General features: G+C 59.1%; 55 protein-coding genes and 1 tRNA gene (1 of these 56 cut by a window edge). 21 read left to right on the forward strand and 35 right to left on the reverse strand.

Features of this window, described 5'->3' with window-relative positions:
* Positions 1-339: 339 nt before the first annotated feature.
* Entirely contained in the window at positions 340-2019 is a 1680-nt protein-coding gene (gene leuA, locus K9857_RS04260) for a 2-isopropylmalate synthase (RefSeq protein WP_224533638.1), read from the forward strand.
* 202 nt (positions 2020-2221) lie between these two features.
* On the opposite strand, the gene K9857_RS04265 is transcribed toward leuA, so the two are convergent.
* The 21 genes from K9857_RS04265 to trmJ all read right to left on the reverse strand — a co-directional run bounded on the left by K9857_RS04265 (position 2222) and on the right by trmJ (position 21276).
* On the reverse strand, positions 2222-3013 hold the full coding sequence (locus tag K9857_RS04265; RefSeq protein WP_224533639.1) for an amidohydrolase: 792 nt from the start codon (positions 3011-3013) through the stop codon (positions 2222-2224).
* Positions 3001-4149: a pyridoxal phosphate-dependent aminotransferase gene (locus tag K9857_RS04270; RefSeq protein WP_224533640.1), complete on the reverse strand. Its 1149-nt coding sequence runs from the start codon at positions 4147-4149 to the stop codon at positions 3001-3003. The genes K9857_RS04265 and K9857_RS04270 overlap by 13 nt, the downstream gene beginning before the upstream one ends.
* Positions 4150-4385: 236 nt before the next feature.
* Positions 4386-5855 (reverse strand): ribosome biogenesis GTPase Der, encoded by a 1470-nt coding sequence (der, locus tag K9857_RS04275; RefSeq protein ID WP_224533641.1) that lies wholly within the window; start codon positions 5853-5855, stop codon positions 4386-4388.
* A 242-nt stretch (positions 5856-6097) separates the two neighbouring features.
* Positions 6098-7249 carry an outer membrane protein assembly factor BamB gene (gene bamB, locus K9857_RS04280; RefSeq protein WP_224533642.1) on the reverse strand — a complete coding sequence of 384 codons (1152 nt, stop codon included), beginning with the start codon at positions 7247-7249 and terminating at the stop codon, positions 6098-6100.
* Positions 7242-7883, reverse strand: coding sequence for a tetratricopeptide repeat protein (locus tag K9857_RS04285; RefSeq protein ID WP_224533643.1), 642 nt, complete (start codon positions 7881-7883; stop codon positions 7242-7244). The genes bamB and K9857_RS04285 overlap by 8 nt, the downstream gene beginning before the upstream one ends.
* A gap of 42 nt (positions 7884-7925) precedes the next feature.
* A complete protein-coding gene (hisS, locus tag K9857_RS04290; protein WP_224533644.1) occupies positions 7926-9215 on the reverse strand; it encodes a histidine--tRNA ligase in 1290 nt (429 codons plus the stop codon).
* Positions 9216-9252: 37 nt separating this feature from the next.
* Complete coding sequence (gene ispG, locus K9857_RS04295; RefSeq protein WP_020795607.1) at positions 9253-10362, reverse strand: flavodoxin-dependent (E)-4-hydroxy-3-methylbut-2-enyl-diphosphate synthase; 1110 nt, start codon at positions 10360-10362, stop codon at positions 9253-9255.
* Between the two features lie 3 nt (positions 10363-10365).
* Entirely contained in the window at positions 10366-11397 is a 1032-nt protein-coding gene (locus K9857_RS04300; RefSeq protein WP_224533645.1) for a helix-turn-helix domain-containing protein, read from the reverse strand.
* Positions 11397-12155, reverse strand: a complete 759-nt coding sequence (gene pilW / locus K9857_RS04305; protein WP_224533646.1) for a type IV pilus biogenesis/stability protein PilW — start codon at positions 12153-12155, stop codon at positions 11397-11399. The genes K9857_RS04300 and pilW overlap by 1 nt, the downstream gene beginning before the upstream one ends.
* A 16-nt stretch (positions 12156-12171) precedes the next feature.
* On the reverse strand, positions 12172-13317 hold the full coding sequence (gene rlmN / locus K9857_RS04310) for a 23S rRNA (adenine(2503)-C(2))-methyltransferase RlmN (protein ID WP_224533647.1): 1146 nt from the start codon (positions 13315-13317) through the stop codon (positions 12172-12174).
* A gap of 30 nt (positions 13318-13347) precedes the next feature.
* Positions 13348-13773 (reverse strand): nucleoside-diphosphate kinase, encoded by a 426-nt coding sequence (gene ndk / locus K9857_RS04315; protein WP_224533648.1) that lies wholly within the window; start codon positions 13771-13773, stop codon positions 13348-13350.
* 88 nt (positions 13774-13861) lie between these two features.
* Positions 13862-14062 (reverse strand): Fe-S cluster assembly protein IscX, encoded by a 201-nt coding sequence (iscX, locus tag K9857_RS04320; RefSeq protein ID WP_175375254.1) that lies wholly within the window; start codon positions 14060-14062, stop codon positions 13862-13864.
* 14 nt (positions 14063-14076) lie between these two features.
* On the reverse strand, positions 14077-14418 hold the full coding sequence (fdx, locus tag K9857_RS04325) for an ISC system 2Fe-2S type ferredoxin (protein ID WP_224533649.1): 342 nt from the start codon (positions 14416-14418) through the stop codon (positions 14077-14079).
* Between the two features lie 2 nt (positions 14419-14420).
* On the reverse strand, positions 14421-16283 hold the full coding sequence (gene hscA / locus K9857_RS04330; protein ID WP_224533650.1) for a Fe-S protein assembly chaperone HscA: 1863 nt from the start codon (positions 16281-16283) through the stop codon (positions 14421-14423).
* A 51-nt stretch (positions 16284-16334) separates the two neighbouring features.
* The gene (hscB, locus tag K9857_RS04335; RefSeq protein ID WP_224533651.1) at positions 16335-16856 is read right to left on the reverse strand and encodes a co-chaperone HscB; all 522 of its coding nucleotides are present in this window, start codon (positions 16854-16856) and stop codon (positions 16335-16337) included.
* Positions 16857-16864: 8 nt separating this feature from the next.
* Positions 16865-17188, reverse strand: a complete 324-nt coding sequence (iscA, locus tag K9857_RS04340) for an iron-sulfur cluster assembly protein IscA (protein WP_027922750.1) — start codon at positions 17186-17188, stop codon at positions 16865-16867.
* A gap of 34 nt (positions 17189-17222) precedes the next feature.
* The gene (gene iscU, locus K9857_RS04345; protein WP_007974006.1) at positions 17223-17609 is read right to left on the reverse strand and encodes a Fe-S cluster assembly scaffold IscU; all 387 of its coding nucleotides are present in this window, start codon (positions 17607-17609) and stop codon (positions 17223-17225) included.
* Between the two features lie 83 nt (positions 17610-17692).
* A complete protein-coding gene (locus tag K9857_RS04350; RefSeq protein WP_175375258.1) occupies positions 17693-18907 on the reverse strand; it encodes an IscS subfamily cysteine desulfurase in 1215 nt (404 codons plus the stop codon).
* 50 nt (positions 18908-18957) lie between these two features.
* Complete coding sequence (gene iscR / locus K9857_RS04355) at positions 18958-19449, reverse strand: Fe-S cluster assembly transcriptional regulator IscR (protein WP_003227911.1); 492 nt, start codon at positions 19447-19449, stop codon at positions 18958-18960.
* Positions 19450-19726: 277 nt separating this feature from the next.
* The gene (cysE, locus tag K9857_RS04360) at positions 19727-20503 is read right to left on the reverse strand and encodes a serine O-acetyltransferase (protein WP_224533652.1); all 777 of its coding nucleotides are present in this window, start codon (positions 20501-20503) and stop codon (positions 19727-19729) included.
* 2 nt (positions 20504-20505) lie between these two features.
* On the reverse strand, positions 20506-21276 hold the full coding sequence (gene trmJ, locus K9857_RS04365) for a tRNA (cytosine(32)/uridine(32)-2'-O)-methyltransferase TrmJ (RefSeq protein WP_224533653.1): 771 nt from the start codon (positions 21274-21276) through the stop codon (positions 20506-20508).
* Positions 21277-21422: 146 nt separating this feature from the next.
* On the opposite strand from trmJ, the gene suhB reads away from it, so the two are divergent.
* The gene (gene suhB, locus K9857_RS04370; protein WP_224533654.1) at positions 21423-22241 is read left to right on the forward strand and encodes an inositol-phosphate phosphatase; all 819 of its coding nucleotides are present in this window, start codon (positions 21423-21425) and stop codon (positions 22239-22241) included.
* A gap of 245 nt (positions 22242-22486) precedes the next feature.
* On the opposite strand, the gene K9857_RS04375 is transcribed toward suhB, so the two are convergent.
* The 6 genes from K9857_RS04375 to queA all read right to left on the reverse strand — a co-directional run bounded on the left by K9857_RS04375 (position 22487) and on the right by queA (position 28587).
* Positions 22487-23032 (reverse strand): glycine zipper 2TM domain-containing protein, encoded by a 546-nt coding sequence (locus tag K9857_RS04375; protein WP_224533655.1) that lies wholly within the window; start codon positions 23030-23032, stop codon positions 22487-22489.
* Between the two features lie 119 nt (positions 23033-23151).
* Positions 23152-24066, reverse strand: a complete 915-nt coding sequence (gene secF / locus K9857_RS04380; protein WP_224533656.1) for a protein translocase subunit SecF — start codon at positions 24064-24066, stop codon at positions 23152-23154.
* A 9-nt stretch (positions 24067-24075) separates the two neighbouring features.
* A complete protein-coding gene (secD, locus tag K9857_RS04385) occupies positions 24076-25944 on the reverse strand; it encodes a protein translocase subunit SecD (protein WP_224533657.1) in 1869 nt (622 codons plus the stop codon).
* A 66-nt stretch (positions 25945-26010) separates the two neighbouring features.
* Positions 26011-26349 (reverse strand): preprotein translocase subunit YajC, encoded by a 339-nt coding sequence (yajC, locus tag K9857_RS04390; protein WP_110966483.1) that lies wholly within the window; start codon positions 26347-26349, stop codon positions 26011-26013.
* Positions 26350-26392: 43 nt separating this feature from the next.
* Positions 26393-27508 carry a tRNA guanosine(34) transglycosylase Tgt gene (gene tgt, locus K9857_RS04395; protein ID WP_224533697.1) on the reverse strand — a complete coding sequence of 372 codons (1116 nt, stop codon included), beginning with the start codon at positions 27506-27508 and terminating at the stop codon, positions 26393-26395.
* 14 nt (positions 27509-27522) lie between these two features.
* Positions 27523-28587 (reverse strand): tRNA preQ1(34) S-adenosylmethionine ribosyltransferase-isomerase QueA, encoded by a 1065-nt coding sequence (gene queA, locus K9857_RS04400; RefSeq protein ID WP_175375264.1) that lies wholly within the window; start codon positions 28585-28587, stop codon positions 27523-27525.
* A 105-nt stretch (positions 28588-28692) separates the two neighbouring features.
* On the opposite strand from queA, the gene K9857_RS04405 reads away from it, so the two are divergent.
* The 6 genes from K9857_RS04405 to K9857_RS04430 all read left to right on the forward strand — a co-directional run bounded on the left by K9857_RS04405 (position 28693) and on the right by K9857_RS04430 (position 33977).
* Positions 28693-28777: transfer RNA gene (locus K9857_RS04405), tRNA-Leu, on the forward strand.
* A gap of 158 nt (positions 28778-28935) precedes the next feature.
* Complete coding sequence (locus tag K9857_RS04410) at positions 28936-29265, forward strand: hypothetical protein (protein ID WP_224533658.1); 330 nt, start codon at positions 28936-28938, stop codon at positions 29263-29265.
* 319 nt (positions 29266-29584) lie between these two features.
* A complete protein-coding gene (locus K9857_RS04415) occupies positions 29585-31285 on the forward strand; it encodes an AAA family ATPase (RefSeq protein WP_224533659.1) in 1701 nt (566 codons plus the stop codon).
* Positions 31278-32279: a hypothetical protein gene (locus K9857_RS04420; protein ID WP_224533660.1), complete on the forward strand. Its 1002-nt coding sequence runs from the start codon at positions 31278-31280 to the stop codon at positions 32277-32279. The genes K9857_RS04415 and K9857_RS04420 overlap by 8 nt, the downstream gene beginning before the upstream one ends.
* A 748-nt stretch (positions 32280-33027) precedes the next feature.
* Positions 33028-33339 carry a DUF3077 domain-containing protein gene (locus K9857_RS04425; protein ID WP_224533661.1) on the forward strand — a complete coding sequence of 104 codons (312 nt, stop codon included), beginning with the start codon at positions 33028-33030 and terminating at the stop codon, positions 33337-33339.
* A gap of 164 nt (positions 33340-33503) precedes the next feature.
* The gene (locus K9857_RS04430; protein ID WP_411961542.1) at positions 33504-33977 is read left to right on the forward strand and encodes a sn-glycerol-3-phosphate transporter; all 474 of its coding nucleotides are present in this window, start codon (positions 33504-33506) and stop codon (positions 33975-33977) included.
* Between the two features lie 119 nt (positions 33978-34096).
* On the opposite strand, the gene K9857_RS04435 is transcribed toward K9857_RS04430, so the two are convergent.
* Together K9857_RS04435 and K9857_RS04440 are read right to left on the reverse strand one after the other, a co-directional pair.
* On the reverse strand, positions 34097-34465 hold the full coding sequence (locus K9857_RS04435) for a PH domain-containing protein (RefSeq protein WP_095193791.1): 369 nt from the start codon (positions 34463-34465) through the stop codon (positions 34097-34099).
* Between the two features lie 117 nt (positions 34466-34582).
* On the reverse strand, positions 34583-35695 hold the full coding sequence (locus K9857_RS04440) for an RHS repeat-associated core domain-containing protein (RefSeq protein ID WP_224533662.1): 1113 nt from the start codon (positions 35693-35695) through the stop codon (positions 34583-34585).
* 577 nt (positions 35696-36272) lie between these two features.
* On the opposite strand from K9857_RS04440, the gene K9857_RS04445 reads away from it, so the two are divergent.
* The 4 genes from K9857_RS04445 to K9857_RS04460 are packed head-to-tail and all read left to right on the forward strand — an operon-like array spanning position 36273 to position 41405.
* Positions 36273-36749: a formate dehydrogenase subunit gamma gene (locus K9857_RS04445; RefSeq protein WP_224533663.1), complete on the forward strand. Its 477-nt coding sequence runs from the start codon at positions 36273-36275 to the stop codon at positions 36747-36749.
* Positions 36749-38308, forward strand: a complete 1560-nt coding sequence (locus tag K9857_RS04450) for a formate dehydrogenase beta subunit (protein WP_224533664.1) — start codon at positions 36749-36751, stop codon at positions 38306-38308. The genes K9857_RS04445 and K9857_RS04450 overlap by 1 nt, the downstream gene beginning before the upstream one ends.
* Positions 38305-41187: a formate dehydrogenase subunit alpha gene (gene fdhF, locus K9857_RS04455; RefSeq protein ID WP_224533665.1), complete on the forward strand. Its 2883-nt coding sequence runs from the start codon at positions 38305-38307 to the stop codon at positions 41185-41187. Before K9857_RS04450 ends, fdhF begins: the two co-directional genes overlap by 4 nt.
* On the forward strand, positions 41184-41405 hold the full coding sequence (locus tag K9857_RS04460) for a formate dehydrogenase subunit delta (protein WP_224533666.1): 222 nt from the start codon (positions 41184-41186) through the stop codon (positions 41403-41405). The genes fdhF and K9857_RS04460 overlap by 4 nt, the downstream gene beginning before the upstream one ends.
* A gap of 140 nt (positions 41406-41545) precedes the next feature.
* On the opposite strand, the gene K9857_RS04465 is transcribed toward K9857_RS04460, so the two are convergent.
* The gene (locus K9857_RS04465; protein WP_224533667.1) at positions 41546-41887 is read right to left on the reverse strand and encodes a potassium channel family protein; all 342 of its coding nucleotides are present in this window, start codon (positions 41885-41887) and stop codon (positions 41546-41548) included.
* 138 nt (positions 41888-42025) lie between these two features.
* Between K9857_RS04465 and K9857_RS04470 the strand changes: the two genes are divergently transcribed.
* Entirely contained in the window at positions 42026-42205 is a 180-nt protein-coding gene (locus tag K9857_RS04470; RefSeq protein WP_224533668.1) for a hypothetical protein, read from the forward strand.
* 13 nt (positions 42206-42218) lie between these two features.
* On the opposite strand, the gene K9857_RS04475 is transcribed toward K9857_RS04470, so the two are convergent.
* Positions 42219-42461: a hypothetical protein gene (locus K9857_RS04475; protein WP_224533669.1), complete on the reverse strand. Its 243-nt coding sequence runs from the start codon at positions 42459-42461 to the stop codon at positions 42219-42221.
* Positions 42462-42586: 125 nt separating this feature from the next.
* On the opposite strand from K9857_RS04475, the gene K9857_RS04480 reads away from it, so the two are divergent.
* Together K9857_RS04480 and K9857_RS04485 are read left to right on the forward strand one after the other, a co-directional pair.
* Positions 42587-44512, forward strand: a complete 1926-nt coding sequence (locus K9857_RS04480; protein ID WP_224533670.1) for an alkaline phosphatase D family protein — start codon at positions 42587-42589, stop codon at positions 44510-44512.
* A 102-nt stretch (positions 44513-44614) separates the two neighbouring features.
* Complete coding sequence (locus tag K9857_RS04485) at positions 44615-45097, forward strand: adenylate kinase (RefSeq protein ID WP_224533671.1); 483 nt, start codon at positions 44615-44617, stop codon at positions 45095-45097.
* A 36-nt stretch (positions 45098-45133) separates the two neighbouring features.
* Here the strand turns inward: K9857_RS04485 and K9857_RS04490 are convergent, their stop codons facing one another.
* Positions 45134-46309 (reverse strand): aspartate aminotransferase family protein, encoded by a 1176-nt coding sequence (locus K9857_RS04490; RefSeq protein ID WP_224533672.1) that lies wholly within the window; start codon positions 46307-46309, stop codon positions 45134-45136.
* Between the two features lie 102 nt (positions 46310-46411).
* On the opposite strand from K9857_RS04490, the gene K9857_RS04495 reads away from it, so the two are divergent.
* Both K9857_RS04495 and K9857_RS04500 read left to right on the forward strand, forming a co-directional pair.
* On the forward strand, positions 46412-47317 hold the full coding sequence (locus tag K9857_RS04495; RefSeq protein WP_224533673.1) for a LysR family transcriptional regulator: 906 nt from the start codon (positions 46412-46414) through the stop codon (positions 47315-47317).
* Between the two features lie 71 nt (positions 47318-47388).
* Complete coding sequence (locus tag K9857_RS04500; RefSeq protein WP_224533674.1) at positions 47389-48402, forward strand: sensor domain-containing diguanylate cyclase; 1014 nt, start codon at positions 47389-47391, stop codon at positions 48400-48402.
* A gap of 170 nt (positions 48403-48572) precedes the next feature.
* On the opposite strand, the gene msrA is transcribed toward K9857_RS04500, so the two are convergent.
* The 3 genes from msrA to msrB are packed head-to-tail and all read right to left on the reverse strand — an operon-like array spanning position 48573 to position 51639.
* The gene (gene msrA, locus K9857_RS04505; protein ID WP_224533675.1) at positions 48573-49280 is read right to left on the reverse strand and encodes a peptide-methionine (S)-S-oxide reductase MsrA; all 708 of its coding nucleotides are present in this window, start codon (positions 49278-49280) and stop codon (positions 48573-48575) included.
* 31 nt (positions 49281-49311) lie between these two features.
* A complete protein-coding gene (locus tag K9857_RS04510) occupies positions 49312-51078 on the reverse strand; it encodes a cytochrome c biogenesis protein DipZ (RefSeq protein WP_224533676.1) in 1767 nt (588 codons plus the stop codon).
* Between the two features lie 36 nt (positions 51079-51114).
* Complete coding sequence (msrB, locus tag K9857_RS04515) at positions 51115-51639, reverse strand: peptide-methionine (R)-S-oxide reductase MsrB (RefSeq protein WP_224533677.1); 525 nt, start codon at positions 51637-51639, stop codon at positions 51115-51117.
* A 149-nt stretch (positions 51640-51788) separates the two neighbouring features.
* Here msrB and K9857_RS04520 point away from each other — a divergent pair, with 149 nt between their 5' ends.
* From K9857_RS04520 to K9857_RS04535, 4 genes are all read left to right on the forward strand, one after another.
* The gene (locus tag K9857_RS04520) at positions 51789-52508 is read left to right on the forward strand and encodes a response regulator transcription factor (RefSeq protein ID WP_224533678.1); all 720 of its coding nucleotides are present in this window, start codon (positions 51789-51791) and stop codon (positions 52506-52508) included.
* Complete coding sequence (locus K9857_RS04525; protein ID WP_224533679.1) at positions 52505-54013, forward strand: sensor histidine kinase; 1509 nt, start codon at positions 52505-52507, stop codon at positions 54011-54013. Before K9857_RS04520 ends, K9857_RS04525 begins: the two co-directional genes overlap by 4 nt.
* Before the next feature lie 267 nt (positions 54014-54280).
* A complete protein-coding gene (locus K9857_RS04530; protein ID WP_224533680.1) occupies positions 54281-54985 on the forward strand; it encodes a hypothetical protein in 705 nt (234 codons plus the stop codon).
* A 344-nt stretch (positions 54986-55329) separates the two neighbouring features.
* Positions 55330-56644 carry the 5' portion of a PLP-dependent aminotransferase family protein gene (locus K9857_RS04535; protein WP_224533681.1) on the forward strand. It continues 110 nt past the right edge of the window, so the window shows 1315 of its 1425 coding nt (coding positions 1-1315); its start codon is at positions 55330-55332; the stop codon falls past the right edge of the window.

Raw genomic sequence — 56644 nt, forward strand, 5'->3', positions numbered from 1 at the left:
CCTACACATGTATCTTGGCTTATCGATTGCGCGGCATGTAAGAGCTGCGCAAACAGCAAGATCATCCAAGCCAAAAGCAGCAATAAAATCGCGCACCAGTCTCCTTTTCGAGTATTCCTCTCAATTTTTTCTCACTGCTTGCCATCCTCCCCCCTCAAGGTTAGGGTTGAAGGCATGAAAACCTCTCACACCCTCATCCAGCTCCGTCAGCATCGCAGCTTGTGCCTTGTCAGCGCACGACTGCCGGGCTGAATCGCGGCACCTCGTCTCACGCGTTATCCAGAACATTGATCCACCGGCAGGCCGCCTTTTTTCGGCCCACACAATAAGGATTTCCCCATGACCATGCTCAAAGACCCGTCTTCGAAATACCGCCCATTCCCGGCTATCAACCTGCCGGATCGCACATGGCCGTCGAAAACCATCACCTCCGTGCCTATCTGGTGCAGCTCCGACCTGCGTGATGGTAACCAGTCGCTGATCGAGCCCATGGACGCCGTCAAGAAGCTGCGCTTCTGGAAAACCCTGGTGCAGGTGGGCGTCAAAGAAATCGAAGCCTCCTTCCCGGCCGCTTCGCAAACCGATTTCGACTTCGTGCGTACCCTGATCGAAGACAAGCACATCCCGGACGACACCACCATCCAGGTGCTGACCCAGGGCCGTGAAGACCTGATCGAGCGTACTTTCGAATCCCTGCGCGGCGCGAAAAAAGCCATCGTTCACCTGTACAACGCCACCTCCCCTTCCTTCCGCCGCATTGTCTTCAACCAGGACAAGGACGGGATCAAGGAAATCGCCGTGAGCGCGGCCAAGCTGTTCGTCAAATACGCCGCCCAGCAGCCTGAAACCGAGTGGACCTTCCAGTACTCCCCGGAAACCTTCAGCGCCACCGAGCTGGAATTCGCCAAGGAAGTCTGCGACGCGGTGATCGAGGTCTGGAACCCGACGCCAGAGCGCAAGATGATCCTCAACTTGCCTGCCACCGTGGAATGCGCGACCCCGAACATCTATGCCGACCAGATCGAATGGTTCGGCCGTAACATCAATCGTCGTGACAGCGTGATCATCAGCCTGCACACCCACAACGACCGTGGCACCGGCGTTGCCGCCACCGAACTGGGCCTGATGGCCGGCGCCGACCGCGTTGAAGGCTGCCTGTTCGGCAACGGCGAGCGTACCGGTAACGTCGACCTGGTGACCGTGGCACTGAACATGTACACCCAGGGCCTGAACCCTGAGCTGGACTTCTCCGACATCGACGGCGTGCGCAAGGTCGTCGAAGAGTGCAACCAGATTCAGGTGCACCCACGTCACCCGTACGTCGGCGACCTGGTTCACACCGCTTTCTCCGGCTCGCACCAGGATGCGATCCGCAAGGGCTTCGCCCAGCAGAAACCGGATGCCCTGTGGGAAGTGCCGTACCTGCCGATCGACCCGGCCGACATCGGCCGCAGCTACGAGGCGGTGATCCGCGTCAACAGCCAGTCGGGCAAGGGCGGCATCGCCTACCTGCTGGAGCAGGAATACGGCATCAGCCTGCCGCGTCGCATGCAGATCGAGTTCAGCCAGGTCGTGCAGCGTGAAACCGATCGCCTGGGTCTGGAAATGACCGCTCAGCAGATCCATTCGCTTTTGCACAGCGAGTACCTGCAAGCCAACGCGCCTTACGCGCTGGTCAGCCACCGTCTGCAGGAAGAAAACGGCCACAGCGCCGTCGAAGTAGAAGTCGCCAGCCAAGGCCAGGGCGAAACCAATCTGCACTGGCGCGGCAAGGGCAACGGTGCCCTGGAAGCACTGGTGGCCGGCCTGCCGATTCCGGTGGAAATCATGGATTACAACGAACACGCCATCGGCTCGGGCACCAATGCCAAGGCGGCGGCCTACATTGAACTGCGTGTGAATGGTGAGCGTGCAGTGCACGGCGTCGGCATCGACGAAAACATCACCACCGCCAGCTTCAAGGCCCTTTTCAGCGCGCTGAACCGCTCGCTGAGCCAGCCGGAAGCTAAAGCGGCGTAAAGCTCACCGCAATGCAAAAGGCCCCGGGGTGTGAACCTCGGGGCCTTTTTGTTTGCCTTGAGTTTTGGTCTGCCTGTTATGCCGCATCGCGAGCAGGCTCGCTCCCACAAGGGATGTGTGGTGAACACAAAATTCTGATTTCACTCGATCCACTGTGGGAGCGAGCCTGCTCGCGAAGAGGCCCTGTCAGGCAGCGCAAATCTCAGGTGAACTCGAAGGTGTCAGCATCCAGATTCGCCGGAAACCTGGTGCGATAAGCCTGCAGCTCCGCCGCATCCAGCACCACTTTGAATACCCCGTCCGCCTCCCCCGCACTGAGCAAGGTCTCGCCCTGGAAGTCGAGCACCTGACTGTCGCCGGTATAGGCAAAGCCTTTCCCGTCCGTGCCGACACGATTCACCGCCGCCACATAACACAGATTTTCAATCGCCCGCGCCGGCAGCAAACGGTTCCAGTGCTGACGCCGCGCACCCGGCCAGTTGGCGGTGTACAGCAGCAGGTCGGTGTCTTGGGCATCACGGCTCCAGACCGGGAATCGCAGGTCGTAGCAGATCAGCGGCCGCACCCGCCAACCCTTGAGCTCGAACTGCACCTGACGCTCGCCGGGCGTGTAATGGTTGTGCTCACCCGCCATGCGAAACAGATGGCGCTTGTCGTAGTGCAGCACTTCACCATCCGGCCGTGCCCACAACAGGCGATTGCGGTGGCTGCCATCGGCGGCCTGGACGATCACGCTACCGGTGATTACCGCATCGAACTTCGCCGCCTGGGCCCGCAGCCATTTACTGGTCGGACCGTTCTCCGCCTCGGCCAGCGCCTCGGACTCCATGGAGAACCCGGTGGTGAACATCTCCGGCAGGATGATCAGGTCAGCGCCCCGAGCCTGTTCCAGCAACGGCTCGAAATGCGCCAGGTTGGCCTGGCGGTCGTGCCAGGCCAGGGTTGTCTGGACCAGCGCAACGGTCAACTTCGGCAAGGCACTCAAATCACGCATAGTTTTTCCGCTGCTTCACGCAGGGTCTCCGGGCGTTTGGCAAAGCACAGGCGCACCAGGCGCTGGCCTTCAGGTGGAGTCTGGTAGAACACCGAAATCGGGATGCTCGCCACGCCATGCTCGCGAGTCATCCACAGGGCCATTTCGACGTCGTTGAGGTCCGGACGGATCTGCGAGTAATCGACCAGCTGGAAGTAGGTGCCGGCGACCCGGGTGAAACTGAAGCGCGACGGCGCCAGCAGATCGCAGAACAGGTCACGCTTGGCCTGATAAAAGTCTGGCAGTTCGTCGATGTGTTCCGGGTGCTCGGCCATGAAATCGGCCAGGGCGAATTGAAGCGGGGTCACGCCGCAGAAACTCACGTACTGGTGCACCTTGCGCAGCTCTGCCGTAAGGGCCGGCGGTGCGACCACGTAGCCGGTTTTCCAGCCGGTGACGTGATAGGTCTTGCCGAACGAGCTGACCACGAAGGCGCGCTGGTACAGCTCTTCGTGATTCAGCACGCTGACGTGAGGCACGCCGTCGAACACCAGATGTTCGTAGACTTCATCGCTCACCAGATAGATGTCGCGACCACGAATCAGGTCCGCCAACTGATCAAGCTCCGCACGGCTGATCAGCGCGCCACTGGGGTTGTGCGGGGTATTGAGCACGATCATCCGGGTACGCGGGGTGATGGCCGCGGCCAGCTTCTCGAAGTCGATGGAGAAATCGTCCAGCCCCAGTTGCACATGCACGCAACGACCGCCGGCCAGTTCCACTGACGGCTCGTAGCTGTCATAGCACGGGTCGAAGACGATCACTTCGTCGCCGCTGTGGATAACGGCCTGGATCGCGCAGAAGATCGCCTGGGTGGCGCCGGGGGTGATGGTCACCTCGTTGTCGACATCGACCGCGACGCCATAGCAGCGGGCAATCTTCGCCGCCACTTGCTGACGCAGCAGCGGCAACCCGGTCATTGGAGAATACTGGTTGTGGCCTTGGGCAATATGCCGCCCGACCGCATCGCACAGCGCCTGCGGGGCATCGAAATCGGGGAAACCCTGAGACAGATTGATCGCCCCGGTCTGCGCCGCGAGCTGAGACATCTGGGTGAAGATGGTGATGCCGACATTCGGCAACTTGCTGGTGATCATCGGTGCTTTCCTGCTCTGCACCCGGCTCTGACGCGGCGCGGGAGAGTCGAGAATAGCCCATCCGATGAACATAAAAAAAGGGCGCACAAGGCGCCCTTTTTTTCACCTGTTGCCGCCCCGCCCCCTGTAGGAGCGAGGCTTGCCCGCGAACCATGCACTGCGGTGCAACAGATACACCGCGTCATCGTTCTTCGCGGGCGAGCCTCGCTCCTACAGAGGTTGGAGCAGGCCCGCAATCAACGCTTATCGCGGCGCTTCTTGTCGGCCTTCTTGTGGTGCGACATCAAGCGACGCTTCTTGTTGACCTGGCGGTCGGTCAGCGAGTTCTTGTTGCCTTCGTACGGGTTTTCACCGCCTTTGAACTCGATGCGGATCGGCGTACCGACCAGCTTCAAGACACGGCGATAAGTGTTTTCCAGGTAACGCACGTAAGACTTCGGCACCTTCTCGATCTGGTTACCGTGAATCACGATGATCGGCGGGTTCGCGCCACCCAAGTGAGCGTAACGCAGCTTGATCCGGCGGCTGTTGACCATCGGCGGCTGGTGCTCGGTGACCGCGTCCTCGAGGATCTGGGTCAGACGGCTGGTCGGCCAGCGAGTAACCGCCGACTTGAACGAGTTCTGCACCGAAGCGTAGAGGTTGCCCACGCCCGTACCGTGCAGCGCCGAGATGAAGTGGATGTCGGCGAACTCAACGAAGAACAGCCGACGTTGCAGCTCGACCTTCACGTAATCGCGCTCGCTCGGCGTCATGCCGTCCCACTTGTTGATCGCGATAACCAGTGCACGACCAGCTTCCAGGGCGAAGCCCAGCAAGTTGAGGTCGTGATCCACCACGCCTTCGCGGGCGTCCATCACGAAGATCACCACATTGGCGTCTTTGATCGCCTGCAGGGTTTTGACCACGGAGAATTTTTCGACTTCTTCGTGGATCTTTCCGCGCTTGCGCACACCGGCGGTGTCGATCAGCGTGTACTTCTCTTCGTTACGCTCGAACGGGATGTAGATACTGTCGCGGGTGGTGCCGGGCTGGTCATACACGATCACCCGGTCTTCACCGAGCATGCGGTTGACCAGGGTCGACTTGCCGACGTTCGGACGGCCGATGATGGCGATCTTGATGCCATCTTTTTCGCTCGGACCAGGAATGCGCTTGGCTTCTTCGCCTTCGGCAACTTCCTCTTCTTCGCCTTCTTCCAGCTCGTCTTCGTCTTTCGGGAATTCGCTCAGCGCGGCTTCCAGCAGCTGGGTGATACCACGGCCGTGAGCACCGGCGATCGGGATCGCGTGGCCCATGCCCAGCGGGGCGAATTCGGCGCGGGCCATTTCAGGGTCGATGTTGTCGACCTTGTTGGCGACCACGTGGGAACGCTTGTTACGCTTGCGCAAGTGTTCGGCGATCATCTGGTCGGCAGCGGTGAAACCCGCCTTGGCGTCTACCAGGAACAGAACGACATCCGCTTCTTCAATGGCCAGCAGCGACTGCTCGGCCATTTTTTCGTCCATACCATGCTCGTCACCGGAAATACCGCCGGTGTCGATCAGAATGTAGGAACGCCCTTGCCACTTGGCCTCACCGTACTGGCGATCACGGGTCAGACCGGACAAGTCGCCGACGATGGCGTCGCGAGTCCTGGTCAGGCGGTTGAACAAGGTGGACTTGCCGACGTTCGGTCGACCCACCAGGGCGATTACGGGAACCATGCGGCTCTCCACTTCGTTATTTCAGAAAATACAAAAGCCGCTGCGTGGGCAGCGGCTGGTGCTCGAGGGCTTTCCCGGGCGTGTTTTCTGTGGGAGCGAGCCTGCTCGCGATAAACGCCAGGACACCGCGTTTATTCAGGATGCCAACGTTATCGTTAGCGTCCATCGCGAGCAGGCTCGCTCCCACATTCATTCATACCAACAGGTGTAGCCGCCTGGGGTATCAACCCCAAGCATAGTTGTTACTTGATGGTCAGGGCTTCCAGTTTGCCGCTGTTGCCATACACATAAATCGTGTCGCCCACCACCAGCGGACGGGCACGCAGGCCGTCGCTGTCGATGCGCTCACGGCCGACGAAACGGCCGTCTACCTGACTCAGCAGGTGCAGGTAACCTTCCAGGTCACCCACTGCAACGTAGCTGGAGAACACTTCCGGAGCCGACAGTTGACGGCGGGCCAGCGCATCGTTGCTCCACAGGGCTGTGGTGGAACGCTCGTCGACGCCTTCAACGGTACCCGAAGACAGGCTTACGTAAACGCTGCCGAAACCCTGGGCCACACCGGCATAGCTGGAAGCATCACGCTGCCACAGCTGACGACCGCTCTGCAGGTCCAGAGCCGCGACGCGACCCTGGTAGCTGGCGACGTAGATGGTTTCGCCCGACAGCAGCAGACCACCATCGATATCGACCACACGCTCAAGCTCCGAACGACCTTGCGGAATCGCTACACGCTGTTCCCACACCGGCACGCCGTTGGAAATGTCGAGAGCGACCACTTTGCCGGTCGAAAAACCAGCCACCGCCAGGCGGTTGGTGACGATCGGCGCACTGGTACCGCGCAGGGTCAGTACCGCAGGCGTGTTGTCATACATCCAGCGCTGGTTGCCGGTAGCGGCATCCAGACCGATCAGACGATCGTCCTGGGTCTGAACCACCACCACATCACCGTTGTTGGCCGGTGGTGCGAGGACTTCGCTGGACACGCGAGCGCGCCATTTCTCTTCGCCGTTGATGGCGTCCAGGGCAACGATTTCACCCTTGAGCGTACCGATCGTCAGCAGACCGTAACCGACGCCAACGGCACCGGACACAGGCAGTTCGAGATCTTTCTTCCATTTCACGTCGCCGTTGCTGCGATCCAGCGCCATCACCACACCGGTCACGTCGGCAGCATAGATGGTGTCGCCATCGATCGCCGGAACCAGCATGTTGTAGGTTTCGCCCTGACCGTCACCGATCGAACGACTCCACTGTTTCTGCAGAACCACTTCTTCCTTGAAATCGGTCAATTCGGCCGGCGGCAGTTCTTTCTTGCTGTTGCTGCTGCAACCCGCGGCCAGAATGGCCAGAGCCAGCAATGCTGCATGTTTCCAACGAATCACGTCACGCATCCCCTTTGGCCAGATCGTCCAGCTTGATTTGCAGGCCACCGACCGCCGCTTCATCCGACAGTGCCGCCTTGGCCTTTTGATAGGCCGCGTGCGCTTCATCGGTACGACCCAGCTGAACCAGCAGGTCGCCCTTGAGTTCTTCACGAGTAGCCAGGAATGCCTTGTCGGCATCGCCTTCGAGCAGTTTCAGGGCCTCATCGACCTTGTTCTGCGCGGCCAGTACCTGCGCCAGACGCTGACGGGCGATTTCGCCCAGTGCCGCGTTGGCAGGTTTGGCAGTGATGGCTTTCAGCTCGCTGGCTGCGTCATCCAGCTTGCCGCTGTCGACCGCGACTTTCGCCACGAACAGGCTGCCGTACTGCGCGTAGGCGCTGCCGGCGAACTCGCTGTTGAGCTTGCCTGCCAGGTCCGATACACGGGCCGCATCCGGCTTGCCGTCAGGCGTCAGTGTGGTTTCCAGCAGTTGCTGATAGAGCACCGAGGCGCCTTGCGACTGGTTGCTCTGATACTTATGGAACGCCTGCCAGCCGAATACGATGACCAGCGCCAACAGGCCGCCGGTGACCAGGGGCTTGCCGTTGCGCGACCACCATTCCTTAAAATCCGCCAGCTGTTCGTCTTCGGTACTCGACACCCCAATACTCCTTAATCGCTAATTCGGCTGTTTAAGACAGCTTCAACCCTGCACGACGCAGGTGGCCAGGTGTGCAGCAAGCGCATCCCAGGCAATGCTTTGTTGTTCGCCCTGGCCACGCAGGGGTTTGAAACCTACCACTTGCTGGGCCATCTCGTCGTCACCGAGGATCAGCGCATACAGCGCACCGCTCTTGTCGGCTTTCTTGAATTGGCTTTTGAAACTGCCGGCGCCGGCGTTCACTTGCAGGCGCAGGTTGGGCAACTGGTCACGTACACGCTCGGCCAGTGCCAGACCGGCCAGCTCGGCCTCTTCGCCAAAGGCGCAGAGGTAGACGTCGACCTGACGGGAAATCTCTTCGGGAATCTGCTCCAGGGTTTCCAGCAACAGAACCAGGCGCTCGATACCCATGGCGAAACCCACGCCGGCAGTCGGCTTGCCGCCCATCTGCTCGACCAGGCCGTCGTAACGACCACCGGCACACACGGTGCCCTGGGCGCCGAGCTTGTCGGTGACCCATTCGAAAACGGTTTTGCTGTAGTAGTCCAACCCGCGAACAAGCTTGGGGTTGATGACATAAGGAATGCCGGCAGCGTCCAGGCGAGCCTTGAGGCCCTCGAAGTGCGTGCGGGATTCTTCGTCGAGGTAGTCGGCCATCTTCGGCGCATCGACCAGAATCGCTTGGGTATCGGCGTTCTTGGTGTCGAGTACACGCAGCGGATTGGTCTTCAGGCGGCGCTGGCTGTCTTCGTCCAGCTTGTCCAGGTGTTGCGACAGGAACGCGACCAGCGCTTCACGGTAACGACCGCGGGATTCGCTGGTGCCCAGGCTGTTGAGCTCGAGCTTGACCGCATCACGGATGCCCAGCTCGCCCCACAGGCGCCAGGTCAGCACGATCAGCTCGGCATCGATGTCCGGACCATCGAGGTTGAACACCTCGACACCGATCTGGTGGAACTGGCGATAACGGCCTTTCTGCGGACGCTCGTGGCGGAACATCGGACCGATGTACCAGAGTTTCTGCACCTGGCCACCACCGGTGATGCCGTGCTCGAGCACGGCACGCACGCAGGCCGCGGTGCCTTCAGGGCGCAGGGTCAGGGAGTCGCCGTTGCGGTCGTCGAAGGTGTACATCTCTTTTTCGACGATGTCGGTCACTTCACCGATGGAGCGCTTGAACAGCTCGGTGAATTCGACGATCGGCATGCGGATCTGCTTGTAACCGTAGTTATCCAGCAGGCGCGAAACGGTGCCTTCGAAGTGACGCCACAGGGGGGTCTGTTCGGGCAGGATGTCGTTCATGCCACGAATGGCTTGCAGAGACTTGCTCACTATCGGTCCTTAAATTCGTTCGGCTCTAGAGTCGGACTCAGCCACGCGCAATCACGGCAGCGTCGGCTTCGACCTTTTCGGCCGCTTTCTCGCGGATCAAGCGTTCAAGCTCATCCACCAGATTGTCATTCGTCAGTTTCTGCGACGGCTTGCCGTCGATGTAAATCAGGTTTGGCGTGCCGCCAGTCAAGCCGATATGGGCTTCCTTGGCTTCACCCGGGCCGTTGACCACGCAACCGATGACCGCAACATCCAGCGGCACCAGCAGGTCTTCGAGGCGCCCTTCCAGTTCGTTCATGGTTTTGACCACATCGAAGTTCTGCCGCGAGCAGCTCGGGCAGGCGATGAAGTTGATGCCACGGGAACGCAGGTGCAGGGATTTGAGAATGTCGTAGCCGACTTTCACTTCCTCGACCGGGTCAGCCGCCAACGAGATGCGAATAGTATCGCCAATCCCTTCGGCGAGCAGCATACCGAGGCCCACTGCGGATTTCACCGTGCCTGAACGCAAACCGCCGGCTTCGGTGATGCCCAGGTGCAGCGGCTGGACGATTTCCTTGGCCAGCAGGCGGTACGCCTCGACCGCCATGAACACATCGGAAGCCTTCACGCTGACCTTGAAGTCCTGGAAATTCAGGCGTTCGAGGTGTTCGACGTGACGCAGAGCGGACTCGACCAGCGCAGCCGGCGTCGGCTCGCCGTATTTCTTCTGCAGGTCTTTTTCCAGGGAACCGGCGTTGACGCCGATGCGGATTGGAATCCCGCGATCACGGGCGGCATCGACCACGGCGCGCACGCGATCTTCGCGACCGATGTTGCCCGGGTTGATCCGCAGACAGTCGACGCCCAGTTCAGCGACGCGCAGCGCGATGCGGTAGTCGAAGTGGATATCCGCGACCAAAGGCACTTTGACCAGTTGCTTGATCTTGCCGAAGGCCTCGGCGGCGTCCATGTCCGGTACGGATACGCGAACGATATCGACGCCGGCCGCTTCCAGCCGATTGATCTGCGCGACGGTGGCGGCAACATCATTGGTATCGCTGTTGGTCATGCTCTGCACGGCGATAGGTGCATCGCCACCGACAGGCACATTCCCGACCCAGATCTTGCGCGACTCGCGACGTTTGATTGGAGATTCGCCGTGCATGACTTATTGACCCAACTTCAGGCGAGCAGTCTCGCCACTGGTGAACGGAGCAACATCAACCGCCTGGCCGTTGTAGCTGACCTGCGCGCCGCGGGCGTAGCCCAGGCGAACGGCGAACGGTGGCTTGCCGTTGACGGAAAGGCTGTCGCCTTTACGCTTGAGACCGCTGAACAGTACCTTGCCGCCACCGTCGGTGACTTGCGTCCAGCAATCGGCAACGAATTGCACTTGAACCTGACCCTGGCCGACAGACGGAGCCGCTGCCGCAACGACTGGAGCAGCCGCTGGCGCTGGAGCAGCCGGGGCGGTAACGGTTGGAGCCGGAACAGCAGGAGCCGCTGGTGCCGGAGTTACAGGCGTCGCAGCAACCGCAGGGGTAGTATGCGCCGCAGCAGCAGGTACCGGGGCGGCGGGCACTGCCGGGGCAGTCGCTTGAGCTTCTGCCGGTGCTTCAGCCGAAGTCTCGGCCTGCGGCAACGCCAGGGCAGTCGAATTATCAACCTGCCCCTCTGCAACGGCCTGATCTTCAGGCTCGTCCAGCGGATGAATCTGTGTGGTGCCGTCGGCGCCTTCGACTTCGACGTGCTCAGGGCTGAGGCTGGTCAGTTCCTGTTTGCGCATCGCGGTCTGATCCTGCCACCAGACGAAACCGCCACCGATGACGGCCACCAGCAGCAACAGGCTGACAAGACGCAAGATAGTGTGGGAAACCCGAACCGGCTCTTCGATGCGACCCAGGCCTTGGACGTTGCTGCCCTGGGAGTCGGTGCCGGTGGATTGGTCGAACTGCTGAACCAGAACGGCCTGGTCCATGCCGAGCAATTTGGCGTAGGCGCGGATATAACCGCGGGCGAAAGTGTGCCCCGGCAGCTTGTCGAAAGCGCCGGCTTCCAGATTGCTCAGGGAATTGACGGTGAGGTTGAGCTTGAGGGCCACTTCGGCCAGCGACCAGCCATTGCTTTCGCGGGCCTGGCGCAAGGTCTCACCGGGGTTAACGCGATTCGCTGCTACAACTTCGGGATGCGCCGCTTTCATCATTGCTCCGACAGGTATTGCTGATATTCCGGTGTACCCGGATAGAGTCTTTTTAGTTGCAGGCCAAAACTGGCGGCCTTGTCGCGATCTTCGAACACTTTTGCCAGCCGAACGCCGAGCAATAGACTACGTGCATTTTGCTCGGCAAGCAGGCTGAAACGATCGTAGTAGTCACGCGCGGGCACATAATGCCTGTCTTCGTAAGACAACTCAGCCATTTCCAGCAATGCTCTTGGCTGTTGTCGATTCAAACGCAGGGCTTTTTCCAGTTGCTGCTGCGCCAGATCGCGCTGGCCCATCATCGCAGCGGTCATGCCGAGGTTCTCGAATACTCGCGAACGCTCAGGATACAGGGTATCGGCAGCGGCCTGTTCAAAGCGCTCGTAGGCTTCCTTGTATCGCTTCTGCTCGAAAAGAAAACTGCCGTAGTTATTGAGGATTCGTGCATCGGCGGGACGGGAGGAAAGCGCCTTGCGAAAGTGCTGGTCGGCCAGCTCCGGTTCCAGCTCGGCCTGGAACACCAGCGCCAGTGCCGCGTTGGCGTCCGCGTCGGAACTATCGAGTTCCAGCGCTTTCTTCAACGGCACTTTTGCCCGCTCGGTCATGCCCTGCTGCAGGTAGCCGATGCCCAACTGCACATATGCCTCACGCGCTTCATCGCGGCCCTTGCTGGTCTTCATCGGGTTGTAGTCGCCCGAAAGAACACAGCCAGCACACAGGCTGGCCAATAACAAAAGCAGCGCAAAGCGCAGGGACATAGAGATCCTCTCTTGTTTACTTGTTCGCGGCGTTCACGGCCATATCGTTTTCGGCGCTCAATTCGCGCACGGCGATATAACGTTCGCTACGACGGGTGCGATCCATCACCTGCCCTACCAATTGACCACAAGCGGCGTCGATGTCTTCACCACGGGTGGTGCGGACGGTGACGTTGAAACCGGCGTGATGCAGCTGATCCTGGAACCGACGAATGGCGTTGTTGCTTGGCCGCTCGTACCCGGAATGCGGGAACGGGTTGAAGGGGATCAGGTTGATCTTGCACGGGATGTTTTTCAGCAACTCGATCATTTCGACTGCGTGTTCGAGCTTGTCGTTCACGTCTTTCAACAAGGTGTACTCAATGGTCAGCACACGCTTTTCGCCCAGGGACGACATGTAGCGCTGGCACGATTCGAGCAGCATCTTAAGCGGATACTTCTTGTTGATCGGCACCAATTGGTTACGCAATGCGTCATTCGGTGCGTGCAGGGACAACGCCAGGGAGACGTCGATGTGCTTGGCCAGCTCATCGATCATCGGCACCACGCCCGAAGTGGACAGGGTCACGCGGCGCTTGGAAATGCCGTAACCCAGGTCATCCATCATCAGATGCATGGCGGCAATGACGTTGTCGAAGTTCAGCAGCGGCTCACCCATGCCCATCATCACCACGTTGGTGATGGCACGGTCGACGGTCGCCGGGACGCTGCCAAAGGATTTGTTGGCAATCCACACCTGGCCGATGACTTCGGCGGCGGTGAGGTTGCTATTGAAGCCTTGCTTGCCGGTGGAGCAGAAACTGCAGTCCAGGGCACAGCCAGCCTGAGAGGAAACGCACAAGGTGCCGCGCTTGCCCTGAGGGATGTAAACGGTCTCGACGCAGCTACCGGACGCCACGCGTACGACCCATTTACGGGTACCGTCGCTGGAAATGTCCTCGCTGACCACTTCGGGGCCGCGAACTTCAGCAACAGCCTTGAGCTTTTCGCGCAAGGCCTTGCTGACGTTCGTCATGGCGTCGAAATCATCGACGCCAAAGTGGTGAATCCATTTCATTACCTGACCGGCACGGAAACGCTTCTCCCCGATTGAGTCGAAGAATTTTTCCATTTCCGACTGGGTGAGCCCCAGCAGGTTGGTTTTAACAGTCGATGTAGTCATGGATTCACCTTCCACTCTTTAAGCCAATGCTTAGCGAGCGGTTACTTCAGTAGCTGCGAAGAAGTATGCGATTTCGCGAGCGGCAGCGGCTTCGGAGTCCGAACCGTGTACAGCGTTGGCGTCGATGGATTCAGCGAAGTCAGCACGGATGGTGCCGGCAGCAGCTTCTTTAGGGTTGGTAGCGCCCATCAGCTCACGGTTGCGAGCGATAGCGTTTTCACCTTCCAGAACCTGAACGACAACCGGACCGGAAGTCATGAAGGCAACCAGGTCGCCGAAGAAACCACGAGCGCTGTGCTCAGCGTAGAAGCCTTCGGCTTCGGCTTTGGACAGTTGCTTCAGTTTCGAAGCTACAACGCGCAGGCCAGCGTCTTCGAAGCGAGTGGTGATCTTGCCGATCACGTTTTTGGCAACGGCGTCAGGCTTGATGATGGAGAAAGTACGTTGAACAGCCATGGTGTAACTCCAGAAACGGTAATGTGCGAAAAATTAAACCCGCGAATTATACGCGGGTTCTCGGGTATTGCCTAACCTGCGGCGTGGCTCAGTCGCGTTCAGCGATCCAGTGGGCCTGAATGGCCTCCAGGATCTTCTCGCCACAATGCTCAGGCTTGTCGCCGAACTCGGGCAATTCCATCACCCACTTGCGCAGATCGACGAAGTTGACCGACATAGGGTCTACATCGGGCTTGGATTCAGCCAGCTGGATTGCGATCTCCAGTACATCAGTCCACATGAGACTCATGACAATTCCTTGAATCAGTGCGGCGCTTCGGCTGCGTGGTTGAGCGAGTACTTCGGAATTTCGACGGTCAGGTCTTCGGTGCCGACCTTGGCCTGACAGGCCAGACGAGACTGGGCTTCCAGACCCCAGGCCTTGTCAAGATAGTCCTCTTCCAGCTCGTCAGCCTCTTCCAGCGAGTCGAAACCCTCACGAACGATGCAGTGACAAGTGGTGCAGGCGCAGACGCCGCCACAGGCACTTTCCATCTCGATATGGTGCTCGTGGGCCAGTTCGAGGATGGACGTACCGGTCTCAGCCTCCACGACCATGCCGTCCGGGCAAAACTTTTCGTGTGGCAGAAAAATGACCTGCGGCATCGTTATTCCTCAATCTCATTCAGGTTGCGCCCGGCCAACGCGGCTTTCACCGTCGAGTCCATGCGGCGGGCAGCAAAGGCATCAGTCACTTGCGACAGACGCTTGGTCTGCTGCTCGATGGCGTAACCATCGGTACCTTTCATCAGTTCGGTCAGCTCCTGCACCTGCATGTCGATGACCATGCGCTCTTCGGCATCGAGCAGGCGGTCGCCGTCGACGTCCAAAGCAGCCTGCACCGCCTCAACCAGGCGCTGGGCGTCGACCTGCTGCTCGCGCAATACGCGGGCAACCTTGTCGTCATTGGCGTGCTGGAACGAATCCTTGAGCATTTTGGCGATTTCGCCGTCGGTCAGACCGTAAGACGGCTTGACCTGAATGCTGGCCTCGACGCCCGAACCCAGCTCGCGAGCGGAGACATTCAGCAAACCGTCGGCATCGACCTGGAAGGTCACGCGAATCTTCGCAGCACCGGCCACCATCGCCGGAATGCCGCGCAATTCGAAGCGCGCCAGGGAGCGGCAGTCGCTGATCAGCTCGCGCTCACCCTGCAGCACATGGATCGCCATGGCCGACTGGCCGTCTTTATACGTGGTGAAGTCCTGGGCGCGAGCGACGGGGATGGTGGTGTTGCGCGGAATCACCTTCTCCATCAGGCCACCCATGGTTTCCAGCCCCAGGGACAACGGAATAACGTCGAGCAGCAACAGCTCTTCGCCGTCACGCTTGTTGCCAGCCAGAGTATCGGCCTGGATCGCGGCACCAATGGCCACCACTTGATCCGGATCGATCTCGGTCAACGGCTGACGACCGAAAGCTTCGGCGACGGCTTCGCGAACACGTGGAACGCGGGTCGAACCACCGACCATGACCACCGCATGCACTTCTTCCAGCTCTACGCCGGAGTCACGCACGGCACGGCGGCAGGCCTTCAGGCTGCGAGCGACCATCGGCTCGATCAGCGCATTGAAGGCTTCGCGGGTCAGCTCGGCTTTCCAGTCGCCATAGGCAACTTCAACAGCTTGGGTATTGGTCAACGCTTCCTTGGCCGCACAAGCGGTTTGCAAGAGATTGCGTTGCGCACCCGGATCGAGGTCGGCGGACAGACCGGCGCTCTCGATGATCCAGCCAGCGATCGCGTGGTCGAAGTCATCGCCGCCCAGGGCGCTGTCGCCACCGGTGGCCAGCACTTCGAACACACCGCCGGTCAGGCGCAGAATGGAAATATCGAAAGTGCCGCCGCCCAGGTCATAAATGGCGACCAGGCCTTCGGCATGCTGGTCCAGACCATAAGCCACGGCGGCAGCGGTCGGCTCGTTAAGCAGGCGCAGCACGTTGAGGCCGGCCAGCTTGGCGGCGTCCTTTGTGGCTTGGCGCTGAGCGTCGTCGAAATAAGCCGGAACCGTAATCACTGCGCCCACAAGCTCACCACCCAGGGTGGCTTCAGCACGCTGGCGCAGGACCTTGAGGATATCGGCGGAGACTTCGACCGGGCTTTTCGGGCCCTGGATCGTGTCGATGAACGGCATGTGCGATTCGCCGCCGACAAAGCGATACGGCAGTTGCTCGCCCAATTGCTTGACGTCGGACAGACCACGACCCATCAAGCGCTTGACCGACAGCACAGTGTTCAGGGGATCAGCGGAGGCAGCCAGTTTGGCGGATTCGCCGACTTCGACGCGATCGGCGTGATAGCGCACGGCAGACGGCAGGATGACCCGCCCTTCTGCGTCGGCCAGAGGCTCGGAAAGACCGCTGCGCAAGGCAGCGACCAGCGAATTGGTAGTGCCCAAGTCGATCCCCACAGCCAGGCGACGCTGGTGCGGTTGAGGACTTTGGCCGGGTTCGGCGATCTGCAGTAGGGCCATCGTTATCAGGACTTATCTGTATATCAGGCGTGCGACCGGAGCGGCACTGGGTTAATCGTCGAGGCGCTCTTCTAACTGGCGCACTTCGTAGGTCAGCTTGTCGAGGAACTGCATGCGTCGCATCAGGCGCTCGGCGCGCTCGCGGTGCGCAGCATCGTTCCAGCAAGCGGCAAAACTCTGGTTCAGCTCTTCCTGGGCAGCCTTGAGGCGGCGCTTGAACGCGGCAACGCCAGACAGGTCGGCGCTGTCCTGCAGATCTTCGAGCTCTTCACGCAACTCCATCTGTTGCAGAAGAAACTCCGAATCATGCACCGTGACCTCCAGCGGCAGCTCGCCACCACTCAAGGCGAGCAGGTAACGCGCGCGCTTGGGGGGATTTTTGAGCGTCTGGTAGGCCTCGTTGAGGCTCGCGGATTGTTCCAGCGCCAGCCGCTGCTCACGCTCGGTGGCGTCAGCAAAGCGGTCCGGATGAACGCTGCGCGCCAACTCACGGTAGCGCGAAGCCAGCTGATCGAGATCCAGGTCGAAACCCGGCTTCAGCTCAAATAAAGCGAAATGACAAGGAGTACCCACGACTAGCCTCAGATGTTGAAGCTTTCGCCGCAGCCACACTCACCGCGCACGTTGGGGTTGTTGAACTTGAAGCCTTCGTTCAACCCTTCCTTGACGAAATCGAGCTCGGTGCCGTCCAGGTAGGCCAGGCTTTTCGGGTCGATGATCACTTTCTCGCCGTGACTTTCGAACACCTGATCCTCTTCAACCACCTCGTCGACAAACTCCAGCACGTAGGCAAGGCCGGAGCAGCCTGTGGTGCGAACACCCAGACGAATTCCCTCGCCCTTGCCGCGCCCGTCGAGGGAGCGACGCACGTGACGTGCTGCCGCTTCTGTCATGCTGATAGCCATCGTTGACTCCTTACTCGTCGCCAAATCTTGAAAGTCAGATCAAGCCTTTCTTCTGCTTGTAGTCGCGAACGGCAGCCTTGATGGCGTCTTCAGCGAGTACGGAGCAGTGAATTTTCACTGGCGGCAGGGCCAGTTCTTCAGCCAGCTGAGTGTTCTTGATGGTTTCTGCCTCGTCCAGCGTCTTGCCCTTCATCCACTCGGTGGCCAGGGAGCTGGAAGCGATGGCGGAACCGCAGCCGTAGGTCTTGAACTTGGCATCTTCGATGATGCCGGCGTCGTTGACCTTGATCTGCAGGCGCATGACGTCGCCGCAAGCCGGCGCGCCGACCATGCCGGTGCCGACATCAGGATCTTCCGCGTCCATCTTGCCGACGTTGCGCGGGTTTTCGTAGTGGTCGATGACCTTTTCGCTGTAAGCCATGATTCTTAATCCTCACTCATCAGAGAGTCGCTCTTTGAACCCCGGGGCTTGAGCCCGCGGGGCCGGTTCGCGGCGACTTGAAATCAGTGTGCCGCCCACTCGATTTTCGAAATGTCGACACCGTCTTTGTACATGTCCCACAGCGGCGACAGAGCGCGCAGCTTGGTAACGGCCTCGCAGACTTTCTGCGCGGCGTAGTCGATCTCTTCTTCGGTGGTGAAACGGCCGAAGGTGAAGCGGATCGAGCTGTGTGCCAGTTCGTCGTTGCGGCCCAGGGCGCGCAGTACGTACGAAGGCTCGAGGGACGCCGAGGTGCAGGCCGAACCGGACGAAACCGCCAGATCCTTGAGGGCCATGATCAGCGACTCGCCTTCAACGTAGTTGAAGCTCAGGTTCAGGTTGTGCGGAACGCGGGCGGTCAGGCTGCCGTTGACGTACAGCTCTTCCAGGTGCTCGACCTGCTTATAGAAACGATCGCTCAAGGCCTTGATGCGCACGTTCTCGGCAGCCATGTCTTCCTTGGCTACGCGGAAGGCTTCGCCCATGCCGACGATCTGGTGGGTCGCCAGAGTGCCCGAACGCATGCCGCGCTCGTGACCGCCGCCGTGCATGGTCGCTTCGATACGCACGCGAGGCTTGCGGCTCACGTACAGCGCGCCGATGCCTTTAGGGCCGTAGGTCTTGTGGGCGGAGAAGGACATCATGTCGACTTTCAGCTTCTGCAGGTCGATCTCGACCTTGCCGGTGGACTGAGCGGCGTCGACATGGAACAGGATGCCTTTGGAACGAGTCAGTTCGCCGATGGCGGCGATGTCGTTCACGGTACCGATCTCGTTGTTCACGTGCATGATCGATACGAGGATGGTGTCGTCGCGCAGAGCCGCTTCGACCATCTCAGGAGTGACCAGACCGTCTTCACGAGGCTCGATGTAGGTCACTTCGAAACCTTCGCGCTCCAGTTGGCGCATGGTGTCGAGGACAGCCTTGTGTTCGATCTTGGTGGTGATCAGGTGCTTGCCTTTGGTGGCATAGAAATGTGCCGCACCCTTGATTGCCAGGTTGTCGGATTCGGTGGCACCGGAGGTCCAGACGATTTCACGCGGGTCGGCGTTGACCAGATCGGCCACCTGACGACGGGCGTTTTCGACGGACTCTTCGGCTTTCCAGCCAAATACGTGGGAACGGGAAGCCGGGTTACCGAAGTTTCCGTCGACCAGCAGGCATTCACTCATCTTTTGCGCGACACGCGGATCAACCGGGGTCGTCGCAGAGTAATCAAGGTAAATCGGCAATTTCATGGACTATCTCCTAAATCAGGCTGGCTGGCGCGCCGTTAGCTCTTTGGCTGTCATTCGACGGCGGACGCTTCAATCTTGTCCAGGCGTGGCGCCTTGCTGTTGCAACGGCGTTGATCCTGGCGCTGGGCTACTTCTTGTACCTCACGGCGAGTGACAAGGTCAGCCAAGCTGATACCGCTCAGAAATTCGTGAATCTGCAGGCTCAGATCGCACCACAAGTGGTGGGTCAGGCAGGTGTCGCCGGAATGGCAATCGCCCTGGCCCTGGCATTTGGTGGCATCGACCGATTCGTTCACCGCATCGATCACCTGGGCGACCTGGATACCCTGCATGTCGCGAGACAGCTGGTAGCCGCCGCCTGGACCACGAACGCTGGACACCAGATTGCTACGACGCAATTTGGCGAAGAGCTGTTCGAGATAAGACAGGGAGATGCCTTGGCGCTCGGAGATATCGGCCAAAGACACAGGCCCGTGCTGCGCGTGCAACGCCAGGTCAAGCATGGCGGTCACGGCGTATCGGCCTTTTGTAGTCAGTCGCATGGACAGTTACCACGGAGTTCGGAATGGGTGCGAGTATGCGATTCCCGAGTATTTAAGTCAACTATAAGACCTAGTGCTTTAGTCAGGTTTACCCGCAAAAGAGCGCGCGAATGATAGCAAAGACTGGGGGCGCACGGCCAGCGAATGCACCTACCGTTCCTCTGTAGGAGCGAGCATGCTCGCGATGGTCGTCAACGATAACGCTGGCAGCCTGACACCCCGCGGTGTTTTTGCGTCCATCGCGAGCATGCTCGCTCCTACAGGGGAACCGTGACCATCAACTGGCCTGGGATTGATCCTTATCCTTCACGCAGGCGAAGTCTTCTTCGCGCAGCTCAGGCAGGTCCTTGGCACAGTAATTACTGCCCAGATCCTTCAACGCACCGCACATCCCCTCCAGACGACCATCAACGGCCTGCAGGTGATCGAGCAACTGGTTGATGGCACGTGCCACCGGGTCAGGCATGTCTTCGCTGACGCCGTAGGCATCGAAGCCAATCTTCTCGGCCATGGCCTTGCGCTTGGCGTCCTGCTCTTCATCGGGTTTGACGATGATGCGACCAGGAATGCCCACCACCGTGGCACCGGCCGGCACCGCCTTGGTCACCACGGCATTGGAACCGACCTTGGCCCCGGCACCGACGGTGAACGGGCCAAGCACCTTGGCGCCCGCCCCCACCACCACGCCATCTTCCAGGGTCGGGTGACGCTTGCCCTTGTTCCAGCTGGTGCCGCCCAGGGTCACGCCCTGATAAATGGTCACGTCGTCGCCGATTTCAGCGGTTTCGCCAATGACGATGCCCATGCCGTGGTCGATAAAGAAGCGTCGACCGACCTTGGCACCCGGGTGAATCTCGATCCCGGTCAGCCAACGACCGAAGTTCGACACCAGCCGCGCCAGCCATTTCAGGTCCGCGCGCCACAACACCGAAGACAGGCGGTGAATCCAGATCGCATGCATCCCGGGGTAGCAGGTCAGCACTTCAAAGGCATTGCGCGCCGCCGGGTCACGATGGAAAACGCTCTGGATATCTTCACGCAAACGCTCGAACATCATTAATCCTTCCGCTTAAGAAGCTCACCACGGGCCGCTTTTTGGGTTTCCGTGAGGATGCCACGCAAAATATTCATTTCCGCCCGGCTGACCGAGCTGCGTCCGTACAACCGGCGCAGGCGCGCCATCAAGTGCCGTGGCTTTTCCGGATCGAGGAACTCGATGGCCACCAGGGTCTGCTCCAGGTGTTCATAGAATCGCTCCAACTCGTCCATGGTCGCCAGCTCAGAGCTTTTGACCGATGCCACTTCTTCCTTCTCGACCTTGCTCGGCTGACCTTGGGCCGCGAGCCAGGACATGCGCACTTCATAGCTCAACACCTGCACCGCCGCCCCAAGGTTCAGCGAGCTGAACTCAGGATCGGAGGGGATGTGCACGTGATAGTGACATCGCTGCAGCTCTTCGTTGGTCAGGCCGGAGTCTTCACGACCAAAGACCAGCGCGATTTCCGCGCCCTGCCCGGCCTCCTCGACCACTTTCGTCCCGCACTCGCGAGGGTCAAGCAAAGGCCAGGGGATGCGACGGTCGCGGGCACTGGTGCCCAGCACCAGGTTGCAGCCGACCAGGGCATCTTCCAAGGTGGCGACGACTTGCGCGTTTTCAAGGATGTCACCGGCACCGGAAGCACGGGCATCGGCTTCGTGATGCGGGAACACGCGAGGATCGACCAGCACCAACCGCGACAGCCCCATGTTTTTCATGGCGCGCGCAGTACCGCCGATATTGCCCGGATGGCTGGTATTGACCAGGACGACACGAATGTTTTGCAGCAAGGGAGGCGCTCTCGAACACGATAATCGGGAGCGGGATCTTACAACTCATCCTACCGTTAAGCCATGAAAGCGAACGTCGTCCTTCACCTGTAGAAACTTTCTGATAGAATGCTCGGCTTTCTTTAACAACCTTAGGTGACACATCCATGCAGCCAATGCTGAATATCGCGCTGCGCGCCGCCCGCGCCGCCAGTGAATTGATCTTCCGCTCCATCGAGCGCCTGGATACCATCAAGGTTGACGAAAAAGACGCCAAGGATTACGTATCCGAGGTGGATCGCGCCGCTGAACAAAAAATCATCGACGCCCTGCGCAAGGCTTACCCGAACCACTCGATCCTCGGTGAAGAGACCGGCATGCACGCCGGTTCCGGCATCGAAGGCGAAGAGTACCTGTGGATCATCGACCCACTGGACGGCACCACCAACTTCCTGCGCGGCATCCCTCACTTCGCTGTCAGCATCGCCTGCAAATACCGCGGTCGCCTGGAACACGCCGTTGTTCTGGACCCGGTTCGCCAGGAAGAATTCACCGCCAGCCGTGGCCGTGGCGCCCAACTGAACGGTCGTCGCCTGCGCGTCAGCGGCCGCACCAGCCTGGACGGCGCCCTGCTGGGTACCGGTTTCCCGTTCCGTGACGACCAGATGGACAACCTCGACAACTACCTGGGCATGTTCCGCGCCCTGGTTGGCCAGACCGCCGGCATCCGCCGCGCCGGCTCCGCCAGCCTGGACCTGGCTTATGTAGCCGCTGGTCGTTTCGACGCGTTCTGGGAATCGGGCCTGTCCGAGTGGGACATGGCAGCAGGCGCCCTGCTGATTCAAGAAGCCGGCGGCCTGGTGAGCGACTTCACCGGCGGTCACGACTTCCTGGAAAAAGGCCACGTCGTTGCCGGCAACACCAAATGCTTCAAGGCAGTCCTGACGGCCATCCAGCCGCACCTGCCGGCTTCGCTGAAGCGCTAAGCTTCACAGCGACCCAAAAAAGCACTCTCCGGAGTGCTTTTTTTATGCCTGAAATCCAATCTCACAAACCCCCTCGATCCCTGTGGGAGCTGGCTTGCCAGCGATAGCGCCGGGTCAGCCACCACATCTGGCACAGTTAATACCGCCATCGCGGGCAAGCCCGCTCCCACAGTTTTTTACAGTGTTCTTGCGGCACAAAAAAAGCACCCCGAAGGGTGCTTTTCTTTACAACCGGCTCAAGCCAATCACTGCTGCGCTTGCGACAGGACCAACTTGCCTTCCTTATCCACAGGAATCTGATTCCCCGGATCGCGATCCATTCGCACTTTCCCCTCTTTGCCATCCAGCGAGTACCGCACGTCGTAACCCACCACCTTGTCGCTGATGTCATTCACCGTATTACAACGGGTCTGAGTCGTGGTGTAGGTGTCACGCTCCTGCATGCCCTCCTGAACCTTGTTACCGGCGTAACCACCGCCGACCGCGCCTGCAACCGTGGCAATTTTCTTGCCGGTGCCGCCGCCGATCTGGTTACCCAGCAAACCACCCGCCAGGGCGCCTACTACCGTACCGGCGATCTGGTGTTGATCTTTCACCGGCGCCTGCCGGGTGACGGTGACGTCCTTGCACACTTCACGTGGAGTCTTGATTTGCGTCTTGACCGGCTCAACGGCGAGCACTTGCGCGTACTGCGGACCGTTATCTTTAACCAGGCTGTAGGTGGCCACAGCACCCCCGGCAGTGACACCGACAGCACCCAGTACAGCACCAACCAGCATCGACTTGTTCACATGAACCTCCTGACCATCACATGCGGGACGCGCCCGCGCTTCTCCCAGCCTTGGAGCATAAAAAAAGGCGCGAGTTCAACTCGCGCCTTTTTGGACTACATCTCTGAGAGAAACTTCACTCAAGGACGGTCGTCGACTTCCTTCTCGGTATTGACCGTAGGAATCAGGTCTTCCGAGCTCAGGTTCAGCCAGATCAGCACCACGTTGGCGATGTAGATCGACGAGTAAGTACCCGCCAATACACCCACCAGCAGCGCCAGGGAGAAGCCGTACAGGTTGTCGCCACCGAAGAACAACAGCGCCGCAATGGCCAGCAAGGTGGACACCGAAGTCGCGATGGTCCGCAGCAGGGTTTGCGTGGTCGAGATGTTGATGTTCTCGATCAGGCTGGCCTTGCGCAGTACGCGGAAGTTCTCACGAACCCGGTCGAATACCACGATGGTGTCGTTGAGCGAGTAACCGATGATCGCCAGTACCGCCGCCAGCACCGTCAGGTCGAAGGTGATCTGGAAGAACGACAGGATACCGATGGTCACGATCACGTCGTGGATCAGGGAAACGATCGCACCAACAGCGAACTTCCACTGAAAGCGGAACGCCAGGTAGATCAGGATGCCGCCCAGCGCCATCAGCATGCCGAGGCCGCCCTGATCGCGCAGTTCTTCACCCACCTGCGGGCCGACGAACTCGACGCGTTTGACCGTCGCCGGGTTATCGCCGCCGACCTTCTGCAGCGCTTCGGCTACCTGATGACCCAGTTGCGGATCTTCACCCGGCATACGCACCAGCAGATCGGTGGTCGCACCGAAGTTCTGCACGATGGCTTCGTGGTAACCCGAGGTAACCAACTGCTCACGCACCTTGGTCACATCCGCCGGACGCTCGTAGGTCAGCTCGATGAGCGTACCGCCGGTGAAGTCCAGACCCCAGTTCATGCCTTTGGTGAAGACACTGAACAGGGCCAGCAACGTGAGGAACAATGTGACGCCGAACGCGAAGTTGCGAACGCCCATGAAATTGATTGTACGTAACATGGCAGCCCCTTAAATCCACAACTTCTTGAAGTCACGACCGCCGAAGATCAGGTTGACCATCGCGCGGGTGACCATGATGGCCGTGAACATCGAGGTCAGAACCCCGAGGGACATGGTGACGGCGAAGCCCTTGACCGGACCGGTACCCATGGCGAACAGGATGCCGCCCACCAGCAAGGTGGTCAGGTTGGCGTCGAGAATCGCGGTGAATGCGCGGCTGAAACCTTCATTGATGGCCCGCTGTACGGTCATGCCCGCGGCGATCTCTTCACGAATCCGCGAGAAGATCAGTACGTTGGCGTCGACCGCCATACCCATGGTCAACACGATACCGGCGATACCCGGCAGGGTCAGCGTTGCACCCAGCAGCGACATCAGGGCCAGCAGCAGCACCATGTTCACACCCAGCGCAACGGTGGCGATGATGCCGAAGAAGCGGTAGATGGCCATGATGAACAGCGAAACGAACAGCATGCCCCACAGCGAGGCATCGATACCTTTGGTGATGTTGTCCGCACCCAGGCTCGGGCCGATGGTGCGTTCTTCAGCAAAGTACATCGGAGCGGCCAGACCACCGGCACGCAGCAGCAGCGCAAGTTCCGACGATTCGCCCTGACCGTTCAGGCCGGTGATACGGAATTGAGCACCCAGCGGCGACTGAATGGTCGCCAGGCTGATGATCTTCTTCTCTTCCTTGAACGACTGCACCGGTACGTCTTTCTCGACGCCATCAACCACTTGCTTGGTGTAAGTGGTCACCGGACGCTGTTCGATGAAGATTACCGCCATGCTGCGGCCCACGTTCGAACGGGTCGCACGGCTCATCAGCTCGCCGCCGTGACCATCCAGACGAATGTTCACTTCTGGGGTGCCGTGCTCGCCGAAGCCAGCCTTGGCGTCAGTTACCTGGTCGCCAGTGATGATCAGGCCACGCTCGATCTGTGCCGGCGGACGCTTGCCTTCACGGAATTCGAAGGTTTCGGAAGTGGCTTTCGAAGCACCCGGCTCTGCAGCCAGACGGAACTCGAGGTTGGCCGTCTTGCCGAGGATACGCTTGGCTTCTGCGGTGTCCTGCACGCCCGGCAGCTCAACCACGATGCGGTTGGCGCCCTGACGCTGGACGATCGGTTCGGCAACACCCAGCTCGTTGACGCGGTTACGTACCGTGGTCAAGTTCTGCTTGATGGAGTATTCGCGGATTTCCGCCAGCTTGGCCGGGGTCATCGCCAGACGCAGCACCGGTTGACCGTTCAGATCGGCCGGAACAATGTCGAAGTCGTTAAAGCTCTTGCGGACCAGTACACGGGCCTGTTCGCGGGTCGCTTCGTCAGTGAAGCCCAGCTGAATGGCACCGTTGAGTTGCGGCAGGCTGCGATAGCGTACTTTTTCTTTACGCAGCAGGCTCTTCACGTCGCCTTCGTAGACTTTCAGGCGTGCATCGAGAGCTTTGTCCATGTCCACTTCCAGCAGGAAGTGCACACCACCGGACAAGTCCAGACCCAGCTTCATCGGATGCGCGGCCAGGCTGCGCAGCCATTGCGGGGTGGTTTGTGCCAGGTTCAGCGCGACGACGTAGTCATCACCCAAAGCCTTGCGCACAACGTCCTTGGCAGGCAACTGGTCTTCAGCCTTGACCAGGCGAATCAGACCGCCTTTGCCACCAGCCGACAGCGAAGCCGCCTTGACGTCGATGCCGGATGCCTTGAGCGCAGCGCTCACGCGATCCAGATCAGCCTCGGTGACCTGCAGCGCAGTGCTTGCGCCACTGACCTGAATGGCCGGGTCATCGGGATACAGATTGGGAGCGGAATAAATCAGACCGATCGCCAGCACCGCCAGGATCAGAATGTATTTCCACAGAGGATATTTGTTCAGCATCACGCCGCCCGTTTATGACGCGGGGCGCCTTGCGCGCCCCGTCGATTGAGAATGAAGTTGAAGCTTTTAGATCGCTTTCAGCGTGCCTTTTGGCAGCGTGGCGGCGATGGCGCCTTTCTGGAACTTCATTTCGACGGTGTCGGACACTTCCAGCACCACGAAATCATCGGCAACCTTGGTGATCTTGCCAGCGATGCCGCCGGTGGTCACAACTTCGTCACCCTTTTGCAGGCTGCTCAGCAGATTCTTCTGCTCTTTGGCGCGTTTGGCCTGTGGACGCCAGATCATCAGGTAGAAGATGACCAGGAAGCCGACCAGGAAAATCCACTCAAAACCGCCACCCATAGGGGCTGCAGCTGCCGGTGCAGCACCGTCTGCCATGGCATTAGAGATAAAAAAGCTCATTTAGCACTCCAGTTGCAAATGTTGAATCTTGGGGTCAGAAAACTCAGTCCAAAGGCGGAACAGGCAATCCGCGTTTGGCGTAGAAGGCATCGACAAAGGCGGCCAATGTACCCTGTTGAATAGCCTCGCGCAAACCAGCCATAAGCACTTGATAATGGCGCAAGTTATGGATGGTATTGAGCATGCTCCCCAGCATTTCGCCGCACTTGTCCAGGTGATGCAGATAAGCGCGGGAGAAGTTCTGGCAGGTATAGCAATCGCAGGTCGGATCGAGCGGCGAATCATCATGGCGATGGAACGCGTTACGGATCTTCAGCACGCCGGTATCAATGAACAGATGCCCATTGCGGGCATTACGGGTTGGCATCACGCAATCGAACATGTCCACACCGCGGCGCACACCCTCCACCAGATCTTCCGGTTTGCCAACGCCCATAAGGTAACGAGGTTTGTCAGCCGGCATCATGCCAGGCAGATAATCCAGCACCTTGATCATTTCATGCTTGGGCTCGCCCACCGACAGGCCGCCAATGGCCAGGCCATCAAAGCCGATTTTGTTCAGGCCTTCGAGCGAGCGCATGCGCAGATCCTGGTGCATGCCGCCCTGAACGATACCGAACAGCGCCGCCGTGTTGTCGCCATGGGCGTTTTTCGAGCGCTGGGCCCAACGCAGCGACAACTCCATGGAGATGCGAGCGACGTCTTCGTCGGCCGGGTACGGCGTGCATTCGTCGAAAATCATCACGATGTCCGAGCCCAGGTCGCGCTGGACCTGCATCGACTCTTCCGGGCCCATGAACACTTTGGCGCCATCGACCGGCGAGGCGAAGGTCACGCCCTCTTCCTTGATCTTGCGCATGGCGCCCAGGCTGAACACCTGGAAACCGCCGGAGTCGGTCAGAATCGGGCCTTTCCACTGCATGAAATCGTGCAGGTCGCCGTGCTTCTTGATCACTTCGGTGCCAGGGCGCAGCCACAGGTGGAAGGTGTTGCCCAGAATGATTTCAGCGCCAATCGCCTCGATATCCCGCGGCAGCATGCCCTTGACCGTGCCGTAGGTGCCCACCGGCATGAAGGCCGGGGTTTCGACGGTGCCACGGGGGAAGGTCAGGCGACCACGACGAGCCTTGCCATCGGTGGCAAGCAGCTCAAACGACATGCGACATTCGCGACTCATACGGTTTCCTCTGGGCCTGGCTCTTTAGGACCGGCAGGCGCGGGGTTACGGGTGATGAACATGGCATCACCGTAGCTGAAAAAGCGGTATCCGTTGTCGACCGCGGCTTTATAGGCCGCCATGGTCTCGGGGTAACCGGCGAACGCCGAAACCAGCATCAACAGCGTGGATTCGGGCAAATGGAAGTTGGTGACCAAGGCATCGACCACATGAAACGGCCGGCCCGGGTAAATGAAGATGTCCGTATCGCCGCTGAACGGCTTGAGCACGCCATCACGGGCGGCGCTTTCCAGGGAACGCACGCTGGTGGTCCCCACCGCCACTACGCGACCGCCGCGAGCGCGGCAGGCAGCCACCGCATCCACCACGTCCTGGCCGACTTCCAGCCATTCAGTGTGCATGTGATGGTCTTCGATCTTCTCGACCCGCACCGGCTGGAACGTACCCGCGCCCACGTGCAAGGTCACGAACGCCGTCTCGACGCCCTTGGCGGCAATCGCCTCCAGCAGCACCTCATCGAAATGCAGCCCCGCCGTCGGCGCCGCCACCGCGCCCAGGCGCTGGGCGTAAACAGTCTGATAGCGCTCGCGGTCGGCGCCTTCATCGGGGCGGTCTATATAAGGAGGCAACGGCATGTGCCCGACACGGTCGAGCAGCGGCAGGACTTCTTCGGCAAACCCCAATTCGAACAGCGCATCGTGACGCGCCAGCATCTCGGCCTCGCCACCGCCGTCGATCAGGATCTTCGAACCCGGCTTTGGCGACTTGCTGGAACGCACATGGGCCAGCACGCGATGACTGTCGAGCACCCGCTCCACCAGGATTTCCAGCTTGCCGCCGGAAGCCTTCTGGCCAAACAGCCGCGCCGGAATCACCCGGGTATTGTTGAACACCATCAAGTCGCCCGGGCGCAAATGCTCAAGCAAATCAGTGAATTGACGGTGTGCCAGGGCGCCGCTGACCCCATCGAGGGTCAACAGGCGACTATTGCGACGCTCGGCCAGTGGATGGCGGGCAATCAGCGAATCGGGGAGGTCGAAAGTAAAGTCAGCAACGCGCATGATGGGGTTCGTCTAGCAGGGCCGGGAAGTCTAGCGGAATTATGGAAAATTCTCCATGTACCTGATTGACCAGCGGTATTCACCTCTCTATACTCCGCGGCCATTGCCCTGATGGCGGAATTGGTAGACGCGGCGGATTCAAAATCCGTTTTCGAAAGGAGTGGGAGTTCGAGTCTCCCTCGGGGCACCAAGTTTAAGAAAGGTCTTGCTTAGCAAGGCCTTTTTTTTCGCCCCCAGAAAACCACCCGGCACACCCCTCACCCGTAGGAGCTGCCGAAGGCTGCGATCTTTTGCTCTTGCTCCCCCTGCCCCCTTCGCAGGAAGACCAATTCACAAGGATACCCCCCCATGGAATTACACCTGGAAACCGTCGCCCTCTACTCCCTCAAACTCGCCTACGAAACCGAAGACCAAAGCCCGATTCTGCGTGATGACCTGGTGATGGGTGATTACCAGCGGGATGTGTTTGAGCTGCTGGTGCGGCGTGGGGATGTTGAGGGGATTCAGGTGAAGGTGGGTGAGTGTGTGGGGTTGGCGTTGGAGGCGGTTGGGGGTGTGGATAAGCCGTTGGGGCGGGAGTTGGGGAGGTTGTTGAAGGCATTGGCGGGGGCTCAGGCTTTTGAGCAACTAGATGACCTGATCGTTGCTCTGAAAGACTATTTAAAAGATATTCAATGAACAAACCGGGACTTTAAGGCAATAGCTGGACAGTCGGACTGACGTCAATCGCAGCGACTTATACGATAAACCTGCTCATCTTACTCGCCCTTCTTTTCCCTGCTTTTTACTGTCTACCTGCGTTTAGCCAAGTCCGCTTACGGCAGGTGGGAACGATACCAACTGAAATCCTCAACCTCTTTGATTACGTCACAGCGGCACAACCTGTGCATCTATACAGGCAAGGGGCCGCGTTGCTTTGAAATTCAATTCATAACCCTTGCTTCATTTTGCCATCATGAAGATAATCGCATTTTTCTTACTCGGAACGGACCCCGTCGTGATAGAGAAATTTGCCGGCGAAAATTACAAAGCCTTTAAAAACTTCGAGCTTCAATTCAAAGCATTGACGATATTACTAGGCTCCAATAGTACGGGTAAGAGTGCAATAGTTAATTCTTTGCTCATGCTTTCACAATCAGCCAACCCAAACGTGCGATCTGAATCCCCACTCCGCTTAAATGGCGGAAAAATCGGGATGGGTGAGGCACTTAATATCATCACCGATAAAAGCCCACACAACCGCCTTTCATTTAGTTTTACAATTGGGGAAAACTCAGGGCTTGGTGATCGATATCAAGAATTCCGCAGCAGCGCAACAGAAAGCTACCAATTCCTGATGCAGCATATAGGAAGTATGCTAAAAGACGTATCTTCAGGGCGAATTGTTGATCGAACCCTAAGTGAGCTTTCGAAATTTAGTCCGAGAAAATGTAAGCCTGAAGATATTGACTATACGGAATTCGGAAAAACCTTCGCCGCCGCTTTGAAACTCTATCGTTCTTGTGTGGACTCCAAAGGCATAGAGTCGATCTTTGGCTCCGAGGTTGGAAAGTTCATTAGCAAAACCTCGATCCAGAAAATCACTGACTGCTTCGAGGGAATCCTAAGTTTAGATACGCGATTAATTTGCCCGGCTCGATTCAAGTACGAATTCTCTTACGATCAAAAATCCAATAGTCTAAAGATCTCTGAATATACCCAGTGGAACAAAGATAACAGCATTATCTTTAGAGTCTCGGCAACCAAAGACAAAAAATACAAACTAGACTCTGAGATATATGATACGGGCATTCTGAATAGATCACGGCACGATATTTTTCGAGTAATGAATTTCGACTCACTGAGAATCGTACAAGGCCATATCGCACCTATGTATGACAGTTGGTCCTTCTCATTTTTAAGAAACAGCCCGAATCCATTTGCAGGATTATTTGCTGGATTGCTTGCAATGTCTTCTCGTCATCTACTAGAAGAAATCTCAACACAACAAATAAATCATGTAAGCCCGTTACGTGCATTTCCGCAGCGTTATTATCTGTTAGACAAGACTATACATCACAAGCAATTAAACGCACTTGAAGGGACAGAGCTTGCCGAAATCCTGAAAAACAATCCTGCCATAAGGAAAAGCATCAACCGCCTGTTTGCTAGATACAACATCGCAATCGACATCGAAAAAGTTAATGACATTATTCACCAGATTATTGTGACACAAGATTCTGTGCGCCTTGAGTTAACTGACGTTGGATTCGGAATTTCTCAAGCGCTGCCTATTCTGGTTCAAGCGCATCTTTCCCCTAAGAACTCTTTGACTATAATCGAACAACCTGAAATCCACTTGCACCCTAATATGCAAGCTTGGCTGACAGACGCCCTGATAGATATCGCACTATCACAGCAGAAAAAATTTCTGATTGAGACGCACAGCGAAGCACTAATTCGACGTATGCGCTTGAGGATTCTAGATGCAGATTCCGCATTAACGGAGGACGACGTCAAAGTCTACCACCTACACCGCGCAGAAATTAAAGGGCGAACGATAATAGAAGAAATCCCAGTAAATGCTGATGGCGATATAAAATGGCCATTAGACTTTATGGATGCAGAGATCAATGACACCCTTGAAATACAAAGACTTAAAGCGATTAGGTTGTCGCAGGAGGCCATTAGTAGTTTAATGGAGTCCAATAATGGCTAACGCTCACTGTGTATGTCCAAAATTTTTGCAGGACAACATACGAAACTCAACCGTATATACGGATGTGTTTATTGGACAACTGCTTCATTCTGACGATCAAATTGTGTTGGATCGAGAAGAAATCTTGGTTTCAGCTTACTTGAACGCGGTGAAGGAAGATCCAGAAGCCTTCCAAAATTTCATGATATGGAAGAAGCTTTTGGATTCACGACCTCAAGGTAAAATGCTTCTATCTAACTCTGGCGAAGCATCAACCAGCGTCGAAGTTGTATACAACACCATCTCCCAGGCAATAACACGGCATGACAAGGTAATTATTGCCGCCGACAACAATCATTATGCCGCACTGTTTAGCTTGATTGAGAAAGGGGGAATAAACCTTCTGAACCTCAATTCATTTCAAGCTCGCCCAATAGCCATACCCAATAAAAAGCTTATAGGGTTTAGTAAGTTTGAAAACGACTTGGATTGGGTTTTGGAACGAATCGGTAGAACATGCCGAAAGAGCTACTCAGAAGATGATGACAACGATCATGTAAGAGACTTATTAGATGCCAAGGGATACAGTATTAAGGACCAGACTCGAGAAGGCCGGTCAGCCACCGGACTCAGCGCGGGCGAGCTCGATCTGGCCGTCATGAATTGTGGCAGCCTTTACACAATCATTGAAGCCATGAAGCTCTCAACGATGAGAGAATCCTATATAGATGAGCATTATCGAAAACTGATTACAAACTACAACCCTTTATCGGTAAAGAGAACTTACCTTGTGACTTACTACACAGGCAAGAACTTTCATGACTGGTGGCGGAAATACAAAGACTACATAACCACCATGGATATTAAGAAAGTAACCGACAAAGAGAAAAGCTCTAACGACTCCACCGAAGAACAAGAAACTGACCTGCATGGATTGAAGAAACTCCACAATCATATCACTGTCGAAGGCGAGCACTCTGTGTGCGCCCACTATGCAGTGAGAATTGATAATTGATTTTTCTTTAGCTCATAAAAGCTTGAAGATTAAAGATACCAATTGATCACAGAAGAGGGGTAGACACGAGTGTCGCCCCCTTAAAGGCCAACTTACTACTCTTTAATGGTCACGATTACGGAGTCAACACTTGAACCTCGATGGAGGCTACCTGCTTTACAGGAGTTAATTAAGTGATTCGTAATTCCTGAGCCAATTTGAAACGACGAACTTTTAATTAGACTCATAGATTGCTTTCGGTCGTAGTACCGCAAGCTATCACCCAACTTTCGCTCTAGTCTGATAGCGGCCTTGAGCGTTGCGACGGCCATACGTGCAACAAACAAGTCGAGGAGATAACCCTTTTCCGTCTTGGTTGGTTTGGCCAAGGTTGCAGGAAAAAGATCTGCACGATACTCTCCTACCCGTCGCTGCCAATTCAGCGACCGGGTGTGGTAACCCGTTGTATTAAGGCGCTACAGCGCCCCCATCACGTATGCCGGCGTTTTTTTATGCCCGCAGACGTGAGTTATGGCGGCTGTGCGTGGGACGCCCTCGGGCGTGCCGGTTTCCTTGATACCCGGTTTACCACCCTGCGCACAGCTGTCACCCATTCGTGTGGTAACGAACGTGGCAGCTCCTGAAGTTTCGTATCAAGGAGTTAGATCATGCGCAATAGAAATCCGTACCAAACCTGGCCTTCCCCTCTACGCAATCCCCAATCGCGTAACCCCCTCCCCCATTGCCTCTCCCTCACCGGAGGTGGCAAATGACCGAACAGCCCGAACTCAAAACCATCGGCCTGACACCCGCGATCTATTGCGCGGATCAACCGCTGTTCCATGTCACTCGCGACGTTCCGCTCGGTGATGCGTTGAGCATGGCTTCCGATTTTCTGTTTCTTGCCAAGGCGCTGACCAAGGACTCGGCTTTTATCAGGGACACGGATTATCACGCCTGGGCGGCGCATTATTTGACGGCGATGAGTAAGGCGCTGGTGGATGATGCGGTGAAGGTGTTGACGCGGGATCGGACGGCTGTGCCGACACCGAAACGGGCTGAGGCGCAGGCTGAGGAATAGTCGTTGTATCGCTGTGAGGTTAGCCCCGAGTGAATCGGGGCTTTCAGATCTCTGCCGCTCCCCCGTGTTGTGAATATGTGCACAACATCGGCCATCGATCCCCATCACTGGCGTTTCCCCCATACGAATCTAAGGTCAAATGACCATTCGACGAGGGACCGCAAATGATCAGGGCGCCGCTCACCGGCATCATGTGCTTTGCCGTCAGCCTCGCGGTGTTGGCGGCGGACGATAAGGGTCAGGACGGTTACTGGTACGTGCAGACCAGCGCCTACACCAAACACTGGACCCACGACCCCGAACACAACAACCATCAGGAATTGGTCGGCGTGGAGCGCGTCTACGGCGATGGTTTGCTGTGGGGCGCGGCGACGTTCAAGAATTCGTTTTATCAGCGCTCTTATTACGCCTACCTGGGCAAGGTCTGGGAGGACGAGCAGTATCCGGTTTACGTGAAGCTGAGCGGTGGTTTGATCGAGGGTTACAAGGGTGAGTACGACGACAAGATTCCGCTGAATCATTTTGGGGTCGCACCGGTGATCATTCCTTCATTTGGTGCCCATTGGGGGCCGGTGGCGGCGGAGTTCGTGGTGCTGGGTGGGGCGGCCGGGATGGTGAATGTGGGGTTGAGGTTTTAGAGGGGCATCGTGTGTAGTGGCTGGCGGAGCCTGCGTTTGGCTTAACTGACAGGCATTAGGGCTAGCCCCGGGGTTTCGGGGCTTTTTGTGGGCGCTCGTCAATCGGGCAGCCGGCCAGGTCAAAGCAAATGCTGGGAAATCAGCTTCGACACTTCCACCATCGACGTCTTGCCGGTGAATTCGAATTTCACTTTCCCAAGCGATGAGAAGTAAATCTCCAGCTCGGAATCCAGGTCGAAGGTGCCTGAGGTTTCCACCGAGTACGCCACGATGTTTTTGTACGGCAATGAGGTGAAGTCTTTTTTGCTGCCGGTGATGCCCTGGACGTTGACCGAGATGATGCGTTTGTTGGTAAAGACCACACCGTCGCGCATGGATTTGTAGGCGTCGATGACGTGTTCGCCGTCGATCAGCAAGGCGGACACGCGTTCGGCGTATTCGTCGTTTTGCTTGAGCTTGAAGAATCCTTTGTTGTTGAAATCAATCATGTGTCTTTCCCTGTTTATCCAATGAACGGCTTGAGCCTGACTTCATAGCGTATTTCGTTCGATATTGCAGGCCTATAGAGGCATTGGGCCGCCGATCACTTAGCGTAAACCAGAACATCAAAATGACGCTTCATGAGACCGTGGAAATATGACTCGATCCCGTACATCCAAGCGTTTTACATGCACTCGACTGAAAGCATTGGCTCTTATGATCACTTGAACATCATTTGGCGTATCACTACTTTCGATTGCACTGAAATCAATATCTCTACCCCGCTTCAACGCATCAGGATTTCTTGTATAAACACCTAAAACGCCGTCCTCCCTTTGCCTTGAGTATCTCGCCGCTGTCTTCTTGAACGGGCTGGTATACAGCCCTGCACCTTCTGTGGCCCGGGAATTCCGCCCTTGCCGATCGAGATTGAGGCCAAACATCAGGCTGTTGTGATTTTTGACATCGGAGCCATGCATTCCAATCAAGGTGTCTGCAAAATTGGGATTTTGGTTGTTATCAAACTGAATGAGTGATGGCGCGGACCTCCTTCTTCTTGCAACCATCTCAGTGGCGGTCAAGGGAGGTTGAGACCGGTGCAAGGGCATCAGCATTTCGCCAAATTCTTGCTGGATCTTTATGTGTAAGGGCTTATAGGGTTTGGCCACTGTTCCAAGTAAATAAGCCTTCATTGCAATGAGACTTACCCGCCCCGAGGGATCGATCCGATTAGGGGGATTGCCTGCGCAATATCCGTAAGCATTCAACCCGCCTTTTCCAAACGGGCTCAAACTGTCCGGACGACTAAAGCGCATCAAAATCGGGTTGAATTGCCGGTAGCCATTGCCCAAATGATAGTGCCCAGTCGTCACGTCCGGTCGTTCGCCGTTGTATCCGAGCAGACTGAACAAGCTGCCGCCCGTGCAACGATGGCCGTAGGGTGTGTAGGCGAATTGCCCACGGCGTTTTTCGTTGATGGCGACAAGCACCGATCGCTGCTGATCAGTTACCAGCAAGCTGGTTTCAACATTGGAATCTGAGTGCTTTTGTTGCGCCAAAAGCTGTTCATCAAATTGGAAGAAAACGTGCCGGACCGTGTCATGGATTTCGGTGGCCAAGCGGGTTTTGCAGTAGAAACGCTGAATAGCGGATTGACTGAGAGATTTGCTCTCGACCAGGCGATCCAGTGGGTCATAGTGATATCGACACAACGGGGTTTCACGAAATGACGTTGGCATTGTCGATTCTCTAAACGATGCTCATGACCAGCATCGTATTTTTTTCAATCGTTGCCCACTACCAGAACTGCTAGGCCTGAGTCTCCAAAATTCCATAGCTGTTCCATGTCACTCGCGACGTTCCGCTCGGAGAGGCATTCCAAAAGTTAAAGCACGAAAGCAGGCCTTCGTCGCATCCCGGGGTTTATTAACGTTTCTGATCCCCGGTTTTACCCCCAAATCTGATGCTTTTTTCTGACACACAACCCCTGTTATATATCCCCATCGACAAGCCCCTCCCGGGCATTGCGTCGCTGAGCAAATCCCCCGCACCACGCTCATCTAGACTCAATGGATAGTCGTAGGCAGAACCGAACACGTCGCTTTTGTGCAGGTATAGAAAAAGCGCCGTGGCAAGCTGCCTTAATGCCCTTTACGAGGCACGGCGAAGACCGTGCCGGGCACAACAAGATGCCCGCCAAGGGTGCCCTGGCCACCGGCCGAAGCCACGATACCGTGACGTGGTGTGAATGCCGCAGCCGACACTTTCGGACAACCGACAACCATAGGGTTTGTCCGTGACCGTGAGGATTGCTGAATGCCTGATGAGAGTTTGCACCTGTCTGTGGTCAACACTCTGCTGGAGCGCCATAAGGGCACTCCCGGCGCGCTGTTGCCGATTCTTCATGATATTCAGGAGCGCATCGGCTATATCCCCGATGCCGCCGTCCCCGAGATTGCCCATGCGCTGAACCAGAGTCAGGCCGAGGTTCGCGGGGTGATCAGCTTCTACCATGACTTCCGTACCTCGCCGCCGGCCCGCCATATTCTGCGTTTGTGCCGCGCCGAGTCGTGCAAGAGCCGTGGGGCCGAGCAGTTGGCGGCGCAGCTGCGCGATCGTCTGCAACTGGATGACCACGGCAGCAGCGCCGATGGCAGCATCAGTTTGCGGCCGGTGTATTGCCTGGGCGCTTGCGCCTGTTCGCCGGCGCTGGAGCTCGATGGCCGGGTGCATGCGCGGCTCAGTGCCGAGCGTCTGGATGCCCTGCTCGATACTTGCCGGGAGGACGCGTGATGCCGACTCTTTATCTGTCGACCGATTCGCTGGCCCGTGCGGTTGGCGCCGATGAGGTGTCCACGGCGCTGATCACTCAGGCCAAAGAACGCAATTTGCCGCTGGAGCTGCAGCGCACCAGTTCCCGTGGCCTGTACTGGCTGGAACCGCTTCTGGAAGTGGACAGCCCGCAAGGCCGGATCGGCTTCGGTCCGCTGACGGCGGCCGACGTGCCGTCCGTGCTCGAGGCGCTGCAAGCCCCCTCCTCCAGCCATCCACTGGCCTTGGGCCTGGTGGAAGAGTTGCCTTATCTCAAGACTCAACAACGCCTGCTGTTCGCCCGCGCCGGCATTACCCGGCCGCTGTCCCTGGACGATTACCGAGCTCATGGCGGTTTCGAGGGTTTGAGTCGGGCTGTTGCCATTGGCGGCGAGCAGACTGCGACCGCTGTTTTCGATTCGGGCCTGCGTGGCCGTGGCGGCGCGGCCTTCCCTGCCGGGATCAAGTGGCGCACGGTGCGTAGCGCTGAGGCTGTGCAGAAGTACATCGTGTGCAACGCCGACGAAGGCGACTCCGGCACCTTCGCCGACCGCATGCTGATGGAAGGCGACCCTTTCCTGCTGATCGAAGGCATGGCCATTGCCGGTCTCTGCACCGGCGCCACCTTCGGCTACATCTATGTGCGCTCGGAATACCCGGATGCCGTGGCCACTTTGCGCCAGGCGCTGAACCTCGCGCGTGAGGCCGGTTACTTGGGCGCGAATGTCGGCGGCAGCGGGCAGGCGTTCGATCTGGAAGTGCGCGTCGGTGCCGGTGCGTACATCTGCGGTGAAGAAACCGCGCTGCTGGACTCGCTGGAAGGCAAGCGCGGGCTGGTTCGTGCCAAGCCGCCGATTCCGGCGCTCAAAGGTTTGTTCGGCTTGCCGACGCTGGTGCACAACGTGCTGACGCTGGCCTCGGTGCCGCTGATTCTGGCCAAGGGTGCGCAGTTCTATCGCGATTACGGCATGGGCCGTTCCCTGGGCACGATGCCGTTCCAACTGGCGGGCAATATTCGTCATGGCGGGCTGGTGGAGCGGGCGTTTGGCCTGACTCTGCGCGAGCTGGTGGATGGTTACGGCGGAGGCACCGCCAGTGGTCGACCGCTTAAGGCTGCACAAGTGGGCGGCCCGCTGGGCACCTGGGTGCCGCCGTCGCAATTCGATACGCCTTTGGATTACGAAGCCTTCGCTGCCATGGGTGCGATGCTCGGTCACGGTGGCGTGGTGGTCGCGGATGACAGCCTCGATATGGCGCACATGGCGCGCTTTGCGTTGCAGTTCTGCGCCGAAGAATCTTGTGGCAAATGCACCCCTTGCCGGATCGGCTCGACCCGCGGCGTCGAGGTGATCGACCGTCTGCTCGCAGCACCGGACCAGAGCGGTCGCGACGAGCAGGCGATCATCCTCAAGGATCTGTGCGACACCCTGCAATACGGTTCGCTGTGCGCGTTGGGCGGCATGACTTCTTATCCGGTCGCCAGCGCCCTCAAGTACTTCCCCGCCGACTTCGGCCTGCAAGCCTCGGAGGCCGAGCAATGATCACTGTATTCGATCCGAAAACCGATATGGATCTCGGCACACCCGCTCGCGAGAGCGATGTGCAGATCACCCTGAACATCGACGGTCGCAGCATCACAGTGCCCGAAGGTACTTCGGTGATGCGCGCCGCTGCGCTGATGGGCACTACCATTCCCAAGCTTTGCGCCACCGACAGCCTGGAAGCCTTCGGCTCGTGCCGCATGTGCCTGGTGGAGATCGACGGCATGCGCGGTTATCCCGCGTCCTGCACCACGCCTGTCACCGAAGGCATGACCGTGCACACCCAGACGCCGAAGCTGGCGACCCTGCGCCGCAACGTCATGGAGCTGTACATCTCCGATCACCCGCTGGACTGCCTGACCTGCTCGGCCAACGGTAACTGCGAGCTGCAAACCGTGGCGGGCCAGGTCGGCCTGCGCGAGGTGCGCTACGGCTACGAAGGCGAGAACCATCTGAAGGATGTGAAGGACACCTCCAACCCGTATTTCGATTACGACCCGAGCAAATGCATCGTCTGCAACCGCTGCGTGCGCGCCTGTGAAGAAACCCAGGGCACCTTTGCCCTGACTGTCACCGGGCGTGGTTTCGAGTCGCGGATTTCGGCGGCTGGTGGCGAGGATTTCCTTGATTCCGAATGCGTGTCTTGCGGCGCCTGTGTGCAGGCCTGCCCGACCGCGACGCTGATGGAAAAAAGCGTGGTCGAGCTCGGTCAGCCTGAGCGCGCCGTGATCACCACCTGCGCCTATTGCGGTGTGGGCTGTTCGTTCCGCGCCGAGATGAAGGGCGACCAACTGGTGCGCATGGTTCCGGACAAGAACGGCCAGGCCAACCACGGCCACTCCTGCGTCAAAGGGCGTTTTGCCTGGGGCTACGCCACTCACCCGGATCGCATCACCAAACCGATGATCCGCAAGAACATCAGCGATCCGTGGCAGGAAGTCAGCTGGGATGAAGCGGTGAACTACGCCGCCAGTGAAATGCGTCGTTTGCAACAGAAATACGGTCGCGATTCCATCGGCGGCATCACCTCCAGCCGCTGCACCAATGAAGAAACCTATCTGGTACAGAAACTGGTACGCGCAGCGTTCGGCAACAACAACGTCGACACCTGCGCGCGGGTCTGCCACTCGCCGACCGGTTATGGCCTGAAACAAACCCTGGGCGAGTCCGCCGGCACCCAGAGCTTCGACTCGGTGATGCAGGCCGACGTGGTGCTGGTGATGGGTGCCAACCCGAGCGACGCCCACCCGGTGTTCGCTTCACAGCTCAAACGCCGCCTGCGTGAAGGTGCGCGACTGATCGTCATCGACCCACGACGTATCGACCTGGTGGACACGGTGCATGCCCGCGCCGAGCTTCACCTGGCCCTGCGTCCGGGCACCAACGTTGCGATGCTCAACGCCTTGGCTCACACGATCATCACTGAAGGCCTGCAAGACCAGGCCTTCATCGACGCCCGTTGCGAAGGCAGTGATTTCGCCCGTTGGAGCGAGTTCGTCAGCCGTGCGGAGAACTCGCCGGAAGCCATCAGCCCGATCTGCGGTGTACCGGCTGCCGATATCCGCGCCGCAGCCCGCCTGTACGCCACCGGCGGCAACGCGGCGATCTACTACGGTTTGGGCGTGACCGAGCACAGCCAGGGCAGTACCTCGGTGATGGGCATCGCCAACCTCGCCATGGCCACCGGCAACATCGGCCGCGAAGGCGTGGGCGTGAACCCGTTGCGTGGGCAGAACAACGTGCAAGGCTCCTGCGACATGGGTTCGTTCCCCCACGAGTTGCCCGGCTACCGGCACATCTCCAACGTGGCGGTGCGCACCGAATTCGAGCAGGCGTGGAACGTCACCCTGCAACCCGATCCGGGCCTGCGCATTCCCAACATGTTCGAATCGGCACTGGCCGGCAGCTTCAAGGGCCTGTACTGCCAGGGCGAGGACATCGCCCAGAGCGACCCGAACACCCAGCACGTGACCGCGGCCCTGTCGGCCATGGAATGCGTGGTGGTGCAGGACATCTTCCTCAACGAAACCGCCAAGTTCGCCCACGTGTTCCTGCCGGGCAGCTCGTTCCTGGAAAAGGACGGCACCTTCACCAACGCCGAGCGCCGCATCTCTCGCGTGCGCAAGGTGATGGAACCGCTGGGCGGCAAGGCCGACTGGGAAGGCACCGTGGCCCTGGCCAATGCCTTGGGCTACCCGATGAACTACAAGCATCCATCGGAAATCATGGACGAAATCGCCCGCCTGACGCCGACCTTCACCAATGTCAGCTATGAGGAACTGGAGCGCCACGGCAGCCTGCAATGGCCGTGCAACGCCCAGGCGCCGGACGGCACGCCGACCATGCACATCGAGGAATTCGTGCGCGGCAAGGGGCGGTTCATGCTCACCGGTTATGTGCCCACCGAAGAGAAGGTCAACAGCCGTTATCCACTGCTGCTGACCACCGGGCGCATCCTCAGCCAGTACAACGTCGGCGCGCAGACCCGACGCACCGAGAACGTCGCCTGGCATGACGAGGACCGCTTGGAAATCCATCCGACCGACGCCGAGAGCCGTGGCATCAACGAAGGCGATTGGGTCGGCATCGGCAGCCGCAGCGGCCAGACCGTACTGCGCGCGCGGGTGACCGAGCGGGTGGCGCCGGGCGTGGTGTACACCACCTTCCACTTCCCGGAATCGGGGGCCAACGTGATCACCACCGATAACTCCGACTGGGCGACCAACTGTCCGGAATATAAGGTTACGGCCGTGGAGGTCAGCCGCGTTTATCACCCTTCCGAGTGGCAGAAACGTTATCAAGCGTTTAGTGATGAACAGGACCGTTTGCTGAAGGATCGCCGTCAGGCACGGGGCGATAAAGCGGAGGTACGTCGATGAGCACGGACAATTTGATCAAGATGGCGAACCAGATTGCCCAGTACTTTGCCAACGAGCCGGACCAGCAGCAGGCAGTGCTCGGTGTGAGGAATCACATACAGATGTACTGGACGCCGGGGATGCGCAAGGAGTTGCTGGCGTGGCAGACGGAACATAAGGGGGCGGAGTTGCATCCGCTCGTACAAACAGCCGTGAGTGAGGCTGGCTGGGAGGCCTGAAACCCAATCCCGTGCCCCTACCCCTGTAGGAGCCGAGCTTGCTCGCGATGGACGTCAACGATAACGCGGGGTGTCTGAATGCCCGTGTCATCGTTGGCCTCCATCGCGAGCAAGCTCGGCTCCTACAGTGGGGGGTGTGCTTACTTGTCCCCCTCCGTCACCCGCACCGCAATCTCGATCGCCCGCACACTGATCGCCGCAAAAATCGCCGTCAACAACACCCCATTGAACCCCAGCAATATCGCCAACACCCGCGACAGCGGCAGCTTCGGCACCAGCTCGCCATACCCGATGGTCAGCCCCGTCACAAAGCCAAAATAGATCCCGTCAAACGGATCCCACCCCTCCAGATAACTGATGATCAACCCCACCGACACAATGATGATCAACATCGCGGAAAAGATCGGCCAGGCCAGTCGAAGGTAAAAGCCGACGGCTTTGTAGAACTCTCGACGGATGTGCGACGCGTGGGCGTGCTTCATGTCATGGCTCCCCGGGCGGCGGGCGAATGGGCGTCACAACAGCTTGGCACAAGTTGCGGAATGTGAAGGCGGACCAACGGCGCGGTGAGCCTTGAAATCCGCGATTAAGCTGGATGAATCCGGCCCTGGAGACCTCCCATGCCCAAACACCTGATCGCGCCGCTGCTGCTCTTCGTGTTCGTGGCCATCAGCGGATCGTCGTGCCACGACACCCGCCAGGACGACCAGGCCATACCGCCCAACGCCACCGGAGGCAGCGGCCGGATCATCCCGCCCCAACAACGCATGCCCTCGACGATGCCTCGGCCGCGGATGTAGCGGGAGGTTGTTGCTATTCGGTTTTAGCGGGCGCTTGGGTCTTGGTATCGCTTTTGGGGGCGTCAGGCACCTTGGGATTGGTAAACCCGGCCTTGGCGTTTTCCGCCTTGGACTTGTGGATATCACAGCCCTGCAATTCGCTCGCCTGAGTGCAGCCGGATCGCTCCAATTGTTTACGATATTTTTCGCTGATGGCGTACGCCGGGGATTGCGCGGCGATCAGCAGGACCAGCGCTGGCAGGATGAATTTGTTCATGTGCACCTCGTTTTGATCAACATTGCCGGGCGTCTACCGACGGTGCGGCAAACTCACTCTAGCCGGTGCAGTCGTCACCTGCGCTATCATCGCCCGCCTCTGCGCCTCATGAGTCTAGAACCTGGATGTCCGCCCCTCTGTCATCGCCTGCCGAAATTCAACCGTTGCCACCCGTGCTGGCCGGTCCGTTGTTGCGCCGCATGGAGCCGACGCGGCTGCTGATGTGGCTGGTGGGTTCGCGTGCGTTGGATTTGACGCTGCGTTTGCAGAATGTGGGGGATATTCGCCTCGATGCCGGGCATTGCACGGTGATCGCGGTGGGCACCCACGCCTTTGTGCATTTGATCGACGTGACGCTGGACAGCGCCCTGCCCTCGGATGAGTTGATCGAATACGACCTGTTGATAAGTGACGGAACGGGCATCGCTGACTGGGCGCCTCATCTGTTGTATGGCGATGCCATGAGCCCGAATTTTGTCCTGCGTTCGCGAATCGATCAGCTGCTGCACGGGTCGTGTCGCAAGCCCCATCACCCGGCGGCGGACGGTTTGCTGTGTGTGGATAACTTGCTGGCAGCGGCGCACGAACCTGCAGATCGCCCGGCGCTGTTGATGATGACCGGCGATCAGGTCTACGCCGATGATGTGGCCGGGCCGACGTTGCGGGCGATTCATGCCTTGATCGAGCGGCTGGGCTTGTTCGGCGAGCATCTGGAAGGCGCCGTGGTCAGTGACAGCGCCAAGCTCTATGAGCATCCGGCCAGTTACTACCATCGTGCGGATTTGTTACCGGCGCTTGAGAGCAACGAGACCCTGCGCGAGCGATTTTTCGGCGGTGCGCGTAAGCCGATTTTCACCAGCAGCAGCGCCGACAATCATCTGGTGACCTTCGCTGAAGTCATGGCCATGTACCTGCTGGTCTGGTCGCCGACGCCTTGGTCCCTGATCGCCCCGCAACCACCGACGCTGACGCCGCAAAGGCGCGAGCGTTACGCGCTGGAACAGACGCGTCTGGACGGTTTCAAGGCTGGCTTGGGTAAAGCTGCGCGTGCGCTGGCGCATTTGCCGACTTTCATGATTTTCGACGACCACGATATTACCGATGACTGGAATCTTTCCGCGCAATGGGAGGAAACGGCCTACGGCCATCCGTTCTCCAAACGCATCATCGGCAATGCGCTGATCGCTTATATGTTGTGCCAGGGCTGGGGCAACAATCCGGATGCCTTCGATGCGGTGCTGGATAAGGCTGGCAGTTTCAGCTCGACCGGCAGTGACGGCTATCTCGACAGCCCGGTGCAGGATGCGTTGATCGATGAGTTGCTGAAGTTCCAGCGCTGGCATTACGTGTTGCCCACTACTCCGGCCATGGTCGTGCTCGACACCCGCACCCGGCGCTGGCGCAGCGAGATGACCCTCAAGCAGCCGTCGGGCCTGCTGGATTGGGAAGCCCTTTGCGAACTGCAACAGGAACTGCTGGATCATCCGTCAGCGATCATTGTTTCACCGGCGCCGGTATTCGGCGTGAAGCTGATCGAAACCATACAGCGTGTGTTCAGCTGGTGCGGTTATCCACTGCTGGTGGACGCGGAAAACTGGATGGCCCATCGCGGCGCGGCGCAGGTGATCCTGAACATTTTCCGACACTCACGTACTCCCGGCAGTTACGTGGTGCTGTCAGGCGATGTGCATTATTCCTTCGTCTATGAAGTGCTGATCCGACACCGCAAGGCCGGCCCGCGCATCTGGCAGATCACCAGCAGCGGCATCAAGAACGAGTTCCCGCCGGCCCTGCTGGAATGGTTCGACCGCCTCAACCGCTGGCTTTACTCACCCCGTTCCCCCCTGAACTGGCTGACCAAACGCCGCCGCATGCGCATCGTGCCGCACATCCCCGAGCATGCAGAAGCGGGTGAACGGCTGTGGAACTCGGCGGGGATTGGGCAGGTGTTCTTTAATGAACAGGGACAGCCGCGGGAAATCTTTCAGCACAACGCCAACGGCGCGCCGAAAACCCGAATGGTCCCGCCCGAAAGCGACGCCACTCTGTAGGAGCGAGGCTTGCCCGCGAAGAGGGAGTGTCAGTCACCACAGTGCTGAATGCCCCACCGCATTCGCGAGCAAGCCCGCTCCCACCCTTGATTAGTGTGACTCATGGACCTCACCCGAACCCTGATCATCGGCAACTCCGGCTCCGGCAAAAGCTGGCTGGCCCAACGTCTGTCAGAACACCTGCACCTCCCCCGCACCGACCTCGACCCCATCCACTGGCTATCCGACGAGCACAGCCTCCCCCGTCCCCGTGGCGAAGCGCTGAGCATGGCGCGTGTGGCGACCAGTGAAGAGCGCTGGGTGATCGAAGGGGTTTATGGCTGGATCATCAGCGAACTGCTGGACCGCGCGACGGCGCTGATTTGGCTGAGCGTTGACGACGAGGAATGCGTCGCCAACATTCGCCAGCGTGAGGAGAAGGACGACGAGCGAGTGATGGCGATGCTGGAGTGGGCGGGGAGCTATCGAACGCGGGAGGGGTCCAGTGGGTTTGCGGCGCATCGGCAGCTGTTCGAAAACTTTGCTGGCTCAAAAATACAGCTGAGCAATCGCACCCAAATCACGGCATTCACCGTCCCCCTGTAAGAGCTGCCGGAGGCTGCTCCTAAAGGGCGTATGGTTTTACATTGGGTTGATGGCCCGGCTCACCCCTCTCACAATCATCTCCACCTCACGCTCATCAATAGTCAGCGGCGGCAGCAGGCGGATGGTTTGGCCGCGGGTCACGTTGATCAACAGGCCGTGATCCCGGGCGGCGATCAGGGTCAGGTCGCGGATGGGTTGTTTGAGTTCAATGCCGATCATCAGGCCCTGGCCGCGGATGGCCAGGACGTTGGGGTGGTCTGCCAGTTCCATGTTCAGTCTCTTGAGCAGCCGTTCGCCCTGTAGCCGGGCGTTATCCCGCAAGCATTGTTCTTCGATGATCTCCAGCACCGTGCAACCAACCCGGCAGGCTAGCGGGTTGCCGCCGAAGGTGCTGCCATGGCTGCCGGGGGTGAAGATTTCGGCGGCTTTGCCACGGGCCAGGCAGGCGCCGATGGGGACGCCGTTGCCCAAGCCCTTGGCCAAGGTCATGACGTCGGGAACGATGCCTTCGTGCTGAAAGGCGAACCACTGGCCGGTGCGGCCGATGCCGGTCTGGATTTCGTCGAGCATCATCAGCCAGCCGCGCCGACTGCACAGTTCGCGCACGGCCTTGAGATAACCCGGCGGCGCCAACTGCACGCCGCCTTCGCCTTGGATCGGTTCCATCAGCACGGCCACGACGCGTTCACCGTGGTCCTGATACATCCGCTCCAACGCCCTCAGATCGCCGAATGGCACCTTGATGAAATCCCCCGGCAATTTATTGAAACCCAATCTAACGGCCGGGCCATCGCTGGCGGACAGCGTGCCGAGGGTCCGCCCGTGAAAGGCGTTTTCCATGACCACCACCAAGGGTTGCTCGATACCTTTGTGCCAGCCGTAAAGCCGGGCGATTTTCAGTGCCGTTTCATTGGCCTCGGCGCCGGAATTGTTGAAGAACGCCCGATCCATGCCCGCCAGTGTCGTGAGCCTGTGCGCCAGCCGCTGTTGCCAGTCGATGCTGTAGAGGTTCGAGGTGTGCAGCAGCAACCCGGCCTGCTCGCTGATGGCGGCGACGATTTTCGGGTGGGAGTGGCCAACGTTGGTCACCGCGACACCGGCGACCGCATCCAGGTATTCACGCCCGGCCTGATCCCACAGTCGCGTGCCCAGGCCCTTGTCGAAACTCAGGGCCATCGGTTGGTAAGTGCTCATCAGGCAGGCGGCGGTCATAACATCAAGCTCCAGCAATTGTGGTTGTTTTTGCAGTATGGTTAGCCACCTGAGCTGGATAAACTCGCTAACACTTCAATCATTTTAAAGCTGAGCTTGATAATGGATCTGTTCCAGGCAATGACCGTTTACGTGCGGGTGGTTGAGGCCGGCAGCATGACCGCCGCCGCCCAGCAGTGCGAAATGTCCACCACCATGGTGGGCAATCATCTCAAGGCGTTAGAGCAACGTCTGGGTGTCCGCCTGCTCCAGCGCACGACACGTCGCCAGCGCCTGACGGAGTTCGGCAGCGCGTATTACCAGCGCTGCCTTGAAGTGCTGGGGCTGGTGGCGGACTCCGAACGCCTGGCCGAACAGACCCTCGACGAGCCCAGCGGCACCCTGCGTATCACCGCCCCGCTGACCTTCGGCACCGAACGTCTGGCGCCGGCCTTGAGCGAGTTCAGCCTGCACAATCCACGGGTGAAGCTGGACGTGGTGCTGACCAACCGCCGCCCGGATCTGCTGGACCATGGCTTCGACGTGGCCTTCCGCCTGGGCGCGCTGGAGCCTTCGAACCTCATCGCCCGCCCGCTGATTGATTACACCTTGACCATGTGCGCGTCGAAGGAATACCTGGCCCGTCACGGCACCCCGCAGGAGCCGGAAGACCTGCAACACCACAATTGCCTGGCGTTCGCCTACCCGGCCGGCGATGACTGGCAGGCAGTGGCACGGCAATGGCGCCTGAATGGTCCGGATGGCGAAATCGTGGTGGCGGTCAGCGGTTCGCTGGTGATCAACAGCTCGGCAGGATTGCATCAGGCCGCGCGCACCGGAATGGGCATCGTGATGGTGCCCGATGCGCTGGTGGAGCCGGATCTGAAGTCCGGCAAGCTGATCCCTTTGCTAGAGCGTTATCAACTGCCGAGCCGACCGATGCATCTGGTATATGCCCAGGATCGCCATCGGCTTCCCAAACTGCGCCGTTTCGTCGACTTCGCCATGGACATGTGGGGCAAGCACTAGCCGCCCCCGTAGGGCATGAATTAATCTCCGCGCACGACTGATCATTTTGATATCAGGCAGGGAGAGCAGCGATGGATGAAACATCGAACACCGAACCGGTGAAGTTCGACCTGTCGGGCATGAACGACAGCATGTTGCATACCATCATGGAGCTGGTTAGCGACGGCATCTGGGACTGGAACGCCAACACCGGCTTCGTCTACCGCAATGCACGCTGGTACGAGATGCTCGGCTATTCGCCACACTCTCTGGATAACAACGTGCTGACCTGGGAAAACGTCATCCACCCCGATGACTACCCGCAGGTCATGGCCCGCTTCGATGATTACCTGAGTGAACGCAGCCCCGCCTATCAGGCCGAGTACCGCTGCCGTACCCATGACGGCGATTACATCTGGATCGAAGACCGTGGTCATGTGATTGCCCGCAACGAAGACGGTTCAGTGGCGCGCATGGTCGGCGCGCACCGCAGCATCGAGGACAGGCGGCGCCTGCTCGAAGAACTGCAGCGACGCAATCACTCGCTGGAAGCGATGATCGAAGAGCGCACCCGGGAACTGTCCCTGGTCAACGAGCAACTGCAATTGCAGCTCGAAGAAAACCGCAAACTGGCGCACACCGATACCCTGACTTCCATCGCCAATCGCTATCGCCTGGAACAGCTGCTGCCCCAGGCCTGCGAGCGCGCCCAGCGCTTTCGCGAACCGCTGTCGGTGATCGCCATGGACATCGACGATTTCAAGAACATCAACGATCACTACGGCCATGCTTTGGGCGATGCGGCATTGGTCCACGTTGTGGAAAATCTGAAGCGCTTCGTGCGCGAAGGCGACTTGCTGGCGCGGTGGGGTGGCGATGAGTTCATCATGACGCTGGCCAACACCTCGTTGGCCGACGCCAGAATCCTCGCCGAGGACATACGGCATGGTCTGGCGGAGTTGCTGCCGGTGGGGGATTTCCAGGTGACGATGAGTTTTGGCGTGGTGCAGCGTTTCGATGAAGAACAGCAAACCGGGTTGATGGCGCGGGCTGATCAGGCGCTGTATCGGTCGAAGATTGCGGGCAAGAATGTGATTTCTGGATAGCCCAGACTCCCCTTCAATCAAGCCGAACACATACCTGTGGCGAGGGGGCTTGCTCCCGTTGGACTGCGTAGCAGTCCCATCTTTTTGGGGCCGCTTCGCAGCCCAGCGGGGGCAAGCCCCCTCGCCACAAAGACCTCATCGCCTACGCGAGTTCCTGACTGACTACCCCCTCACATCTGCCCTTTCACCAACACCGGCTTCTCCTGATAACGCTCCGGATACAGCTGCTTGAGCTGCGCCACTTTCGGCAGATCATTGATCACGATGTAGGGATAGCTCGGATGCTCGGTCAGAAAGTCCTGGTGCTCTTCCTCCGCCGGATAGAAACCGTTGAAGCTTTCCAGCTTGGTCACGATCGGCTTATCAAATGAATGCGCCGCATCGAGCTGGGCGATGTAGGCCTGGGCGACTTTTTGCTGCTCGCTGTTTTTGGTAAAGATCGCCGAGCGATACTGGGTACCGGTGTCCGGTCCCTGGCGGTTCAGTTCGGTGGGGTTATGCGCCACGGAAAAGTAGATCTGCAGCAAAGTGCCGTAGCTGACCTGACTCGGGTCATAGGTGACCTCCACGGACTCCGCATGGCCAGTATCACCATCGCTCACGCGCTCATACTGCGCCGTATTGGCCGCCCCGCCCGCGTAACCGGAGACCGCGTTCTTCACGCCTTTGACATGCTGGAACACACCCTGAACGCCCCAGAAACAACCGCCGGCGAATACTGCGGTTTCGCTATGGGCCTGGGTAACCTCATCAAGGGTTGGCGGTGCAATCAGCACCGCTTCTTCAGCGCCGCCCAGAGAGAATGCCGAGCATTGGCCGATGACGCCGGCAGTTACCAGCCCCAACAGCGTACGACGCCAGGTGAACAGGGTTTTCATGGGTAGAACTCCTGAAAATTTTTAAGGGCTGTCAGCCGAAGGTGAACGCGTAGGCCGATGCGCCCGGATCCAGAAACTCGATGCTGAAGGTCCGGTCCTGCACGCCGCCGTTCTGGCGTACCAGTTGATACAAACGTTGTTCGGTCACCGTGCCGCTGCCATCGGGCGCCACGTCCATGCCATGGTCGTTTGCGGGAGCCTTGCCATCGATCAGCACCTTGAAGCGTACTGGCTTGCCGTCCGCGCCGGGGCTCAGTACCAGATGCAGGTCACGGGCGTGGAAGCGGTAGACGATGCGACTGTCCGGTGCACTGGCCGTGGCGTGCTCGGGGCCGACTTTCCATTGACCGTCCAGACTCCAGTCGTTGAGCGCCAGTTGCGCAGGCGTCTGGTAGCTCGACACCTTGTCCGGCACCAGGCTGGTATCCGGCACGAAATGCTCCGCACGCTGGTAGCCGACGTAGGTTTCCGGCGATTGAACTTCGTTGTTGTCCGGCGCCATTTGCACGCCATCGGCCTTGGCGTTGATCAACCCGTCCGACACCTTGCTGGCACCGGCCTCACGCAGCAATTGCTGGATGACCCGCTCCGACTCGTCGTACGCGCCTTCGCCGAAGTGGTGATAACGAATGCGTCCTTGGGCGTCGGCGAAATAGTGCGCCGGCCAGTATTCGTTGTTGAAGGCTCGCCAGATCTTGAATTCGTTATCGATGGCTACCGGGTAGCTGATACCCAGGTCTTTCATGGCTTTGGTGACGTTATCGACGTTGCGCTCGAAGGCGAATTCCGGCGCATGCACACCGATCACCACCAGCCCCTGGTCACGGTACTTCTCGGCCCAGGCTTTCACGTAGGGCAAAGAACGCAGGCAGTTGATGCAGGAGTAGGTCCAGAAATCCACCAGCACGACCTTGCCTTTCAGCGCCTGAGCATCGAGCGGCGGTGAATTGAGCCACTGCACGGCACCGTCAAGCGGCGGCAGCTTGCCTTCTACCGGCAAGGTGCTTGCGCTGACGGGCATTGCGCCGTCGGACGACGGTTTTTGCGCCATCATCGCCGTGCTGTTGCGCGGTGATTTACCCGCCAGCTGCTCTACCAGAGCCTGTTCGATTCCACCGGTGGACGCCGTCGAAACCCGCGCCAGAATCCCGGTGTCGAGCCCCAGCGCAATAGCAGCCACACCGGCCAGCATTGCCGCACCGAGGCCGCGACGCAGCCACTCGCCAGCCCCGATGGAACGCTTCATTGCCGCGAACACTTTGCCACCCAGCAGCAAGGCCACGGCGAGGGACGTCGCGGCACCAGCGGCATAAGCCAGCAATAACAAAGTGGTGGCGATGCTCGCGCCCTGCAAGGCAGCGCCGGTCAGCAACAGACCCAGGATCGGCCCCGCGCAGGGTGCCCACAGCAAACCAGTGGCGACCCCGATCAGAAACGAAGCGCCCGGACGTGGCCGAGCATCGGCTCCCGCTTTCTCGGACAAACGACTTCCCGCCGCAACCAGTGGTCGGGTCAGGCGCTCGGCCAATTGCGGCAGCAACAGCGTCAGGCCGAACAGCGCCACGAACACCAGCGCCAGCCAGCGCCCGTACTGATTGAGCTGCACCACCCAACCCCCGCCCACCGCCGCCAGCGTGGCGACGAAGGCGAAGGTCAGCGCCATGCCCGCCAACAGCGGCAAGCCACTTTTCACGAACGGCTGGCCAGTGCGAGCAAAGACGAACGGCAGTACCGGCAAGATGCACGGGCTGACGATTGTCAGCACACCACCGAGATAAGCGAGGACCAGAAGCCACATAGCGTCGACCTGCAAGAGTGAGGAAAGGAGTCGGGATCAGACCGGCCGGAATGTCATTGCCAGGCCGTTCATGCAGTAACGCAGCCCGGTAGGTTTCGGCCCATCATCGAAGACATGCCCCAAGTGCCCGCCACAACGCCGGCAGTGCACCTCTTCGCGAACCATGCCGAAGGTGCGGTCCTGGCGGGTCGCCACGGCCTTGTCCAGCGGCGCCCAGAAACTCGGCCAACCGGTGCGGCTGTCGAATTTGGTATCCGAGGAAAACAACGGCAGCTCGCAGCCAGCACAAGCAAACGTACCTTCACGGTGTTCGTTGTTCAGCGGGCTGCTGTAGGCCCGTTCGGTGCCCTCTTCGCGAAGGATCTCGTACTGCTCGTCGCTGAGGATGGTGTGCCATTCGCTATCGCTGTGGGTCACTTCGAACACCTCCGCCGCTTCGGCCTCGCTGATCAGGACAGACCGGCCGGCAAATTTTGGCAATACACCGACGGCCAGGACTGCAACCCCCAGCCCGCCGGTCGCCAACAGAAATTGTCGTCGTGAAAAATGTTTTGAGAGCATTGCCGTCTCCAAAAATCCAGGGCCCTTCATGGAACAAAGCCTAGGCTTGGGTTGATCGCCAAATCCTCACGAGAAGTTAAACAATTCGTGATAACTGCGGCTCCGTAAAACCCGCACAATGTGCCCATTGCGTCGAAGGATTGAACTGGATGGAACAGAACAAACGCGTCCTCGTGGTCGAGGACGACCTGCACATCGCCGACCTTATCTGCCTGCATCTGCGCGATGAGCAGTTCGAGGTGGTGCACTGCGCCGATGGCGATGAAGGCATGCGCCTGCTGCAGCAAGGAAACTGGGACGCACTGGTTCTGGACTTGATGCTGCCAGGCGTCGATGGCCTGGAAATCTGCCGGCGCGCCCGCGCCATGGCCCGCTACACGCCGATCATCATCACCAGCGCCCGCTCCAGCGAAGTGCACCGGATTCTCGGGCTGGAGCTGGGCGCCGATGACTACCTGGCCAAACCGTTTTCCATGCTCGAACTGGTGGCGCGGGTCAAAGCTCTGCTGCGCCGGGTCGACGCCATGGCCCGCAACCTGAAGATGGACGCCGGCAGCCTGAACATCGACGGCCTGGCCATCGATCCGATCACCCGCGAAGCCTCTCTTGAGGGGCGGCGCCTGGACCTCACGCCGAGGGAGTTCGACCTGCTGTATTTCTTCGCGCGCCAGCCCGGCAAGGTGTTCTCGCGCATGGACCTGCTCAATGCCGTCTGGGGTTACAGCCACGAGGGCTACGAGCACACGGTCAATACCCACATCAACCGCCTGCGCTCAAAGATCGAGACAGATCCCGCGCAACCGGCACGCATCCTCACGGTCTGGGGACGCGGCTACAAATTCGCCACTGGCGAGGAGCCACAAGCATGAGGTTGACCCTCACACAACGCCTGTCCCTGGTGTTCGCCGTCCTGCTGCTGGTGTGCTGCGGCACTTCGGCGTGGATGCAGGTGCGCTCCAACCAGATGCATGAACAGGAAGTGGTGCAGGGGTTGTCGCGGGATCTGGCGCAACACATCGCCCGCGATACGGTTTTGATGGATACCCGGGGCTTGATGCCCAATGCGGTGCGTGACCTGTTCAGCAAGCTGATGCAGGTAAACCCCAGTGTCGAGGTATATCTGCTCGATCCCGCTGGGAAGATCGTCGGCAGCGCCGCACCCGAGGGTCGGATACATCGTGAGCAGATCGATCTGGCGCCGATCCAGCGCCTGCTCAAGGGTGATGCCTTGCCGATTCTTGGCGACGACCCGCGCAGCGCCGATGCCCGCAAGGTGTTCAGCGCGGCGCCGTTGATGGTCGATGGCAAGCCGGCGGGTTATCTCTACGTGGTGCTGCTCGGCGAGGACCATGACCGCCTTGCCGAACGTGGTGCCACCAGTGCCGCGCTCAATACCGCGCTACTGTCGATCGGGCTGGTGGCGCTGCTGTGCCTGATTGCCGGTCTCACCGCGTTCGCCTTGATCACCCGGCCGTTGCGACGCCTGACCGACAGTGTCAGCCAGTTCGACATCGATGGCATTCCCGTTACGCCAACGCCCTCCCCGCCTGTGGATAAAAATGCCAGCCACGATGAAATCGCCATCCTCGACGCCACCTTCCGCCAGATGCAGGCACGCCTTGGCGAGCAGTGGCGCTCGCTGACCCGCCAGGATCAAGAACGCCGCGAGCTGGTGGCGAACATTTCCCACGACCTGCGCACACCGCTGGCGTCCTTGCACGGTTACCTGGAAACCCTGTCGCTCAAGGACGCCACGCTGTCTCCCGCCGATCGCCGTCGCTACCTGGGCATCGCGCTGGATCAGAGCCGCAAGGTTGGTGGGCTGGCGCAATCGCTGCTGGAGCTGGTGCGACTGGAGCATGGTTTTGTGCAGCCGATTCTGGAGCGTTTCTCCCTGACCGATCTGGCCCAAGACATCTTCCAGAAATTCGAACTTACCGCCGAAGCGCGGCAGGTGGAACTCAAGGCCACCTTTGCCCCCAATGTTTCAGCGGCGTGCGCTGACCTGGGATTGATCGAACGGGTGCTGACCAACCTGTTCGACAATGCCCTGCGCCATGTGCCGCAAGGTGGCGAGATCGAACTGAGCCTGCGACCGCAAAGCTCATTCATTGAAGTCACCGTCAGCGATACCGGTCCCGGTATCGCCCCCGAATTTCGCGAAGGCCTGTTCCTGCGTCCGTTCAACATTGGCGGTGCGCGGCGCGACGGTGGGTTGGGTCTGCGAATCGTGCATCGCATCCTGCAGTTGCATGGGTGCGAGATTCAGTTGGTCGATGTGCCGGGGCGTGGGGCGACCTTCCGGTTTTCACTGCCCAAGGATGAAGAGACAGCGGCGCGGGTGATGAGCCTGAATGCACAGGACCAAGTCTGAAAAACCGCGGACCTGCCTTTGTAGGAGCGAGGCTTGCCCGCGAACAGGCCGGCAGCCTCACCACCTCTATCGCCTGAAACACCGCCTTCGCGGGCAAGCCTCGCTCCTACCGGATTTGTGATCGTCCACAAGGTTGTGAGTTGCATGAAACTGTCCATCCGGCCATTGCTCCGTGACAACACCGTCCCGGTCCAATAGGCTAGTCGGCCGGAAAAAGCCCCTGCGCTTTCTCGCCCTATTCAAGCTGAAAAAAGTAGTGAAATTTCAATGTCCGATTCCAATACCGCTGAAACCGTAGTCACCCTGTCGTCCAAAGCGGAATACGAAAACTCCATCAATCTTTCACAACACGTCTCCCAGGCCAAAACCATCAGCGAGATGGTGCTGGACGCTTTCCAGTCCAGCCGCGAAAGCGAGCAGATTCGCGAACTGCGTGCAGCGATTCGCCAGGCGCACGACAGCTTCGACGATGACCGCGCCTATGAACTGATGGGCCAGCTCAAGCAGCTCAAGGACGCTGAAGCTGCCGATATCGCGGCCCTGGAAGACCTGAGCAGCAAGTTTCCGATCAGCCGCATTCTGTCGAGCTTCAAGGACGACCCCGCGTTTCAGGAAATCGTCTACGGCCTGGCCCTGAAGGTGCTGAACCAGACCCATCAAGCCATCAGCAACCCGAGCGGCGGCAAAAGCAAGGCCGCGCGGCCCAAGAAAGAAGCCGAAGTGTTCACCATCAGCAAGGACGGCATCAGCGTGACCCTGCCGCTGCGTACCCCGCGCTCGCGCCTGAACGTTGACCGTGAAGCGCTGGAATTCCTCGGTTTCAACTTTGTGGGTGAAGGTGAGGAGGCGGAGCTGGAAAGCGAAACGTTCATGGACAACAGCGGCGCTGAGCAGGCGGCCAACCGCAAGAACATCATCACGGCCTTGCAGCAGCAGACGGCGTTTGATGGGTACAGCATCGCTGCGCAGTAACGCACACCTGAGACTGAACTCTCTGTAGTGAGAGGACTTTGTGGCGAGGGGGCTTGCCCCCGCTGGACTGCGCAGCAGTCCCATCTTTTTGGGGCGGCTTCGCCACCCAACGGGGGCAAGCCCCCTCGCCACAAACAGCGCCCCGCCTCAGATAGGTGACAGCCTTGCCAAGAGCCCCGCCCCGCGCGGGGCTTTTTATTGCCCGCGATTCGGGCAAATACGCGATTAATCTTCCAGTATCGACGGCAGTACTTCCCTTTACCCAACAGCACCACGGGTCCGCCTGCGGGGAGCGCCTTTCACTTTCCAGCCCAGACCTCAGTGGTGCAACTGCCGAGGTCATCATGAACACGACTCCGTTGTACCGCCAACTGGCCAATCACTATCTGGACGCGATCCGCAGCGGCACCCTGAAAACCGGAGAGCGTTTCCCTTCCATTCGACTGATGATGGAAAAACACGCCGTCAGCCTGTCGACGGCGGTGCAGGTTTGCCGCGAGCTCGAAGACTATGGCGTACTGGAAGCCCGCCCGCGCTCGGGCAACTACATCCGCCAGCCCGACACCCCCGCCAAACCCACCGCAAGCTCCTTGCCCCCGCCGCTGGATACCGGTGCCTACGTCGGCATTCATGAGCAAGTGTCGGCGGTGCTCAAGGCCAGCCAGCGGGCGACGGTGAAAGTCAATTTCGCCAGCGCCTACTGCGCGCCCCAGCTGTATCCGATCAAGGCCCTGCAGGACAACATGATCAAGGCTCTGCGCCAGGATCAGCACCTTTTCGAAACCACCGGCACCACCGCCGGCAATATCGCCTTGCGCAACGTGCTGGCCCGGCGCGCGCTGACCAGCAAGACCCACGTGAGCGCCGAGCGCATCGTGATCACCAACGGCGCCACTGAAGCGATCAACCTGGCGTTGCGCGCGGTGACATCCCCCGGCGATACCGTGGCCGTGGAGTCGCCGACCTTCTACGGCCTGCTGCAAATCCTCGAAAGCCTGAACCTGCGGGTGCTGGAGATCCCGGCCTCAAGCCACAGCGGGATCAATCTGCCGGCCCTGCAACAGGTGCTACTAGGCCCCGAGCGAATCAAGGCGCTGATCGTGATTCCCAACCTGCACAACCCGCTGGGCAGCATCATGCCCGACGCCAACAAGGCGCGACTGGTACAGCTGTGCGCCGAGCACGACACGGTGTTGATCGAAGACGACACCTATGGCGATCTGGTGGACAGCGAGCAGCCGCTGTCCACGCTCAAGCATTGGGATCGCAGCGACAACCTGATCTATTGCGCCTCGCTGAACAAAACCCTGGCCCCCGGCATGCGCCTGGGCTGGATCAGCGCCGGCAAGTGGCACGACCGCGTGGAGATGCTCAAGCACACCCAGTCCCGCGGCTGCGAGGCGCTGACGCAACTGGCGGTCAGTGCGTTCATGGGCACGCCGTCCTATGAGCGTTACCTGCGGCGCTTGCGCAACACCCTCGCCCAGCAACGGTTGCAAATGAGCATCGGCATTCTGCGCAATTTTCCGCCTGGCACCCGGGTGAGCACGCCGGAGGGCGGGACCTTGTTATGGGTGGAATTGCCGCGGGAACATTCGTCCATGGCGTTGTTTCAGGCGGCGTTGAATGTGGGCATTCAGATATCCCCGGGTGGGATTT

The organism is Pseudomonas sp. REP124 (genome assembly GCF_020164475.1).
GTDB lineage: Bacteria > Pseudomonadota > Gammaproteobacteria > Pseudomonadales > Pseudomonadaceae > Aquipseudomonas.

Bases quoted from the DNA above. Each gene is read 5' to 3' on its own strand.
- K9857_RS04440 (WP_224533662.1), bottom strand. From the start codon at position 35,695: ATGCCAACGTCATTTCGTGAAACCCCGTTGTGTCGATATCACTATGAC.
- K9857_RS04300 (WP_224533645.1), bottom strand. From the start codon at position 11,397: ATGAAAGCGGCGCATCCCGAAGTTGTAGCAGCGAATCGCGTTAACCCC.
- K9857_RS04520 (WP_224533678.1), top strand. From the start codon at position 51,789: ATGGAACAGAACAAACGCGTCCTCGTGGTCGAGGACGACCTGCACATC.
- iscR (WP_003227911.1), bottom strand. From the start codon at position 19,449: ATGCGACTGACTACAAAAGGCCGATACGCCGTGACCGCCATGCTTGAC.
- K9857_RS04410 (WP_224533658.1), top strand. From the start codon at position 28,936: ATGGAATTACACCTGGAAACCGTCGCCCTCTACTCCCTCAAACTCGCC.
- ispG (WP_020795607.1), bottom strand. From the start codon at position 10,362: ATGCACGGCGAATCTCCAATCAAACGTCGCGAGTCGCGCAAGATCTGG.
- K9857_RS04525 (WP_224533679.1), top strand. From the start codon at position 52,505: ATGAGGTTGACCCTCACACAACGCCTGTCCCTGGTGTTCGCCGTCCTG.
- K9857_RS04350 (WP_175375258.1), bottom strand. From the start codon at position 18,907: ATGAAATTGCCGATTTACCTTGATTACTCTGCGACGACCCCGGTTGAT.
- msrB (WP_224533677.1), bottom strand. From the start codon at position 51,639: ATGCTCTCAAAACATTTTTCACGACGACAATTTCTGTTGGCGACCGGC.
- K9857_RS04470 (WP_224533668.1), top strand. From the start codon at position 42,026: ATGCCCAAACACCTGATCGCGCCGCTGCTGCTCTTCGTGTTCGTGGCC.
- K9857_RS04450 (WP_224533664.1), top strand. From the start codon at position 36,749: ATGCCGACTCTTTATCTGTCGACCGATTCGCTGGCCCGTGCGGTTGGC.
- leuA (WP_224533638.1), top strand. From the start codon at position 340: ATGACCATGCTCAAAGACCCGTCTTCGAAATACCGCCCATTCCCGGCT.
- bamB (WP_224533642.1), bottom strand. From the start codon at position 7,249: ATGCGTGACGTGATTCGTTGGAAACATGCAGCATTGCTGGCTCTGGCC.
- msrA (WP_224533675.1), bottom strand. From the start codon at position 49,280: ATGAAAACCCTGTTCACCTGGCGTCGTACGCTGTTGGGGCTGGTAACT.
- tgt (WP_224533697.1), bottom strand. From the start codon at position 27,508: ATGTCGTTTGAGCTGCTTGCCACCGATGGCAAGGCTCGTCGTGGTCGC.
- iscA (WP_027922750.1), bottom strand. From the start codon at position 17,188: ATGGCTATCAGCATGACAGAAGCGGCAGCACGTCACGTGCGTCGCTCC.
- suhB (WP_224533654.1), top strand. From the start codon at position 21,423: ATGCAGCCAATGCTGAATATCGCGCTGCGCGCCGCCCGCGCCGCCAGT.
- secD (WP_224533657.1), bottom strand. From the start codon at position 25,944: ATGCTGAACAAATATCCTCTGTGGAAATACATTCTGATCCTGGCGGTG.
- fdx (WP_224533649.1), bottom strand. From the start codon at position 14,418: ATGCCGCAGGTCATTTTTCTGCCACACGAAAAGTTTTGCCCGGACGGC.
- yajC (WP_110966483.1), bottom strand. From the start codon at position 26,349: ATGAGCTTTTTTATCTCTAATGCCATGGCAGACGGTGCTGCACCGGCA.
- hscA (WP_224533650.1), bottom strand. From the start codon at position 16,283: ATGGCCCTACTGCAGATCGCCGAACCCGGCCAAAGTCCTCAACCGCAC.
- K9857_RS04510 (WP_224533676.1), bottom strand. From the start codon at position 51,078: ATGTGGCTTCTGGTCCTCGCTTATCTCGGTGGTGTGCTGACAATCGTC.
- K9857_RS04425 (WP_224533661.1), top strand. From the start codon at position 33,028: ATGACCGAACAGCCCGAACTCAAAACCATCGGCCTGACACCCGCGATC.
- fdhF (WP_224533665.1), top strand. From the start codon at position 38,305: ATGATCACTGTATTCGATCCGAAAACCGATATGGATCTCGGCACACCC.
- K9857_RS04465 (WP_224533667.1), bottom strand. From the start codon at position 41,887: ATGAAGCACGCCCACGCGTCGCACATCCGTCGAGAGTTCTACAAAGCC.
- der (WP_224533641.1), bottom strand. From the start codon at position 5,855: ATGGTTCCCGTAATCGCCCTGGTGGGTCGACCGAACGTCGGCAAGTCC.
- K9857_RS04265 (WP_224533639.1), bottom strand. From the start codon at position 3,013: ATGCGTGATTTGAGTGCCTTGCCGAAGTTGACCGTTGCGCTGGTCCAG.
- K9857_RS04430 (WP_411961542.1), top strand. From the start codon at position 33,504: ATGATCAGGGCGCCGCTCACCGGCATCATGTGCTTTGCCGTCAGCCTC.
- K9857_RS04460 (WP_224533666.1), top strand. From the start codon at position 41,184: ATGAGCACGGACAATTTGATCAAGATGGCGAACCAGATTGCCCAGTAC.
- K9857_RS04500 (WP_224533674.1), top strand. From the start codon at position 47,389: ATGGATGAAACATCGAACACCGAACCGGTGAAGTTCGACCTGTCGGGC.
- K9857_RS04445 (WP_224533663.1), top strand. From the start codon at position 36,273: ATGCCTGATGAGAGTTTGCACCTGTCTGTGGTCAACACTCTGCTGGAG.
- queA (WP_175375264.1), bottom strand. From the start codon at position 28,587: ATGCGCGTTGCTGACTTTACTTTCGACCTCCCCGATTCGCTGATTGCC.
- K9857_RS04490 (WP_224533672.1), bottom strand. From the start codon at position 46,309: ATGACCGCCGCCTGCCTGATGAGCACTTACCAACCGATGGCCCTGAGT.
- K9857_RS04435 (WP_095193791.1), bottom strand. From the start codon at position 34,465: ATGATTGATTTCAACAACAAAGGATTCTTCAAGCTCAAGCAAAACGAC.
- K9857_RS04480 (WP_224533670.1), top strand. From the start codon at position 42,587: ATGTCCGCCCCTCTGTCATCGCCTGCCGAAATTCAACCGTTGCCACCC.
- K9857_RS04475 (WP_224533669.1), bottom strand. From the start codon at position 42,461: ATGAACAAATTCATCCTGCCAGCGCTGGTCCTGCTGATCGCCGCGCAA.
- secF (WP_224533656.1), bottom strand. From the start codon at position 24,066: ATGTTACGTACAATCAATTTCATGGGCGTTCGCAACTTCGCGTTCGGC.
- K9857_RS04530 (WP_224533680.1), top strand. From the start codon at position 54,281: ATGTCCGATTCCAATACCGCTGAAACCGTAGTCACCCTGTCGTCCAAA.
- K9857_RS04420 (WP_224533660.1), top strand. From the start codon at position 31,278: ATGGCTAACGCTCACTGTGTATGTCCAAAATTTTTGCAGGACAACATA.
- ndk (WP_224533648.1), bottom strand. From the start codon at position 13,773: ATGGCTGTTCAACGTACTTTCTCCATCATCAAGCCTGACGCCGTTGCC.
- K9857_RS04270 (WP_224533640.1), bottom strand. From the start codon at position 4,149: ATGATCACCAGCAAGTTGCCGAATGTCGGCATCACCATCTTCACCCAG.
- K9857_RS04495 (WP_224533673.1), top strand. From the start codon at position 46,412: ATGGATCTGTTCCAGGCAATGACCGTTTACGTGCGGGTGGTTGAGGCC.
- iscX (WP_175375254.1), bottom strand. From the start codon at position 14,062: ATGAGTCTCATGTGGACTGATGTACTGGAGATCGCAATCCAGCTGGCT.
- cysE (WP_224533652.1), bottom strand. From the start codon at position 20,503: ATGTTCGAGCGTTTGCGTGAAGATATCCAGAGCGTTTTCCATCGTGAC.
- rlmN (WP_224533647.1), bottom strand. From the start codon at position 13,317: ATGACTACATCGACTGTTAAAACCAACCTGCTGGGGCTCACCCAGTCG.
- K9857_RS04485 (WP_224533671.1), top strand. From the start codon at position 44,615: ATGGACCTCACCCGAACCCTGATCATCGGCAACTCCGGCTCCGGCAAA.
- iscU (WP_007974006.1), bottom strand. From the start codon at position 17,609: ATGGCTTACAGCGAAAAGGTCATCGACCACTACGAAAACCCGCGCAAC.
- pilW (WP_224533646.1), bottom strand. From the start codon at position 12,155: ATGTCCCTGCGCTTTGCGCTGCTTTTGTTATTGGCCAGCCTGTGTGCT.